The organism is Burkholderia metallica (assembly GCF_902832845.1).
Taxonomy (GTDB): Bacteria; Pseudomonadota; Gammaproteobacteria; order Burkholderiales; family Burkholderiaceae; genus Burkholderia; species Burkholderia metallica.
Map to the genome: position 1 here is coordinate 230,687 of NZ_CADFDB010000005.1, position 55,119 is coordinate 285,805.

General features: G+C 66.4%; 57 protein-coding genes and 4 pseudogenes (2 of these 61 only partly in view). 42 read left to right on the forward strand and 19 right to left on the reverse strand.

Annotated elements, in window-relative coordinates; genetic code table 11:
- Positions 1 to 238, reverse strand: partial view of a type I methionyl aminopeptidase gene (gene map, locus HWX08_RS16420; protein WP_069256984.1) — the 5' portion only. The gene continues 578 nt to the left of window position 1, outside the view; only the first 238 of its 816 coding nucleotides appear in the window; its start codon is at positions 236 to 238; its stop codon lies beyond the left edge, outside the window.
- A gap of 377 nt (positions 239 to 615) precedes the next feature.
- Here map and rpsB point away from each other — a divergent pair, with 377 nt between their 5' ends.
- The 16 genes from rpsB to HWX08_RS16500 all read left to right on the forward strand — a co-directional run bounded on the left by rpsB (position 616) and on the right by HWX08_RS16500 (position 16,246).
- On the forward strand, positions 616 to 1,356 hold the full coding sequence (rpsB, locus tag HWX08_RS16425; protein ID WP_006483818.1) for a 30S ribosomal protein S2: 741 nt from the start codon (positions 616 to 618) through the stop codon (positions 1,354 to 1,356).
- Positions 1,357 to 1,518: 162 nt separating this feature from the next.
- Positions 1,519 to 2,400: a translation elongation factor Ts gene (gene tsf / locus HWX08_RS16430; RefSeq protein WP_059464426.1), complete on the forward strand. Its 882-nt coding sequence runs from the start codon at positions 1,519 to 1,521 to the stop codon at positions 2,398 to 2,400.
- A gap of 163 nt (positions 2,401 to 2,563) precedes the next feature.
- The gene (pyrH, locus tag HWX08_RS16435) at positions 2,564 to 3,277 is read left to right on the forward strand and encodes a UMP kinase (RefSeq protein WP_011352459.1); all 714 of its coding nucleotides are present in this window, start codon (positions 2,564 to 2,566) and stop codon (positions 3,275 to 3,277) included.
- A gap of 91 nt (positions 3,278 to 3,368) precedes the next feature.
- Complete coding sequence (frr, locus tag HWX08_RS16440) at positions 3,369 to 3,929, forward strand: ribosome recycling factor (RefSeq protein WP_021159105.1); 561 nt, start codon at positions 3,369 to 3,371, stop codon at positions 3,927 to 3,929.
- Between the two features lie 47 nt (positions 3,930 to 3,976).
- Positions 3,977 to 4,759: a polyprenyl diphosphate synthase gene (gene uppS, locus HWX08_RS16445; protein ID WP_069256983.1), complete on the forward strand. Its 783-nt coding sequence runs from the start codon at positions 3,977 to 3,979 to the stop codon at positions 4,757 to 4,759.
- Entirely contained in the window at positions 4,753 to 5,574 is an 822-nt protein-coding gene (locus HWX08_RS16450) for a phosphatidate cytidylyltransferase (RefSeq protein WP_174920481.1), read from the forward strand. Before uppS ends, HWX08_RS16450 begins: the two co-directional genes overlap by 7 nt.
- Positions 5,575 to 5,589: 15 nt before the next feature.
- Complete coding sequence (locus HWX08_RS16455) at positions 5,590 to 6,786, forward strand: 1-deoxy-D-xylulose-5-phosphate reductoisomerase (RefSeq protein WP_107313119.1); 1,197 nt, start codon at positions 5,590 to 5,592, stop codon at positions 6,784 to 6,786.
- Positions 6,787 to 6,797: 11 nt separating this feature from the next.
- Entirely contained in the window at positions 6,798 to 8,183 is a 1,386-nt protein-coding gene (gene rseP, locus HWX08_RS16460) for an RIP metalloprotease RseP (protein ID WP_174920482.1), read from the forward strand.
- A gap of 61 nt (positions 8,184 to 8,244) precedes the next feature.
- The gene (bamA, locus tag HWX08_RS16465) at positions 8,245 to 10,554 is read left to right on the forward strand and encodes an outer membrane protein assembly factor BamA (RefSeq protein ID WP_069256979.1); all 2,310 of its coding nucleotides are present in this window, start codon (positions 8,245 to 8,247) and stop codon (positions 10,552 to 10,554) included.
- A 64-nt stretch (positions 10,555 to 10,618) separates the two neighbouring features.
- Positions 10,619 to 11,116: an OmpH/Skp family outer membrane protein gene (locus HWX08_RS16470; protein ID WP_069256978.1), complete on the forward strand. Its 498-nt coding sequence runs from the start codon at positions 10,619 to 10,621 to the stop codon at positions 11,114 to 11,116.
- Positions 11,117 to 11,132: 16 nt separating this feature from the next.
- Positions 11,133 to 12,209, forward strand: coding sequence for a UDP-3-O-(3-hydroxymyristoyl)glucosamine N-acyltransferase (gene lpxD / locus HWX08_RS16475; protein ID WP_174920483.1), 1,077 nt, complete (start codon positions 11,133 to 11,135; stop codon positions 12,207 to 12,209).
- A gap of 129 nt (positions 12,210 to 12,338) precedes the next feature.
- Entirely contained in the window at positions 12,339 to 12,806 is a 468-nt protein-coding gene (gene fabZ, locus HWX08_RS16480) for a 3-hydroxyacyl-ACP dehydratase FabZ (protein WP_021159112.1), read from the forward strand.
- Between the two features lie 58 nt (positions 12,807 to 12,864).
- Positions 12,865 to 13,653 carry an acyl-ACP--UDP-N-acetylglucosamine O-acyltransferase gene (lpxA, locus tag HWX08_RS16485; RefSeq protein ID WP_069256976.1) on the forward strand — a complete coding sequence of 263 codons (789 nt, stop codon included), beginning with the start codon at positions 12,865 to 12,867 and terminating at the stop codon, positions 13,651 to 13,653.
- Between the two features lie 3 nt (positions 13,654 to 13,656).
- On the forward strand, positions 13,657 to 14,826 hold the full coding sequence (lpxB, locus tag HWX08_RS16490) for a lipid-A-disaccharide synthase (protein WP_174920484.1): 1,170 nt from the start codon (positions 13,657 to 13,659) through the stop codon (positions 14,824 to 14,826).
- Entirely contained in the window at positions 14,823 to 15,467 is a 645-nt protein-coding gene (gene rnhB, locus HWX08_RS16495) for a ribonuclease HII (protein ID WP_069256974.1), read from the forward strand. Before lpxB ends, rnhB begins: the two co-directional genes overlap by 4 nt.
- Positions 15,464 to 16,246, forward strand: coding sequence for a TrmH family RNA methyltransferase (locus HWX08_RS16500; protein WP_174920485.1), 783 nt, complete (start codon positions 15,464 to 15,466; stop codon positions 16,244 to 16,246). The genes rnhB and HWX08_RS16500 overlap by 4 nt, the downstream gene beginning before the upstream one ends.
- A 103-nt stretch (positions 16,247 to 16,349) precedes the next feature.
- Here HWX08_RS16500 and ppsR read toward each other — a convergent pair whose 3' ends face one another.
- The gene (ppsR, locus tag HWX08_RS16505) at positions 16,350 to 17,165 is read right to left on the reverse strand and encodes a posphoenolpyruvate synthetase regulatory kinase/phosphorylase PpsR (protein WP_011549549.1); all 816 of its coding nucleotides are present in this window, start codon (positions 17,163 to 17,165) and stop codon (positions 16,350 to 16,352) included.
- Between the two features lie 376 nt (positions 17,166 to 17,541).
- Here ppsR and ppsA point away from each other — a divergent pair, with 376 nt between their 5' ends.
- From ppsA to HWX08_RS16520, 3 genes are all read left to right on the forward strand, one after another.
- Positions 17,542 to 19,941 (forward strand): phosphoenolpyruvate synthase, encoded by a 2,400-nt coding sequence (gene ppsA / locus HWX08_RS16510; protein ID WP_069256972.1) that lies wholly within the window; start codon positions 17,542 to 17,544, stop codon positions 19,939 to 19,941.
- 145 nt (positions 19,942 to 20,086) lie between these two features.
- Positions 20,087 to 20,521, forward strand: coding sequence for an NfeD family protein (locus HWX08_RS16515; protein ID WP_174920486.1), 435 nt, complete (start codon positions 20,087 to 20,089; stop codon positions 20,519 to 20,521).
- Positions 20,522 to 20,554: 33 nt separating this feature from the next.
- Entirely contained in the window at positions 20,555 to 21,490 is a 936-nt protein-coding gene (locus tag HWX08_RS16520) for an SPFH domain-containing protein (protein WP_069256970.1), read from the forward strand.
- A gap of 240 nt (positions 21,491 to 21,730) precedes the next feature.
- Here HWX08_RS16520 and smpB read toward each other — a convergent pair whose 3' ends face one another.
- Positions 21,731 to 22,177: an SsrA-binding protein SmpB gene (smpB, locus tag HWX08_RS16525; protein WP_006478511.1), complete on the reverse strand. Its 447-nt coding sequence runs from the start codon at positions 22,175 to 22,177 to the stop codon at positions 21,731 to 21,733.
- 98 nt (positions 22,178 to 22,275) lie between these two features.
- Here smpB and HWX08_RS16530 point away from each other — a divergent pair, with 98 nt between their 5' ends.
- Both HWX08_RS16530 and HWX08_RS16535 read left to right on the forward strand, forming a co-directional pair.
- On the forward strand, positions 22,276 to 22,713 hold the full coding sequence (locus tag HWX08_RS16530; protein WP_034188832.1) for a type II toxin-antitoxin system RatA family toxin: 438 nt from the start codon (positions 22,276 to 22,278) through the stop codon (positions 22,711 to 22,713).
- A 4-nt stretch (positions 22,714 to 22,717) separates the two neighbouring features.
- Positions 22,718 to 23,041, forward strand: a complete 324-nt coding sequence (locus HWX08_RS16535) for an RnfH family protein (protein ID WP_069256969.1) — start codon at positions 22,718 to 22,720, stop codon at positions 23,039 to 23,041.
- 67 nt (positions 23,042 to 23,108) lie between these two features.
- Here HWX08_RS16535 and HWX08_RS16540 read toward each other — a convergent pair whose 3' ends face one another.
- The 3 genes from HWX08_RS16540 to HWX08_RS16550 all read right to left on the reverse strand — a co-directional run bounded on the left by HWX08_RS16540 (position 23,109) and on the right by HWX08_RS16550 (position 26,161).
- Complete coding sequence (locus HWX08_RS16540; protein ID WP_174920487.1) at positions 23,109 to 24,092, reverse strand: DMT family transporter; 984 nt, start codon at positions 24,090 to 24,092, stop codon at positions 23,109 to 23,111.
- A 136-nt stretch (positions 24,093 to 24,228) separates the two neighbouring features.
- Positions 24,229 to 24,909 carry a Vgb family protein gene (locus tag HWX08_RS16545; protein WP_069258026.1) on the reverse strand — a complete coding sequence of 227 codons (681 nt, stop codon included), beginning with the start codon at positions 24,907 to 24,909 and terminating at the stop codon, positions 24,229 to 24,231.
- Positions 24,910 to 24,940: 31 nt separating this feature from the next.
- The gene (locus tag HWX08_RS16550; RefSeq protein WP_174920488.1) at positions 24,941 to 26,161 is read right to left on the reverse strand and encodes a helix-turn-helix domain-containing protein; all 1,221 of its coding nucleotides are present in this window, start codon (positions 26,159 to 26,161) and stop codon (positions 24,941 to 24,943) included.
- Positions 26,162 to 26,275: 114 nt separating this feature from the next.
- Here HWX08_RS16550 and HWX08_RS16555 point away from each other — a divergent pair, with 114 nt between their 5' ends.
- From HWX08_RS16555 to HWX08_RS34385, 6 genes and pseudogenes are all read left to right on the forward strand, one after another.
- On the forward strand, positions 26,276 to 27,040 hold the full coding sequence (locus HWX08_RS16555; protein WP_174920489.1) for a DUF899 domain-containing protein: 765 nt from the start codon (positions 26,276 to 26,278) through the stop codon (positions 27,038 to 27,040).
- Positions 27,041 to 27,070: 30 nt separating this feature from the next.
- Entirely contained in the window at positions 27,071 to 27,889 is an 819-nt protein-coding gene (locus tag HWX08_RS16560; RefSeq protein WP_069256965.1) for a DUF2182 domain-containing protein, read from the forward strand.
- Positions 27,890 to 28,185: 296 nt separating this feature from the next.
- Positions 28,186 to 29,646 (forward strand): IMP dehydrogenase, encoded by a 1,461-nt coding sequence (gene guaB, locus HWX08_RS16565; protein WP_006488752.1) that lies wholly within the window; start codon positions 28,186 to 28,188, stop codon positions 29,644 to 29,646.
- A gap of 6 nt (positions 29,647 to 29,652) precedes the next feature.
- The gene (locus tag HWX08_RS16570; RefSeq protein WP_174920490.1) at positions 29,653 to 30,258 is read left to right on the forward strand and encodes a hypothetical protein; all 606 of its coding nucleotides are present in this window, start codon (positions 29,653 to 29,655) and stop codon (positions 30,256 to 30,258) included.
- Positions 30,259 to 30,365: 107 nt separating this feature from the next.
- Positions 30,366 to 31,985, forward strand: coding sequence for a glutamine-hydrolyzing GMP synthase (gene guaA, locus HWX08_RS16575; RefSeq protein ID WP_069256963.1), 1,620 nt, complete (start codon positions 30,366 to 30,368; stop codon positions 31,983 to 31,985).
- A 348-nt stretch (positions 31,986 to 32,333) separates the two neighbouring features.
- Positions 32,334 to 32,489, forward strand: a pseudogene (locus HWX08_RS34385) (tyrosine-type recombinase/integrase); the annotation flags it as partial.
- Between the two features lie 22 nt (positions 32,490 to 32,511).
- On the opposite strand, the gene HWX08_RS16580 reads toward HWX08_RS34385, so the two are convergent.
- Entirely contained in the window at positions 32,512 to 33,042 is a 531-nt protein-coding gene (locus HWX08_RS16580) for a GNAT family N-acetyltransferase (RefSeq protein WP_174920491.1), read from the reverse strand.
- Positions 33,043 to 33,603: 561 nt separating this feature from the next.
- On the opposite strand from HWX08_RS16580, the gene HWX08_RS16585 reads away from it, so the two are divergent.
- Positions 33,604 to 33,777, forward strand: coding sequence for a hypothetical protein (locus tag HWX08_RS16585; RefSeq protein WP_174920492.1), 174 nt, complete (start codon positions 33,604 to 33,606; stop codon positions 33,775 to 33,777).
- A gap of 164 nt (positions 33,778 to 33,941) precedes the next feature.
- Here HWX08_RS16585 and HWX08_RS16590 read toward each other — a convergent pair whose 3' ends face one another.
- The 10 genes and pseudogenes from HWX08_RS16590 to HWX08_RS16635 form a co-directional block, all read right to left on the reverse strand.
- Positions 33,942 to 34,559 carry a 3'-5' exonuclease gene (locus tag HWX08_RS16590; protein WP_174920548.1) on the reverse strand — a complete coding sequence of 206 codons (618 nt, stop codon included), beginning with the start codon at positions 34,557 to 34,559 and terminating at the stop codon, positions 33,942 to 33,944.
- 136 nt (positions 34,560 to 34,695) lie between these two features.
- On the reverse strand, positions 34,696 to 35,160 hold the full coding sequence (locus HWX08_RS16595; protein ID WP_174920493.1) for an acetyltransferase: 465 nt from the start codon (positions 35,158 to 35,160) through the stop codon (positions 34,696 to 34,698).
- A gap of 104 nt (positions 35,161 to 35,264) precedes the next feature.
- On the reverse strand, positions 35,265 to 35,756 hold the full coding sequence (locus HWX08_RS16600) for an NUDIX hydrolase (protein ID WP_174920494.1): 492 nt from the start codon (positions 35,754 to 35,756) through the stop codon (positions 35,265 to 35,267).
- A 51-nt stretch (positions 35,757 to 35,807) separates the two neighbouring features.
- Positions 35,808 to 36,842 (reverse strand): NAD(P)-dependent oxidoreductase, encoded by a 1,035-nt coding sequence (locus tag HWX08_RS16605; RefSeq protein ID WP_264162008.1) that lies wholly within the window; start codon positions 36,840 to 36,842, stop codon positions 35,808 to 35,810.
- On the reverse strand, positions 36,796 to 37,074 hold the full coding sequence (locus HWX08_RS16610; protein WP_174920495.1) for a gamma-butyrobetaine hydroxylase-like domain-containing protein: 279 nt from the start codon (positions 37,072 to 37,074) through the stop codon (positions 36,796 to 36,798). The genes HWX08_RS16605 and HWX08_RS16610 overlap by 47 nt, the downstream gene beginning before the upstream one ends.
- Positions 37,071 to 38,066 carry a HEAT repeat domain-containing protein gene (locus HWX08_RS16615; RefSeq protein WP_174920496.1) on the reverse strand — a complete coding sequence of 332 codons (996 nt, stop codon included), beginning with the start codon at positions 38,064 to 38,066 and terminating at the stop codon, positions 37,071 to 37,073. Before HWX08_RS16615 ends, HWX08_RS16610 begins: the two co-directional genes overlap by 4 nt.
- A 44-nt stretch (positions 38,067 to 38,110) precedes the next feature.
- Positions 38,111 to 38,302: pseudogene (locus tag HWX08_RS16620) on the reverse strand (ABC transporter substrate-binding protein); the annotation flags it as partial.
- A gap of 49 nt (positions 38,303 to 38,351) precedes the next feature.
- Positions 38,352 to 38,597 carry a 4Fe-4S dicluster domain-containing protein gene (locus HWX08_RS16625; protein ID WP_069256947.1) on the reverse strand — a complete coding sequence of 82 codons (246 nt, stop codon included), beginning with the start codon at positions 38,595 to 38,597 and terminating at the stop codon, positions 38,352 to 38,354.
- Between the two features lie 10 nt (positions 38,598 to 38,607).
- Positions 38,608 to 40,347, reverse strand: coding sequence for a fumarate reductase/succinate dehydrogenase flavoprotein subunit (locus HWX08_RS16630; RefSeq protein WP_174920497.1), 1,740 nt, complete (start codon positions 40,345 to 40,347; stop codon positions 38,608 to 38,610).
- A complete protein-coding gene (locus HWX08_RS16635; protein ID WP_069256945.1) occupies positions 40,344 to 41,114 on the reverse strand; it encodes a GntR family transcriptional regulator in 771 nt (256 codons plus the stop codon). The genes HWX08_RS16630 and HWX08_RS16635 overlap by 4 nt, the downstream gene beginning before the upstream one ends.
- Positions 41,115 to 41,401: 287 nt before the next feature.
- Here HWX08_RS16635 and HWX08_RS16640 point away from each other — a divergent pair, with 287 nt between their 5' ends.
- The 13 genes and pseudogenes from HWX08_RS16640 (at position 41,402) to HWX08_RS16700 (ending at position 52,371) form a co-directional block, all read left to right on the forward strand.
- Entirely contained in the window at positions 41,402 to 42,622 is a 1,221-nt protein-coding gene (locus HWX08_RS16640; protein WP_069256944.1) for an MFS transporter, read from the forward strand.
- 280 nt (positions 42,623 to 42,902) lie between these two features.
- Positions 42,903 to 43,304, forward strand: coding sequence for a DnaJ family domain-containing protein (locus tag HWX08_RS16645; RefSeq protein WP_006478536.1), 402 nt, complete (start codon positions 42,903 to 42,905; stop codon positions 43,302 to 43,304).
- A complete protein-coding gene (tadA, locus tag HWX08_RS16650) occupies positions 43,301 to 43,897 on the forward strand; it encodes a tRNA adenosine(34) deaminase TadA (RefSeq protein WP_174920498.1) in 597 nt (198 codons plus the stop codon). Before HWX08_RS16645 ends, tadA begins: the two co-directional genes overlap by 4 nt.
- 84 nt (positions 43,898 to 43,981) lie before the next feature.
- A complete protein-coding gene (gene ldcA, locus HWX08_RS16655) occupies positions 43,982 to 44,920 on the forward strand; it encodes a muramoyltetrapeptide carboxypeptidase (protein ID WP_069256942.1) in 939 nt (312 codons plus the stop codon).
- Between the two features lie 307 nt (positions 44,921 to 45,227).
- The gene (locus HWX08_RS16660; protein WP_069256941.1) at positions 45,228 to 45,932 is read left to right on the forward strand and encodes a GntR family transcriptional regulator; all 705 of its coding nucleotides are present in this window, start codon (positions 45,228 to 45,230) and stop codon (positions 45,930 to 45,932) included.
- A gap of 150 nt (positions 45,933 to 46,082) precedes the next feature.
- A complete protein-coding gene (locus HWX08_RS16665; RefSeq protein ID WP_174920499.1) occupies positions 46,083 to 47,567 on the forward strand; it encodes an NCS1 family nucleobase:cation symporter-1 in 1,485 nt (494 codons plus the stop codon).
- Positions 47,568 to 47,577: 10 nt separating this feature from the next.
- Entirely contained in the window at positions 47,578 to 48,369 is a 792-nt protein-coding gene (locus tag HWX08_RS16670; protein ID WP_069256939.1) for an aspartate/glutamate racemase family protein, read from the forward strand.
- Positions 48,370 to 48,518: 149 nt separating this feature from the next.
- Positions 48,519 to 49,472, forward strand: a complete 954-nt coding sequence (puuE, locus tag HWX08_RS16675) for an allantoinase PuuE (protein ID WP_174920500.1) — start codon at positions 48,519 to 48,521, stop codon at positions 49,470 to 49,472.
- Positions 49,469 to 49,990: a 2-oxo-4-hydroxy-4-carboxy-5-ureidoimidazoline decarboxylase gene (gene uraD / locus HWX08_RS16680; protein ID WP_069256937.1), complete on the forward strand. Its 522-nt coding sequence runs from the start codon at positions 49,469 to 49,471 to the stop codon at positions 49,988 to 49,990. The genes puuE and uraD overlap by 4 nt, the downstream gene beginning before the upstream one ends.
- Positions 49,991 to 50,053: 63 nt before the next feature.
- Positions 50,054 to 51,067: an allantoicase gene (alc, locus tag HWX08_RS16685; RefSeq protein WP_069256936.1), complete on the forward strand. Its 1,014-nt coding sequence runs from the start codon at positions 50,054 to 50,056 to the stop codon at positions 51,065 to 51,067.
- Positions 51,064 to 51,576 carry an ureidoglycolate lyase gene (locus HWX08_RS16690; RefSeq protein WP_069256935.1) on the forward strand — a complete coding sequence of 171 codons (513 nt, stop codon included), beginning with the start codon at positions 51,064 to 51,066 and terminating at the stop codon, positions 51,574 to 51,576. Before alc ends, HWX08_RS16690 begins: the two co-directional genes overlap by 4 nt.
- A 91-nt stretch (positions 51,577 to 51,667) precedes the next feature.
- A pseudogene (locus HWX08_RS16695) lies at positions 51,668 to 51,846 on the forward strand (RidA family protein); the annotation flags it as partial.
- 103 nt (positions 51,847 to 51,949) lie between these two features.
- Positions 51,950 to 52,371, forward strand: a pseudogene (locus tag HWX08_RS16700) (ACT domain-containing protein).
- A 99-nt stretch (positions 52,372 to 52,470) separates the two neighbouring features.
- Here the strand turns inward: HWX08_RS16700 and HWX08_RS16705 are convergent.
- Positions 52,471 to 53,664 carry a urate hydroxylase PuuD gene (locus HWX08_RS16705; RefSeq protein ID WP_069256933.1) on the reverse strand — a complete coding sequence of 398 codons (1,194 nt, stop codon included), beginning with the start codon at positions 53,662 to 53,664 and terminating at the stop codon, positions 52,471 to 52,473.
- Positions 53,665 to 53,744: 80 nt separating this feature from the next.
- Complete coding sequence (uraH, locus tag HWX08_RS16710) at positions 53,745 to 54,098, reverse strand: hydroxyisourate hydrolase (protein WP_011657188.1); 354 nt, start codon at positions 54,096 to 54,098, stop codon at positions 53,745 to 53,747.
- 510 nt (positions 54,099 to 54,608) lie between these two features.
- Between uraH and HWX08_RS16715 the strand changes: the two genes are divergently transcribed.
- On the forward strand, positions 54,609 to 55,119 hold the 5' portion of the coding sequence (locus tag HWX08_RS16715) for an 8-oxoguanine deaminase (RefSeq protein ID WP_069256932.1). It continues 902 nt past the right edge of the window; the window shows 511 of its 1,413 coding nt (coding positions 1–511); its start codon is at positions 54,609 to 54,611; its stop codon lies beyond the right edge, outside the window.

A 55,119-nucleotide genomic window follows, 5' to 3' on the forward strand; every position in this document is an offset into this window, starting at 1 on the left:
CGTTGACCGAAATGCAGGTGGCCTTCGGGTACGGCGGGTAGCCGGGCGGCTGGTAATTCAGCGGCGCGGGAATCGTGCCTTGCTCGTTGACCATGAATTCGTGGCAGAGGCGGTCGAGTTCGGCGGTCGTGACGCCCGCGACGACGTGCGGCGTGATGAAGTCGAGCACTTCGCTCGCGAGACGGCAGGCGACGCGCATCTCGGCGATATCGTGTTCGTTTTTGAGCGTAATAGCCATCGAGGTATGCCTGGAATGCGGTGAATTGACGGATTATCGCACCTTCTGGCACGCGTCGCAGCCCTTCCGGGCGGTGCCGGTGCGGGTTTTCGCGGATTGTCCGGCCCGCTGCGGCGCGGCAAGCGAAAGTGGTGAGCGACTTGAGAGCGGACAAATCGGCGTGCTATACTCTTTGGCTAAGTCGATATCCAAATGCCGAATTTGCCCCGTCTTGGGGCGGCATCGTGGTGACAGGCTTACGGCACGGGCGTTTTGCGCGTGCCGAATCGCAAGCCGGCGCAACCAGGGTGCCGGCCGCGTGAAATCGGGCCCTTTCGGGCGGGTTCGCGCGGCGGTACGGCAGCCGGCTTAAGACCCAACCCTCGTGGAGAATTTACATGGCAGTTACGATGCGCCAAATGCTGGAAGCGGGTGTCCACTTCGGTCACCAGACGCGCTTCTGGAACCCGAAGATGGCTCCGTTCATTTTCGGTCACCGCAACAAGATTCACATCATCAACCTCGAAAAGACGCTGCCGATGTTCACGGACGCACAGAAGTACGTGCGCCAGCTGGCAGCGAACCGCGGCACGATCCTGTTCGTCGGCACGAAGCGTCAGTCGCGTGACACGATCGCCCAGGAAGCGCAGCGCGCAGGCATGCCGTACGTCAACGCACGCTGGCTCGGCGGCATGATGACCAACTTCAAGACGCTGAAGGTATCGATCAAGCGCCTGAAGGACATGGAAGCGGCAGTCGAGGCGGGCGAGCTCGAGAAGATGAGCAAGAAGGAAGCGCTGCTGTTCGAACGCGAAATCGCCAAGCTGCAGAAGTCGATCGGCGGCGTGAAGGACATGGGCGGCATTCCGGACGCGATCTTCGTCGTCGACGTCGGCTACCACAAGATTGCCGTGACGGAAGCGAACAAGCTGGGCGTGCCGGTCATCGCCGTGGTCGATACGAACCACTCGCCGGAAGGTGTGGATTACGTGATCCCGGGTAACGACGACTCGAGCAAGGCAGTCGCGCTGTACGCCGAAGGCGTGGCCGACGCGATCCTCGAAGGCCGTGCGAACGCGGTCAACGAAGTGGTCCAGGCTGCACGCGGCGACGACGAGTACGTCGAGGAAAACGCGTAACTGGCCCCGAGCCGGCGCAAAAAGGGGGCTCTCAACAGGCCCCCTTTTTTTAAGCTTGTGCGCCGGACCTGATCGCGCCGAATCGGCGCGGGTCCGGAAACGAATCTCGGCCGTTCGCGTCCAAGCGGGCGGCGTTGTGAATACAGACTCAAGGAGCGAATGATGGCGGCAATTACCGCAAGCATGGTGGCAGAACTGCGCGCAAAGACCGACGCACCGATGATGGAGTGCAAGAAGGCGCTGACGGAAGCCGACGGCGACCTGGCCAAGGCTGAAGAGCTGCTGCGCGTCAAGCTCGGCAACAAGGCGAGCAAGGCGGCATCGCGCGTGACGGCAGAAGGCGTCGTCGCATCGTTCGTCGGCGGCAACGCGGGCGCGCTGGTCGAACTGAACTGCGAAACCGACTTCGTCGCGAAGAACGACGACTTCCTCGCATTCTCGAAGACGGTGGCGGAACTCGTCGCGACGCAGAACCCGGCCGACGTGGCAGCGCTGTCGGCACTGCCGCTCGAAGGCTCGACGGTCGACGCGGTGCGCCTGGCGCTGATCGGCAAGATCGGCGAGAACGTGTCGATCCGCCGTTTCGTCCGTTTCGAAACCGCGAACAAGATCGCCACGTACCTGCACGGCGCGCGTATCGGCGTGATCGTCGAGTACACGGGTGCGGACGAGCAGGTCGGCAAGGACGTCGCGATGCACATCGCGGCAATGAAGCCGGTCGCGCTGTCGTCGGCTGACGTGCCGGCGGAACTGATCGAGACGGAACGCCGCGTGGCCGAGCAGAAGGCTGCGGAATCGGGCAAGCCGGCCGAAATCGTCGCGAAGATGGTCGACGGCAGCGTCCAGAAGTACCTGAAGGAAGTGTCGCTGCTGAACCAGACGTTCGTGAAGAACGACAAGCAGACGATTGAGCAGATGCTGAAGGCGGCGAATGCGGCAGTGCAGAAATTCGCGCTGTTCGTCGTCGGCGAAGGCATCGAGAAGCGCCAGGACGACTTCGCCGCCGAAGTGGCCGCGCAAGTCGCAGCAGCAAAGCAGCAGTAAGCCGTAAGCAGTCAGGCAGTATCCGCGGCGGGCGTCCGCTCCGCCGCGGTCGGCGGCGCCGCCGGCCGGCCGGGAACCCCCGTCCGACCGTCGGCGCTTGCCCGAATCAGTATTTCGCCCCTACAGTTCGTGGTTGTCATCCTCTCGTCGCTCGGAAGCCCCTATGTCCAATGCCTATAAACGCGTCCTCCTCAAACTCTCCGGCGAAGCGCTGATGGGCGACGATGCCTTCGGCATCAATCGCGCGACGATCGAACGGATGGTGGCCGATATCGCCGAAGTCGTGCGTCTCGGGACGCAGCTCGCGGTCGTGATCGGTGGCGGTAATATTTTCCGCGGTGTCGCAGGTGGCGCGGCCGGCATGGACCGCGCGACGGCGGACTACATGGGGATGCTCGCGACGATGATGAACGCGCTGGCGCTGCAGGACGCGATGCGCCACGCCGGCATCGAGGCGCGCGTGCAGTCCGCGCTGCGCATGGACCAGGTCGTCGAGCCGTACATCCGGCCCCGAGCGATCCGCCAGCTCGAGGAAGGCCGCGTCGTGATCTTCGCGGCCGGCACGGGCAACCCGTTCTTCACGACGGACACCGCCGCCGCGCTGCGCGGTTCGGAAGTGGGCGCCGAGGTCGTGCTGAAGGCGACCAAGGTCGATGGCGTATATTCTGCCGATCCGAAGAAGGATCCGTCGGCCACGCGTTACACGACGATCACTTTCGACGAGGCGATCAGCCGCAACCTGCAGGTGATGGACGCGACGGCCTTTGCGCTGTGCCGCGACCAGAAGCTGCCGATTCGCGTGTTTTCGATCAACAAGCCGGGCGCGCTCAAGCGCATCGTGCTGGGCGAGGACGAAGGTACGCTCGTCCACGTGTAAACTCCCGCGGATGCGGGCCATCGGCCGCGGCGCGCAAGATGCGCCGCGCGGGGCCCGCGTTCTTTGAAGGTTAGAAGGTTCGGAGGTTGAAATGAGTGTCGCTGATACCAAGAAGGGCGTCGAGCAGAAGATGCAGCGCTCGATCGAAGCGTTCAAGAACGATCTGGCGAAGATCCGTACGGGTCGTGCACACACCGGTCTGCTCGATCACGTGCAGGTCGACTACTACGGCTCGATGGTGCCGATCTCGCAGGTCGCGAACCTGACGCTCGTCGACGCGCGCACGATCGGCGTGCAGCCGTGGGAAAAGAACATGGTCGCGAAGGTCGAGAAGGCCATCCGCGAAGCCGATCTGGGCCTGAACCCGGCCACCGCCGGCGACCTGATCCGCGTGCCGATGCCCGCGCTGACGGAAGAGCGCCGCCGCGAGCTGACGAAGGTCGTGAAGAGCGAAGGCGAAACGGCCAAGGTCGCAATCCGCAACCTGCGCCGCGACGCGAACGAAGCGCTCAAGAAGCTCGTGAAGGACAAGGAAATCTCGGAAGACGACGAGCGCCGCGCAAGCGACGACGTCCAGAAGCTGACCGACAAGCACGTCGCCGAAATCGACAAGCTCGTGCAGACCAAGGAAGCCGAGATCATGACGGTCTGACGACCGTCCTCGCGCGCCGCCTTCTTCCCGCAACTGTCTCAACGGCCATGACCTATACCAGCTCTACCGTTCGCGTGCCTGACGTCGGCGTCGTGCCGCGTCACATCGCGATCATCATGGACGGCAACGGCCGTTGGGCCACCGAACGCCGCTTGCCGCGCGTCGCGGGGCATACCCGCGGCGTCGATGCCGTGCGGGCGGTGGTCGAAGGCTGCGCGCGCGCCGGCGTCGAATACCTGACGCTGTTCGCGTTCAGTTCGGAGAACTGGCGCCGGCCGAACGACGAAGTGTCGTTCCTGATGCGCCTGTTCATCACCGCGCTCGAGCGCGAGGTGGGCAAGCTGCATGCGAACGGGATCCGCCTGCGTGTCGTCGGCGATCTCGACCGCTTCGAGCCGCGCATCCGCGAACTGATTCGCCGCGCCGAAACCAAGACGGCGCGCAATACGCGTCTCACGCTCACCATCGCGGCCAACTACGGCGGCCGGTGGGACATCCTGCAAGCGACGAAGAAGCTCGTGGAGCAGGCCGTGCGCGAAGGACGCGAGGTCGAAGTGACCGAGGACGCGTTCGCGCCGCACCTGGCGATGGCCTATGCGCCGGAGCCCGATCTCTTCATCCGTACCGGCGGCGAGCAGCGCGTCAGCAACTTCCTGCTGTGGCAGCTCGCGTACGCCGAATTTTATTTCACCGACAAATACTGGCCGGATTTCGACGGCGCGGCACTGGCCGACGCGCTGGCGTCGTATACGGAGCGCGAGCGCCGCTTCGGCCGCACGAGCGCGCAGCTCGAACCGCAATCGCAGGACGCCGACTCCCTTTCATGCTGAAAACCCGTGTGATCACGGCGATCGTGATGCTGGCAGTGCTGCTGCCGGTGACGCTGTTCGCGCCGCTCGCCGCGTTCGGCGCGCTGATCGGCGTCGTGCTCGTGTTCGCCGCGTGGGAATGGGCGCGCCTGCTCAAGCTCGGCGGCGCCGGCCCGGTCGTCTATGCGGTCGTCGCGGCGCTGGCGCTCGCGGCAACGGCGCCGCTCGGCGTCGATGCGGCCGCGTCCCGTCCCCTTTTCATGGCGGCCGGCGTGTTCTGGCTGCTGGTCGGCCCGTTCGCGCTGCGGCGCAAGCCCGAACTCGCGGGCGGCATCTGGCGGCCGTTCCTGCTGGCGGCCGGCCTCGTGGTCTTCGCGGCCTGCTGGCATGCGCTCGTGTCGGCGCGCGCGCAGGGCGTGCCGTTCGTGCTGTCGCTGCTTCTGGTCGTCTGGCTCGCCGATATCGGCGCATACTTCGCGGGCAAGGCCTTCGGAAAGCGTAAACTGGCCATCACGATCAGCCCCGGCAAGAGCTGGGAAGGCGCGATCGGCGGCTGGCTCGCGGTGATGGTCGTCGCCGGTATCGCGATGGCCGCGCATGCGTTCGAGCCGACCCTGTTTTCCGCGTTCGCCGCGCGCTACGGGATGCCCGGCGCGTGGGCCGCACTGACGCTGCTGGTTGTGTACAGCGTGATCGGCGACCTGTTCGAGTCGCTGCTGAAGCGGCAGGCGGGCGTGAAGGATTCGAGCGGACTGCTGCCGGGCCATGGCGGCGTGCTCGACCGTGTCGACGCGCTGCTGCCGGTGCTGCCGCTCGCGATGCTGCTGCTTGGTTAAACCACTACTTCTGTTATGCAAAAACGTCTGACATTGCTCGGTTCCACGGGCTCGATCGGAGACAGCACGCTCGACGTGGTCGCGCGCCATCCCGAGCGCTTCTCGGTCTATGCGCTGACCGCCCACCGCAACGGCGACAAGCTGGTCGAGCAATGCCTGCGCTTTGCGCCCGAAGTGGCGGTGGTCGGCGATGCCGCGACGGCCGCGCACGTCGACGCGAAACTGCGCGCGGCGGGCAGCAGGACGACCGTGCTGCACGGGCCGCAAGCGCTCGTCGACGTGTCGAAGAGCGACGGCTGCGATACGGTGGTCGCGGCGATCGTCGGCGCGGCCGGCCTTGCGCCGAGCCTCGCGGCCGCGCGTGCCGGCAAGCGCATCCTGCTCGCGAACAAGGAAGCGCTGGTGATGTCGGGCGCGATCTTCATGGACGCCGTGCGCGACCATGGCGCGATCCTGCTGCCGGTCGACAGCGAACACAACGCGATTTTCCAGTGCATGCCGCGCGACGCGGCCGAGCACGGCGGGATCTCGAAGATCATCCTGACCGCGTCGGGCGGCCCGTTCCGCACGCGCGAACCGGCGACGCTCGTCGACGTGACGCCGGACGAGGCGTGCAAGCACCCGAACTGGGTGATGGGCCGCAAGATTTCGGTCGATTCGGCGACGATGATGAACAAGGGCCTCGAGGTGATCGAGGCGCACTGGATCTTCGGGCTGCCGGGCGACCGGATCGACGTGCTGATCCATCCGCAGAGCGTGATCCATTCGCTCGTGTCGTACCGTGACGGCTCGGTGCTCGCGCAGCTCGGCAACCCCGACATGCGCACGCCGATCGCGCACGCGCTCGCGTTTCCGGAGCGTGTCGATGCGGGCGTCGAGCAGCTCGACCTCGCGCAGATCGCTCAACTGTCGTTCGAGAAGCCCGACTACGCGCGCTTCCCGTGCCTCGCGCTCGCGCTGAAGGCGCTCGAGGAAGGCGGCATCGCGAGCGCTGCATTGAACGCGGCGAACGAAGTGGCGGTCGAAGCGTTTCTCGAGCGCCGCATCGGCTTCATGGCGATCGCGGCGACGGTCGACGCGGTGCTCAACACGCTGCCGAACCGCGCGCCCGACGGGCTCGAGGACGTCCTCGCGGCCGATGCCGAGGCGCGCCGCCTCGCCGCCGAGATCATTGCGAAAGCGCCTGCGCCACGCGTGGAGCGCACTGTCTGAATGGAGTGCTCATGAACGTGCTGGTCGAACTGATCGCGTTTGCGGTGGCGATCGGGGTGCTGGTCGTCGTGCATGAGTACGGACACTATCGTGTCGCGCGCTGGTGCGGCGTGAAGGTGCTGCGTTTCTCGATCGGCTTCGGCCAGCCCGTCGCGCGCTGGGTCAGCCGCAAGACGGGCACCGAGTGGACACTGTCCGCGCTGCCGCTCGGCGGCTACGTGAAAATGCTCGACGAGCGCGACCCCGGCCCCGGCATCGCGCCCGAGGAGCTCGGTCAGGCGTTCAACCGCCAGTCGGTCTACAAGCGCATCGCGATCGTTGCGGCCGGGCCGATTGCAAACTTCCTGTTGGCAATCGTGCTGTTTTCCGCCGTATTCGCGACCGGCGTGACCGAGCCGGCCGCGATCGTCGCGCCGCCGGCCGCCGGCACGGTGGCCGCGCGCGCGGGCTTCGACGGCGGCGAGACGATCGTGTCGATCCGCGATGCGCGGGTGGGCGACGCGCAGGGCGGCGAGTCCGAACCGGTGCGCTCGTGGTCGGACCTGCGCTGGAAGCTGCTGGCAGCCGCGTTCGATCATCGCGAGATCGTGCTCGGCGCGCGCGACGGCAATACGACGTTCGATTTCCGCGTCGACCTCCGCCAAGTTCCCGAAAGTCAGATCGACGACGATTTCATGGCCCATCTGGGCTTCGAGACCGGCGGCGGCGCGCTGTCGGTCGCGTCGGTGCAGCCCGGCAGCGCGGCGGAGCAGGCCGGGCTGAAGGCCGGCGACAAGCTGGTCGCGCTCGACGGCACGCCGATCGGCGGTGCGTCGCGTTTCATCGATTTCGTGAAGCACCATGCGGGCAAGCCGCTCGACCTGCGGATCGAGCGCGATGGCGCCGCGCAGACGGTGTCGATCGTGCCGCAGATGCAGCGCGACGACGAATCGGGGCAGCAGGTCGGCCGGATCGGCGCGGCGCTGTCGATGAACATGCCGTCCGTCGACGTGCGTTACGGGCCGATCGAGAGCCTGCGGCTCGGCGTGCACCGCACGTGGGACATTTCCGTGTATTCGCTGCGGATGTTCGGGCGCATGATCACGGGCAACGCGTCGCTGAAGAACCTGTCCGGCCCGGTGACGATCGCCGACTACGCAGGCAAGAGCGCGCGGCTCGGTCCGTCGGCGTTCCTGTCGTTCCTCGCCCTTGTCAGCATTAGCCTTGGCGTCCTGAACTTGTTGCCGATTCCCGTTTTGGACGGGGGGCATCTGTTATATTATGCGGTTGAAGCCGCGACCGGGAAAGCCGTCTCGGAGCGCTGGCAACTGATTCTGCAAAGAGCCGGGTTGATCTGCATCGTCGCATTGTCGGCGATCGCGCTGTTCAACGATCTGGCTCGGCTAATCCATTTCTGAAGCGTCAGGCGGCCGCCGCTCGGCAGTCGCCTGATTTGATGCAGCTAAATATTGGGGATGCATGTTGTTCAAACCTCATCGCTTTGTACCTAAGACAGTTGCAGCGGCCGCGCTCGCCGCGCACGGCCTCGCGGCGCATGCAGCGGCACCGTTCGTGGTGCAAGACATCAAGATCGAGGGGCTGCAGCGCGTCGAAGCGGGTTCGGTGTTCGCCTATCTGCCGATCAAGCAGGGCGATACCTTCACGGACGACAAGGCATCCGAAGCAATCCGCGCGCTGTATGCGACGGGCTTCTTCAACGACGTGCGCATCGCCACGCAGGGCAACGTCGTGATCGTGCAGGTGCAGGAGCGTCCGGCCATCGCGTCGATCGACTTCACCGGCACGAAGGAATTCGACAAGGACAATCTGACGAAGGCGCTGCGCGCAGTCGGTCTCGCCGACGGCCGCTATTACGACAAGGCGCTCGTCGACAAGGCGGAGCAGGAGCTCAAGCGCCAGTACCTCACGCGCGGCTTCTACGCGGCCGAGGTCAAGACGACGGTCACGCCGGTCGACGCGAACCGCGTGTCGATCCTGTTCGCGGTGGCCGAAGGCCCGAGCGCGAAGATCCGCCAGATCAACTTCATCGGCAACAAGGCATTCAGCACCAGCACGCTGCGTGACGAAATGCAGCTGTCGACGCCGAACTGGTTCTCCTGGTACACGAAGAACGACCTGTACTCGAAGGAAAAGCTGACGGGCGACCTCGAAGCGGTGCGCTCGTACTACCTGAACCGCGGCTATCTCGAGTTCAACATCGATTCGACCCAGGTGTCGATCTCGCCCGACAAGAAGGACATGTACCTGACGGTCACGCTGCACGAAGGCGAGCCGTACACGGTGTCGGGCATCAAGCTGTCGGGCAACCTGCTCGATCGCGAAGCCGAACTCAACAAGCTGATCAAGATCAAGCCGGGCGACCGCTTCTCGGCCGAAAAGCTGCAGCAGACCACCAAGTCGATCGTCGACAAGCTCGGCGAATACGGTTACGCGTTCGCGACCGTCAACGCGCAGCCGGACATCGACCAGGCGAACCACAAGGTGAACCTGAACCTCGTCGTCGATCCGAGCCGCCGTGTGTACGTGCGCCGCATCAACGTGGTCGGCAACACGCGTACGCGCGACGAAGTGGTGCGCCGCGAAATGCGCCAGCTCGAAAGCTCGTGGTTCGATTCGAACCGCCTCGCGCTGTCGAAGGATCGCGTGAACCGTCTCGGCTACTTCACCAACGTCGACGTGACGACGGTGCCGGTCGAAGGCACGAACGACCAGGTCGACGTGAACGTGAAGGTCGACGAAAAGCCGACCGGCGCGATCACGCTGGGCGCCGGCTTCTCGTCGACGGACAAGGTCGTGCTGTCGGCCGGCGTGTCGCAGGACAACGTGTTCGGTTCGGGTACCAGCCTGTCGGTGAACGTCAACACCGCGAAGAGCTACCGCACGCTGACCGTCACACAGGTCGACCCGTACTTCACGGTCGACGGCATCAAGCGGATCACGGACGTCTACTACCGCACGTACCAGCCGCTCTACTATTCGACGAGCTCGAGCTTCCGGATCATCAGCGCGGGCGGCAACCTGAAGTTCGGCATTCCGTTCTCGGAAGTCGATACGGTCTACTTCGGCGCGGGCTTCGAGCAGAACCGCCTCGACGTCGATTCGAACACGCCGCAGAGCTACCAGGATTACGTGAACGAGTTCGGCCGCGTGTCGAACACGGTGCCGCTGACGGTCGCATGGTCGCGCGACGCGCGTGACAGCGCGCTGATTCCGAGCCGCGGCTACTTCACGCAGGCGAACATGGAGTACGGCGTGCCGGTCGGCAAGATCCAGTACTACAAGGCCGACCTGCAGGCGCAGTACTACTATTCGTTCTCGCGCGGCTTCATCCTGGGCCTGAACCTGCAAGGCGGCTACGGTAACGGTATCGGCAACCCGTACCCGATCTTCAAGAACTACTACGCGGGCGGTATCGGCTCCGTGCGCGGCTACGAGCCGAGCTCGCTGGGCCCGCGCGACACGAAGACGAACGACCCGATCGGCGGTTCGAAGATGCTGGTCGGCAACATCGAACTGACGTTCCCGCTGCCGGGCACGGGCTACGACCGCACGCTGCGCGTGTTCACGTTCCTCGACGGCGGTAACGTGTGGGGCAACGCGCCGGGCGGCACGAGTACGGGCGCCAACGGCCTGCGTTACGGCTACGGTGTGGGTCTCGCGTGGATTTCGCCGATCGGCCCGCTGAAGCTGAGCCTCGGCTTCCCGCTGCAGAAGCATGAAGGCGACCAGTACCAGAAATTCCAGTTCCAGATCGGGACGGCGTTCTGACCGAACGCATGACAACAGCAACGAGAGGGTAATTTTGCTAACCGGTAAGATTTCGAAACGAGTGATGTGCGCGCTGACCGTTGCGCTGGCCTTGGGCGCGGCGACGGTGCATGCACAGGACGTCGCCCGCATCGCGGCGGTCAATTCGGATCGGATCCTGCGCGAGTCGGCGCCCGCGAAAGCGGCGCAGACGAAGCTCGAAGCCGAGTTCGCGAAGCGCGACAAGGATCTGCAGGACCTGGCGGCGCGTCTGAAGTCGATGTCCGATTCGCTGGACAAGAACGGCACGTCGCTGTCGGCGGCCGATCGTGCACAGAAGCAGCGCGATCTCGCGCAGCTCGATACCGATTTCCAGCGCAAGCAGCGCGAGTTCCGCGAAGACCTGAACCAGCGTCGCAACGAAGAGCTGGCGGCCGTGCTCGAGAAGGCGAACAAGGTCATCAAGCAGATCGCCGAACAGCAGAATTACGACCTGATCGTGCAGGAAGCCGTGTACGTCAGCCCGCGCATCGACATCACCGACAAGGTGCTCAAGGCGCTCGCGTCCGGCTCGACGAACTGAACGGAGCAGACGACGAATGGCATTGACGCTTGAGGAACTCGTAAAGCGGTTCGGCGGCGAGATCGCCGGCGACGCACAGTGCAAGGTGAGCGGGCTCGCACCGCTCGACCAGGCAGGCCCGCAGCAGCTCGCGTTCCTCGCGAATCCGAAGTATCTGTCGCAGGTCGAGTCGACCCGCGCCGGCGCGGTGCTGATCTCGCCGAAGGATCTGGAAAAGCTCGGCGCGGCCGGCCCCCATAATTTCATCGTCACGCCGAATCCGTACGCGTACTTCGCGCGCGTCGCGCAGTTGTTCATCGATCTGGCCGCGCCGCAGCGTGCTGCCGGCGTGCATCCGAGCGCGACGATCGATCCGGCCGCGCAGGTGGCCGCGAGCGCGGTGGTCGGCCCCCACGTGACGGTCGAGGCCGGCGCCGTGATCGAAGACGGCGTGCAGCTCGACGCGAACGTCTTCGTCGGCCGCGGCACGACGATCGGCGCGGGCTCGCATCTGTATCCGAACGCAACGGTGTACCACGGCTGCAAGGTCGGCCCGCGCGCGATCATCCATGCGGGCGCGGTGATCGGCTCCGACGGCTTCGGCTTCGCGCCGGATTTCGTCGGCGACGGCGACGCGCGCACCGGCAGCTGGGTCAAGATCCCGCAGGTCGGCGGCGTATCGATCGGCCCGGACGTCGAGATCGGCGCGAACACGACGATCGACCGCGGCGCGATGGCGGATACCGTCATTGACGAATGCGTGAAGATCGACAACCAGGTCCAGATCGGCCACAACTGCCGGATCGGCGCGTACACGGTGATCGCTGGCAGCGCGGGCATCGCGGGCAGCACGACGATCGGCCGCCATTGCATGATCGGCGGCGCGGCCGGGATCGCCGGCCACGTGACGCTCGGCGACTATGTCATCATCACCGCGAAGTCGGGCGTATCGAAGTCGCTGCCGAAGGCCGGCATCTATACCAGCGCATTTCCGGCCGTCGACCACGGCGAATGGAACAAGAGCGCTGCGCTCGTGCGCAACCTCGACAAGCTGCGCGAGCGCATCAAGACGCTCGAAGCCGCGCTTGCCGCCCAGGGCGGCACGGACGCCTGAGCGCATCATGCGAGACCTTCAACCGGGCACGGCCAGCGCAACCGGCCCGGTTTGCCAGACTGGGCCGCACGCCGGCCCGCTTCAGCCTTTGCATCACCACCGCGCAGCCTCTGCGTGAGACGAACCATCATGAGCACTGAAAAAATCAATCTCGACATCCACAAGATCCTCACGCTGCTGCCGCATCGCTACCCGATTCTGCTCGTCGATCGCGTGCTCGAACTCGAACCGCACAAGGGAATCAAAGCGCTGAAGAACGTGTCGATCAACGAGCCATTTTTCCAGGGGCATTTCCCGAAGCGGCCGGTGATGCCGGGCGTGCTGATCCTCGAGGCGCTCGCGCAGGCCGCGGCGCTGCTGACCTTCTCGGAAGAGCAGCCGAAGGATCCGGAAAACACGCTGTACTACTTCGTCGGGATCGACGGCGCGCGCTTCAAGCGCCCGGTCGAACCGGGCGACCAGCTGATTCTGAACGTGACGTTCGAGCGCTACATCCGCGGCATCTGGAAGTTCAAGGCGGTGGCGGAAGTGGACGGCAAGGTGGCGGCGGAAGCCGAGCTGATGTGCACGGTCAAGACGACCGACGTGGCGCCCTGAGCGACGCGGCACGGACAGGCAACGCAACGCGACACATCACATCGAGAGGCAACGGCGCATGACCAGGATTCATCCCACCGCGATCGTCGAACCGGGCGCGCAGATCGACGAATCGGTCGAGATCGGTCCGTACGCGATCATCGGTCCGCACGTCACGATCGGCGCGCGCACGACGATCGGCTCGCACAGCGTGATCGAAGGCCATACGACGCTCGGCGAGGACAACCGCATCGGCCATTACGCGTCGGTCGGCGGTCGTCCGCAGGACATGAAGTACAAGGACGAGCCGACCCGGCTCGTGATCGGCAACCGCAACACGATCCGCGAATTCACGACGATTCACACGGGCACCGTGCAAGATGGCGGCGTGACGACGCTCGGCGACGACAACTGGATCATGGCCTATGTGCATATCGGTCATGACTGCACCGTCGGCAGCCACGTGATCCTGTCGAGCAACGCGCAGATGGCCGGCCACGTCGAGATCGGCGACTGGGCGATCGTCGGCGGGATGTCGGGCGTCCACCAGTTCGTGCGCATCGGTGCGCATTCGATGCTGGGCGGCGCATCGGCGCTCGTGCAGGACGTTCCGCCGTTCGTGATCGCGGCAGGCAACAAGGCCGAGCCGCACGGGATCAACGTCGAAGGGCTGCGCCGGCGCGGTTTCTCGCCCGACGCGATTTCCGCGCTGCGCAGCGCGTACCGCCTGCTGTACAAGAACGGCCTGTCGCTCGAGGAAGCGAAAGCGCAGTTGCGCGAGCTGGCGGCGGCGGGCGGCGACGGCGATGCACCGGTGAAGACGCTCGTCGAATTCATCGACGCGTCGCAACGCGGCATCATCCGCTAAGCGATGCCGCTTCCGACCACTCCACTCCGGCTCGCGATGGCGGCCGGCGAACCGTCGGGCGACCTGCTCGGTGCGTCGCTGCTCGGCGGGCTGCGCGAGCGGCTGCCCGAATCGGCGCTGTACTACGGGATCGGCGGGCCGCGGATGATCGCGCAGGGGTTCGACTCGCACTGGCAGATGGACAAGCTGACCGTGCGCGGCTACGTCGAGGCGCTCGGCCAGATTCCCGAGATCCTGCGGATTCGCGGCGAGCTGAAGCGCCAGTTGCTCGCCGAGCGGCCGGACGCGTTCATCGGCGTCGACGCACCCGATTTCAACTTCAGCGTCGAACAGGCCGCGCGCGACGCGGGCATTCCGTCGATCCACTTCGTGTGCCCGTCCATCTGGGCGTGGCGCGGCGGCCGGATCAAGAAGATCGCGAAGTCGGTCGATCACATGCTGTGCCTGTTCCCGTTCGAACCGGCGATTCTCGACAAGGCCGGCGTTGCGTCGACCTACGTCGGCCATCCGCTGGCCGATGAAATTCCGCTCGAACCCGACACGCACGGCGCGCGCATCGCGCTCGGGCTGCCGGCCGACGGCCCGGTGATCGCGGTGCTGCCGGGCAGCCGGCGCTCGGAAATCGCGCTGATCGGTCCGACGTTCTTCGCGGCAATGGCGCTGATGCAGCAGCGCGAGCCCGGCGTGCGGTTCGTGATGCCGGCGGCCACGCCCGCGCTGCGCGAACTGCTGCAGCCGCTCGTCGACGCGCATCCGCAGCTTGCGCTGACGATCACCGACGGCCGCTCGCAGGTCGCGATGACGGCCGCCGACGCGATCCTCGTGAAGAGCGGCACGGTCACGCTGGAAGCCGCGCTGCTGAAGAAGCCGATGGTGATCTCGTACAAGGTGCCGTGGCTGACCGGGCAGATCATGCGCCGGCAGGGTTACCTGCCGTACGTCGGCTTGCCGAACATCCTGGCGGGGCGTTTCGTCGTGCCCGAGCTGCTGCAGCATTTCGCGACGCCCGACGCGCTCGCCGATGCGACGCTCACGCAGTTGCGTGACGACGCGAACCGCCGCACGTTGACCGAAATATTCACCGAAATGCATCTGTCGCTGCGGCAGAACACGGCCGCGAAGGCGGCCGAAGCGGTCGTGCGCGTGCTCGAACAACGCAAGGGGCGCGCATGACCGCAGTACGCGCACCCCGCCGCCGCGCGTCGAGCGACGGGCAGGGCGGTTTCGACTTCAGCCGCCCGGACGAGATCGTCTGCGGCGTCGACGAAGCGGGCCGCGGCCCGCTCGCGGGGCCGGTGGTGGCCGCCGCGGTGATCCTCGATCCCGCGCAGCCGATCGACGGGCTCGACGATTCGAAGGCGTTGTCCGCGAAGAAGCGCGACGCGCTGTACGAGCTGATCGTCGCGCGCTCGCTGTCGTATTGCGTCGCATCGGCAAGCGTCGACGAAATCGATACGCTGAACATCCTGCACGCGACGATGCTCGCAATGAAGCGCGCGGTCGAAGGCTTGTCGATGCTGCCGACGCTCGCGCAGATCGACGGCAACCGCTGCCCGACGCTGACCGTGCGCGCCGAGGCGATCGTCAGCGGCGACGCGCTCGTGCCGAGCATCTCGGCCGCGTCGATCCTCGCGAAAGTCACGCGCGACCGCATGCTCGTCGACCTGCACGATCGCTTCCCGGTGTACGGCTTCAACGTGCATGCGGGCTACGGCACCGCGAAACACCTTGCCGCACTGCGCGAACACGGCCCGTGCGAAGCGCATCGGCGCTCGTTCGCGCCGGTCCGTGCGGCGCTCGACCTGATTCGATGAAAAGCATTACTTCCCGCGACAATCCGCTGTACAAGCGCCTGAAGGCGCTCGCGGGTTCGACGCCCCACCAGCGCCGCAGCGGCCAGGCGCTGCTCGAAGGCTTCCATCTCGCGAGCGCGTACCTCGATACGGGCGCGACCCCCGAGCTCTGCGTGACGACCGAAGGCGCGCTCGGCCACGCCGAGGCCCAGGCGATCGTCGCGCGCATCGATGCGCAGCGGATCGTCACGCTGCCCGACGCGTTGTTCGGGCAGTTGTCGAACGTCGTCAACGGCGTCGGCTTCCTGCTGCTCGTCGACCGGCCGGCGCAGCCGCTGCCCGAACGCGTGACGCACACGTCGGTCGTGCTCGACGGCGTGCAGGACGCCGGCAACGTCGGCTCGATCCTGCGCAGCGCGGCGGCGGCTGGTGTGCGTCACGTGTTCTGCGCGCCGGGTACCGCGTACGCGTGGTCGTCGAAGGTGCTGCGCTCGGGCATGGGCGCGCATTTCCTGCTGTCGATCCACGAGGACGTCGAAGCGGCCGCGCTTGCCGAGCGGCTCGACGTGCCGATCGCACTGACCGATTCGCACGGCGCGCAGGCGGTCTACGACTGCGACCTGGCGGGGCCCGTCGCGTGGGTGTTCGGCAACGAGGGCGCCGGCGTGTCGGCGTTCTGGCGCGATGCGGCCACGCATCGCGTGACGATTCCCCAGCCGGGCGGGATGGAATCGCTGAACGTCGCAGCGGCGGCAGCCGTGTGCCTGTTCGAGCAGGTGCGGCAACAGCGGCCTGCGTGACGCCACGCGCGCGCATGTCCCGCACAACGAAAAAAGGCCGCGTTCATCGACGCGGCCTTTTCGTTTCCTGCGGCGGCCCGGACGGCCGCCTGCACACCGGCGCTCAGTACGACTGCCGGTCGAGACGGATTTCCTGCAGGATCGTCGTCGCGATTTCCTCGATCGACTTGTGCGTCGACGACAGCCACTTGATCCCTTCGCGGCGCATCATCGCCTCGGCCTCGTTGATCTCGTAGCGGCAGTTCTCGGGTGCCGCGTACTTGCTGCCCGGGCGCCGCTCGTTGCGGATCTCCGACAGCCGTTGGGGGTCGATCGACAGCCCGAACAGCTTCTCGCTGTACGGCGCCAGCGCCGACGGCAGCTTGCCGCGCTCGAAATCCTCCGGAATCAGCGGATAGTTTGCCGCCTTCACGCCGTACTGCATCGCGAGATACAGGCTCGTCGGCGTCTTGCCGCTGCGCGACACACCGACGAGGATCACGTCGGCTTCCGACAGGTTGCGGTTCGACTGGCCGTCGTCGTGCGCGAGCGAGAAGTTGATCGCCTCGATCCGCGTCTTGTATTCCTCGGTGTCCGCGTTCTGGTGGCCGCGGCCCATCGCGTGGCTCGACTTGAGCTCCAGTTCCTGTTCGAGCGGTTCGACGAAGCGCTGGAACATGTCGAGCACGAGTGCGTTCGAGCGCTTGACGATGTCGTTCGACTCGCTGTCGACGAGCGTCGTGAACACGATCGCGCGGCGGCCGTCGTGCACGGCGGCCTCGTTGATCTTCTCGACGGTGGCGTAGGCCTTGTCGAGCGAGTCGACGAACGGCACGCGCACGAGCCGGAATTTCTGGTCGAACTGGGAGAGGATCGAATGCGCGAAGGTTTCGGCAGTGATCCCGGTGCCGTCGGAGACGATGAATACGGTAGGCAGCATGAATCTGGACGTCGAGCGTGAAGGGCGGTTGCGCGGGCGGCTGGAGGGCCGCCTCCAGCCGCAGTGACAAGGTCGCGCCACATCCGGCAGCCGGCACGGTAGAATAGCGGCAACCTGTTGGATAAGCAATTGCGGGGGCGGAGGCGCGAACGGCGCCCCGGGCTTGCCGCGCGATTCCAGGAATTCCCGGCAAGTTTGGCGATTTGTCTGCAAATATCGCCCTTCTGCCGGGATTTTTGCAAATCGGGTCGGAAGATTTCCGCCGCTGCGAAGGCTTATCCAACAGGTTGCGCAAGACGCGTCGCGCCTTTTTGCAAGCGCCCGCGTTCGAGCCCACTTGCGCAATCGAGCATTTTTTTCACACTTAGGGGCTTGTATGACTAACGCAGCAAACGTCGCAAAGGACCAGGCGTATGTAATTCCGTTCGAGCAGTTGCGGATGACCGATGTGGAGATCGTGGGCGGCAAGAATGCGTCGCTCGGCGAGATGATCAGCCAGCTTTCCGAAGCAGGCGTTCGCGTACCCACCGGTTTCGCCACGACCGCGCTCGCATTCCGCGATTTCCTCAAGCACAACGACCTCACCGACCGCATCGCGAAGCGTCTCGAGTCGCTCGACATCGACGACGTGAAGGCGCTCGCCGAAGCCGGCGCCGAAATCCGTAAGTGGATCGTCGATGCGCCGATGCAGGCGCGTCTCGAGCAGGAAATCCGCGCGCAGTTCGAAGTGCTGAAGAACGGCTCGCCGGGCGAACTGTCGTTCGCCGTGCGTTCGTCCGCCACCGCGGAAGACCTGCCCGACGCATCGTTCGCCGGTCAACAGGAGTCGTACCTGAACGTCGTCGGCATCGAGGACGTGCTCGATCGCATGAAGCACGTGTTCGCGTCGCTGTACAACGACCGCGCGATCTCGTACCGCGTGCACAAGGGCTTCACGCACGCGGAAGTCGCGCTGTCGGCAGGCGTGCAGCGCATGGTCCGCTCGGACGTCGGCGCCGCCGGCGTGATGTTCACGATCGACACCGAATCGGGCTTCAAGGACGCCGTGTTCATCACGTCGAGCTACGGCCTGGGCGAAACCGTCGTGCAGGGCGCGGTGAACCCGGACGAGTTCTACGTGTTCAAGACGACGCTCGCACAGGACAAGTACCCGATCATCCGCCGCTCGATCGGCTCGAAGCTGATCAAGATGGAATTCACGCAGCCGGGCGAGCCGGGCCGCGTGAAGACGGTCGACGTGCCGCACGAACAGCGCAACCGTTACTCGATCACCGACGAAGACGTGATCGAGCTGGCGAAGTACGCGGTCATCATCGAGAAGCACTACCAGCGTCCGATGGACATCGAGTGGGGCAAGGACGGCCGCGACGGCAAGATCTTCATCCTGCAGGCACGCCCGGAAACCGTGAAGAGCCAGGCGAGCGGCAAGGCCGAGCAGCGCTTCAAGCTGAAGGGTCAGTCGCAGGTGCTGGCAACCGGCCGCGCGATCGGCCAGAAGATCGGCGCGGGTCGCGTGCGCGTGATCCAGGATCCGTCGGAAATGGAACGCGTGCAGCCGGGCGACGTGCTGGTGGCCGACATGACCGACCCGAACTGGGAGCCGGTGATGAAGCGTGCGGCCGCGATCGTCACGAACCGTGGCGGCCGGACCTGCCACGCGGCGATCATCGCGCGTGAGCTCGGCGTGCCGGCCGTGGTCGGCTGCGGCGATGCGACCGACATCCTGAAGGACGGCGCGCTCGTGACCGTGTCGTGCGCGGAAGGCGACGAAGGCAAGATCTACGACGGCCTGCTCGAGACGGAAGTCACGGAAGTGCAGCGCGGCGAACTGCCGGAAATCCCGGTCAAGATCATGATGAACGTCGGCAACCCGCAGCTCGCGTTCGACTTCTCGCAACTGCCGAACGCAGGCGTGGGTCTCGCGCGCCTCGAGTTCATCATCAACAACAACATCGGCGTTCACCCGAAGGCGATCCTCGAGTACCCGAACATCGACCAGGATCTGAAGAAGGCGGTCGAGAGCGTCGCGCGCGGCCACGCATCGCCGCGTCAGTTCTACGTCGACAAGCTGACGGAAGGCGTCGCGACGATCGCGGCGGCGTTCTATCCGAAGCCCGTGATCGTGCGTCTGTCCGACTTCAAGTCGAACGAGTACAAGAAGCTGATCGGCGGTTCGCGCTACGAGCCGGACGAGGAAAACCCGATGCTGGGCTTCCGCGGCGCGTCGCGCTACATCGCCGACGATTTCGCGCAGGCGTTCGAGATGGAGTGCCGTGCGCTGAAGCGCGTGCGCGACGAGATGGGCCTGACCAACGTCGAGATCATGGTGCCGTTCGTGCGTACCGTGAAGCAGGCGGAGCGTGTCGTCGGCCTGCTCGAGAAGTTCGGCCTGAAGCGCGGCGAAAACGGCCTGCGTCTCGTGATGATGTGCGAAGTCCCGACCAACGCGATCCTCGCCGAAGACTTCCTGCAGTTCTTCGACGGCTTCTCGATCGGCTCGAACGACCTCACGCAGCTCACGCTCGGCCTCGACCGCGATTCGGGCATGGAACTGCTGGCCGTCGACTTCGACGAACGCGACCCGGCCGTCAAGTTCCTGCTCAAGCGCGCGATCGATACCTGCCGCAAGATGGGCAAGTACGTCGGCATCTGCGGCCAAGGCCCGTCCGATCACCCGGACTTCGCGCAATGGCTGACCGACGAAGGCATCGTGTCGATCTCGCTGAACCCGGACACGATCATCGATACGTGGCAGGCGCTCGCCAACCGGAAGTAACGCCCGGTAATGCATCTTCACCGAAGGCGCCGCGCCGTCGCGCCTTCGGTGAAGGCAAAATGCAAGGTTCATGCTATAAACACCCCGGTAAGCACCGGGGTGTTTTTATTTGTCGGTACGCGTCGATGTTTTTCTGGAGACCGCAATGATTTCGGGGCATCTGTTCTGGTGGATCGGGGGCGGCGTGCTGGTCGTGGCCGAATTGCTGACCGGCACGTTCTATCTGTTGATGATCGCGCTCGGCTTTTTCGCGGGCGGGCTGTTGCAACTGGCCGGTGTCGCGCCGCACGTGCAGTTCGGCGCGGCCGCCGCGGTGGCGATCATCGCGATGGTCGTGCTGCGCCGCTCGGGGCTCGGCCGCAAGCAGAAGCGCGACACGTCGACGAATCCCGACGTCAATCTCGACATCGGCGCGACCGTCACGGTCGACGCGTGGCGTGACGGCCGCGCGCGCGTGCAGTATCGCGGCGCCGACTGGGACGTCGAACTCGCGAACGGCGAGCGCGACGATGCGCGCGTGTACCAGGTGAGTGCCGTGCGCGGCAATTGTCTCGTGGTCGTGGCGAAACCGGCGGGCTGACCGTCCGCCGATACAACAAGGAGGGAATACTTCATGGATTCGCTGATCATCTGGGTGGTCCTGCTCGTCATCGCGATCGTGATCGTGTCGAAGACGGTGAAGATCGTGCCGCAGCAGCATGCATGGGTGCTCGAGCGCTTCGGGCGCTATCACGCGACGCTGTCGCCCGGTCTCAATATCGTGCTGCCGTTCGTCGATCGCATCGCGTACCGGCATGTGCTGAAGGAAATCCCGCTCGACGTGCCGAGCCAGATCTGCATCACGCGCGACAACACGCAGCTGCAGGTCGACGGTGTGCTGTATTTCCAGGTGATGGACCCGATGAAGGCGTCGTACGGGTCGAGCAACTTCGTGCTTGCGATCACGCAGTTGTCGCAGACGATGCTGCGCTCGGTGATCGGCAAGCTGGAGCTCGACAAGACGTTCGAGGAGCGCGACTTCATCAACCACAGCATCGTGTCGGCGCTCGACGAGGCCGCCGCGAACTGGGGCGTGAAGGTGCTGCGCTACGAGATCAAGGACCTGACGCCGCCGAAGGAGATCCTGCACGCGATGCAGGCGCAGATCACCGCGGAGCGTGAAAAGCGCGCGCTGATCGCCGCATCCGAAGGCCGCAAGCAGGAGCAGATCAATCTCGCATCGGGCGCGCGTGAAGCCGCAATCCAGAAATCCGAAGGCGAGCGGCAGGCCGCGATCAACCAGGCGCAGGGCGAAGCAGCCGCGATTCTGGCGGTGGCCGAGGCGAACGCGCAGGCGATCCAGAAGATAGCGAGCGCCATCCAGTCGCAGGGCGGGATGGATGCGGTGAACCTGAAGGTTGCCGAGCAATATGTCGGCGCGTTCTCGAATCTCGCGAAGCAGGGCAACACGCTGATCGTGCCGTCGAACCTGTCGGATCTCGGTACGGCGATCTCGTCGGCGCTGACGATCGTCAAAACTGCGGGGGCGGCTTCCGGCGGGAAGGGCTGAGTCGGGCCTGCACAGCGCACCGGCGGCAGCCGCGTGCGTTCGGTATGCGGCCAATCGTCGCGCAACGGGCGGCGCGGATGATGACGGCGCCTTTCTTCAGTCGAACCGGGCGGTGTGGCGGCACTTCGCCGCTCCGGCCGCCGCGCCGGGCAGCCGGCACACACCAGGCTCGGCTAGCCCACCAAAGCGACACGGCCCGCTTCGAGCGGGCCGTGTCGTGTGAGAAGCGCGTCGCGCGCGTCAGGTGCCGGCGCGCATGATGCGTGCCTTTTCGCGTTCCCAGTCGCGCTTCTTCTCGGTTTCGCGCTTGTCGTGCAGCTTCTTGCCCTTCGCGAGCGCGATGTCGCACTTCACGCGACCGCCCTTGTAGTGGAAGTTCAGCGGCACGAGCGTGTAGCCGCGCTGCTCGACCTTGCCGATCAGTTTCTTGATTTCCTCGCGGTGCAGCAGCAGCTTGCGCGTGCGGACCGGGTCGGGCTTGATGTGCGTCGAGGCTTCGGGCAGCGGGCTGATATGGGTGCCGATCAGGAAGATCTCGGCGTTCTTCACCACGACGTAGCCTTCCTTGATCTGGCCGCGCCCGGCGCGCAGCGCCTTGACTTCCCAGCCCTCAAGCACGAGCCCCGCTTCGTAGCGTTCCTCGATGTGATAATCGAAGTGCGCTTTCCTGTTGTCGATGATGCTCATGAAAGGATCGGGCCAACTCGTTTAAAATCACGATTTTAGCAAAGCGGGGCGGTAATCGCCCGGCTTGCTTTCTCACCTTGAGCGGTGCCGCGCGATTTATGGCAGATGTCCAGAAAACCGTATTGATCCGTCATTCGGCGGAACAGATGTTCGACCTCGTCACCGACGTGGCCGACTACCCCAATTTCCTGCCCTGGTGCGGCGGTGTCGAGATTCGCCGTCAGGACGAGAGCGGGATGGAAGCGCGCATCGACATCAACTTCAAGGGCATCAAGCAGCATTTCGCGACGCGCAACACGCAGCAGCGCCCGACGCGGATCGACATGGAGTTCACGGACGGCCCGTTCAAGAAGTTCACGGGCTCGTGGCGCTTCACGGCGCTGCGTGCCGATGCGTGCAAGATCGAATTCGCGCTGCACTACGAGTTTTCGAGCATCCTGCTCGAAAAGATCATCGGGCCGGTGTTCAGCCACATCGCGAACACGTTCGTCGATTCGTTCGTGAAACGCGCCGACCAGCGCTACGGGAAGGGGTGACGCGATGCTGTCGATCGAAGTCTGCTACGCGCTGCCCGATCGCCAGACGGTGATTGCGTTGTCGCTGCCCGAAGGGGCGACCGTTCGTTCGGCGATCGACGCGAGCGGCGTGCTCGCGCTGCATCCGGAAATCGATCTCGCGCACGCGAAGACGGGCGTGTACGGCAAGCTCGCGCCGCTCGACGCACCGCTCGCCGACCACGACCGCGTCGAGATCTACCGCCCGCTGATCGTCGATCCGAAGCTCGCGCGCCAGCGGCGCGTCGACAAGTCGCGCCGCGACGGCTCCATCGAGGGCCGCAAGTGGATGCACAAGGACGCGCGCTGACGCGGGCCGGCCCGCGATTTTCGCCACGATTCTTCGCCCGCTTTTGCCCGCTCGAACGCCGCGATGCTCAGTGAGCCGCGGCGTTCGCGTTTGGCGGCGCGCTTCCCGACGCATCGCCTCCGGCGGGCGTGTCACCGTGTTGCCGCACCGATCCGTAGACGCCCGCGAGCAGCAGCACCAGCGCGGCGATTTCGAGCACATGCGGCATCCGCTGGTCGTACACGAATGCATAAAGCATCGCGAACACGGTTTCGAACACGATCAACTGGCCCGACAGCGTGAGCGGCAGCCGCTTCGATGCGGCGTTCCACAGGCCGTTGCCGAGCCACGACGCGCCGATCGCGAGCACGAGGTTCAGCAGCCAGAACAACTGCCAGCGCGACGCCGGGACCGCTGCCTGCACCGTGCCGGCCGGCAGCGCGAGGATCGCGATCCAGCAGAGCCCGCCGATCAGGCCCGTCACGACACCCCACAGCACCGACCACTCGTTGCCGCCGAAATGGTGGTGGCGCTGCAGATAGCGTGCGTTCGCGACCGCATACCAGGTCCAGCTCGCGAGCGCGCCCGCCGCGCATGCGATGCCGGCGAGCTTCTGGCCGAGCGTCGTCGCATGCGCGGCTTCGGACGTGAACAGGTCGACGTTGATGCAGACGATGCCCGCGATCACCAGCACGAGCGGGGCGGCGAGCCGTCGCAGCGGCACGGCGCCGTGGTCGCCGAGGCCCGCGAGCGTGACCGTGACGGGCAGCACGCCGACGATCAGCGAACTGGGCGCGATGCCGATCAAATGCACGGCGCCCGACAGCAGCATGTAGTACGCGACGTTGCCGACGACGGCGAGCCTGACCAGCGCGACGAGATCCTCGCGGGTCAGCCGCGCCAGCAGCGAGCGGGCGGCCGGCAGCGCCGCAGCCAACGACACGAGGCCGTACATCGCATAGCGGCCGGCGCTCAGCAAGAGCGGCGAGAAGTCGGTCAGCAGCCGCGGAACGAGAAACACCATGCCCCACAGGGCGCCAGCCAGGACACCATAGATCACACCGCGCTGCATCGACCGCTCCGAACACATGACTGACGAGCGCGCATCTTAGGACGCGGTCGCCCGCGTCGTCTTGTTCATTCCTGCACTCCGCGCACGGCGAGATCCCGGCGTGCCGCGTGCGCGGGCGATCGCGGCAGCCGATGGTTCATTCGTCAGCCGAATCGGGCGTTGCCCCTGCGTGTTTTCCCGGCGCTCGCGCCGGCCGGCGCACGGCGCGCAGCGTTCCGCTGTTGCCGCCGCCGCAGTAGAAGCGGTCGTGGCCGTCGGATTCGAGCCCCGACACGCCGGCGCCCGGCGGCATGTCGACCTGCTCGAGCACCTCTCCCGTGCGCGGATCGACACGCCGCAGGTTGCTCTGGTCGGCCTCCCAGGTGCCGTGCCACAGCTCGCCGTCGACCCACGTCACGCCGGTGACGAAGCGGTTCGATTCGATCGTGCGCAGCACGGCGCCCGATTGCGGATCCACCTGGTGAATCTTGCGTTCGCGATACTGGCCGACCCACAGCGTGCCTTCGGCCCATGCCAGCCCCGAATCGCCGCCGCCGCCGGGGGCCGGAATCGTCGCGAGCACGCGGCCCGATTCGGGATCGAGCTTCTCGATGCGGTTCTCGACGATCTGGTACAGGTGGCGGCCGTCGAACGCCGTGCCCGCATGCGCGGCGACGTCGATCGAGCGGACGGCCGTGCCGCGTTCCGGGTCGAGCGCGTTCAGCTTGTCGCCGGATGCGTACCACACGTACTGCCCGTCGAAGGTGACGCCGTGTACGCCGTCGACGCCCGGAAACGGGCCGTATTCGCGAAGAATGTCTGCACTGGAGCGTTTCATGTTCGTCACCTCGTCGTTCGGTGAGGTCATCCTAGTCGCCCGGCAGCGGGGCAGGGAGTAACAAGGTCGTCGCGAAACCGGGCAGCGGCGGCGTCATCCATCGGCGTGCGCGGCCGCGGCCGAGCGGCTGGACCTTGTCCGCTTCGGCGAGCGCGTCGAGCGCGCGTTGCACGGTGCGCTGGCTCGCGCCGAGCGCCAGCGCCAGCGCGGAGCTCGACCACGCTTCGCCGTCGGCGAGCAGCGCGAGCACGGCCGCGTGGCGGTCATCGACCGGGCGCGCCAGCACGACGGTTTCGCGTACGCCGAGCGGTTCGAGCGCGAAGCCGCGCGGCGTGGCAACCACGTTCGCGAGTGGCCGCAGTACCGCGCGCAGCCGGCCGATCTCGACGCGCAGGCGCGCGCGATGCGACTCGTCCGCCAGTTTCGCGCGGAACGCGGCAGCGACGAGCGCGTTGCGCGACACGTCGGCCGGCCATGCCTCGCCGAGCGAGCGGGCGAGCACGAACAGCACGGGCCGCCGCGCGAGCGACACGGTCGTGCGCGCGTCGCGCACCGTGTGGCGGCACGCATCGACGACGAGCGCGTTCGACGCGAACAGCGTCTCGACTTCGTCGAGCTGCACGAGCCGCGACGTGCCGCGCGCGATGAGGCGCGCGGCCGGTGCGTCGAGCACGCGGGCCGCTGTGTCGACCTCGGCCGTCAGTGCGGCGATGCCGGCGTCGCGGGCCGCTGCGCGTGCCCGGGTGAGCGCCGCGCGGGCCGCGTGAGGCCGGATGCGGCGCATCGCGATGCCGGCCGCGATCAGCTCGTGCGCGGCGCGCGACGCGGGCGGCAGCGGCGCGGGATCGAGATTCGCGAGCAGTCGTTCGGCATCGTCGAGCCGACCGATCAGCAGCAGCCGGCGCACGCCGAGATAGCGCGCATGCGCGGCGTTCGCGTGGTCGCCGTGCGCGTCGAGCGTCGCGCACGCGGTATCGAGCGCGCGTGTCGGCCAGCGCAGGTCGCGCGACGCGAGCGCAATCTCCGCTTCGGCGACGACGCAGCGTGCACGCGCTACGGCCTCCTTCGGGCCGAACGCGCGGGCCGCGCCGCGCACGAGTGCGCGCGCGCGTTCGAAATCGCCGAGCTGCGCCATCGCGATCCCGCGCAGCGCGAGCGCCGGCGCATCGTCGCGCAGCGCGACGCGGTTCAGCGCGCCGAGCGCGTCACCGGCGGCGAGTGCGCGCGCGGCCGCGGTGATCAGTGAATCCATCCGAATCCCGACACACTTGTCACTCCCTCCGTTCCGATGCCCGCCCCTAATCTAGCACCACGCACACGGCACCGGACGCCGTGCCCGGATACCCATCGGAAGGAGGAACCCGCCATGACGACCCATCTCACCGGAACGCGCGACGAATGGCTGGCCGCGCGCCGCGCGCTGCTCGACGCGGAAAAGGCGCTGACGCGGCAAAGCGACGCGCTCGCGCAACGGCGCCAGGCGCTGCCCTGGGTGCGCATCGACAAGACCTACCGGTTCGACACCGCGGACGGGCAGGCGACGCTCGACGACCTGTTTCGCGGCCGTTCGCAATTGCTCGTCTATCACTTCATGTTCGGTCCCGACTACAAGGCCGACTGCCCGTCGTGCTCGGCGCTGGCCGATGGCTTCGACGGCTTCGCCGTGCACCTGGCGAACCACGACGTGACGCTCGCCGCCGTGTCGCGCGCGCCGCTCGCGAAGCTGCTCGCGTACCGGGAGCGGATGGGGTGGCGCTTTCCGTGGGCATCGTCGGTCGGCGGCGATTTCAACTTCGATTTCAACGTGTCGTTCACCGAAACGCAGCAGCGCGCGGGCGACGTCGAGTACAACTACGCGCGAGCGGGCCACGCGATGGACATGGACCCGCCGCCGGCGCCCGTCGTGCAGTTTGCGGCCACGTGCGGCACCGACGCGCTCACGTACTCGCGCGACCGGCCGGGGATGAGCGCGTTCGTGCGCGAGGACGGCAACGTCTATCACACGTACTCGACCTATGCGCGCGGGCTCGACGCGCTGTGGGGGATGTACCAGTGGCTCGATCGCGCGCCGCGCGGGCGCAACGAGGCCGGCCCGTGGTGGCGCCGTCATGACGAGTACGCGCGCGGCTGAGCGCGGACCGGTAACGGACGGGCGCACGCGATGAGATGGCCGGCAACCGGCGACACGGACCCCGATCCGGTGGTATTCGGCGTGGCGGTCGGGGCCGTATTCGCCGTCGCCGCGATGGCGACGCTCGCGCAGTACGCGGCGATGGCCGCGATGGGCGCGGAACCGATGCCCGGCGGCGGGATGATCCCGGCCGCGTGGCTGCCGCCGTGCGGGTGGGGCGCCGGCCGCGCATTCGGCGCGTTCGCCGGGATGTGGGGCGCGATGACGGTGACGATGATGCTGCCCGTCCTTGCGCCGATGCTCTGGCGATATCGTCAGAGCATCGGTCCGCAGGCGGCGGTGCGCCCGGCCGGGCTCGTCGTTCTCGCGGGGGCCGGGTATTTCGCGGTGTGGATGACAGTGGGGGCGCTCGTGTTTGCGGCCGGCGCCGCACTGACGAGCGTTGCGGCGCGGTGGCCGTGGCTGGCCCGTGCGACGCCGTTCACGGCCGGCGCGGTCGTCCTGGCTGCCGGCGTTCTGCAATTCTCCGGATGGAAAGCACGGCGGCTGGCGTGCTGTCGGCACGACGCGACCTGCGCGCACCCGTCACGCGGGGACACCGGTGCCGCATGGCGGTACGGGGTGCGGGCCGCGTTGCGATGCGGGGCGTGTTGCGGGAACCTGATGACCGTCGCACTGGCCGTCGGCATGATGGATCTGCGCGTGATGGCGGCCGTGACGGTTGCGATCGCCGCCGAGCGTCTGGCGCCGGCCGGCGGGCGTATCGGCGTGCGTATCGCGCGGCTCGTCGGCTGCGTCGCGGCCGGCGGCGGCCTGGCGATGATCGCCCGCGGGGCCGGGCTGCTGTAATGCACGGAACACGCGGAAGACGCAGAAGGCGGGCCGGTCCGGCACGGCGCCGGGCCACCCTTCATGGTCGTTGCCGCCGCCGCGTGGCCCGTCCGCAACAGCCGGGCGAGCCGTTTCGCGACCGTTTGCGCGAATGGGGCGATGCGGCGATGAAACGAAAGGCGATCGAAAACGAACCGAACGGCGATCCGAACGATTCGGCCCCCGAACGGCCGAAACCGGCTAAGCCGTTGTTCGTGTTGTGAAAATTCGCGGCGCTTCGCGTATAATTCGCTTTTGCGCCCATAGGATTTGCCATGCGTCTGATCCAAAAAGCACTCACTTTCGATGACGTGCTCCTCGTTCCCGCCTTCTCCGACGTTCTCCCGCGCGACACCAGCCTCAAGACCAAGCTGACCCGCAACATCTCCCTGAACATGCCGCTCGTGTCCGCCGCGATGGACACGGTCACCGAAGGTCGCCTCGCGATCGCGATGGCGCAGCAGGGTGGCGTCGGTATCGTCCACAAGAACCTCACGCCGGCCGAGCAGGCTCGCGAGGTCGCGAAGGTCAAGCGTTTCGAATCGGGTGTCGTCCGCGATCCGATCACGGTGCCGCCGCAGATGAAGGTGCGCGACGTGATCGCGCTGTCGCGCCAGCATGGCATCTCGGGCTTCCCGGTCGTCGAAGGCCCGCAGCTCGTCGGTATCGTCACGAACCGCGACCTGCGTTTCGAAACCCGCCTCGACGAGCCGGTCAAGTCGATCATGACGCCGCGCGAGCGTCTCGTCACCGTCAAGGAAGGCACGCCGCTCGCCGAAGCGAAGGCGCTGATGCACAGCCACCGCCTCGAGCGCGTGCTGGTCGTCAACGACGCGTTCGAACTGCGCGGCCTGATGACCGTCAAGGACATCACCAAGCAGACCGAGCACCCGGACGCGTGCAAGGACGAACACGGCAAGCTGCGCGCAGGCGCGGCGGTCGGCGTCGGCCCGGACAACGAAGAGCGCGTCGAGCTGCTGGTGCAGGCCGGCGTCGACGTGATCGTCGTCGATACCGCACACGGCCACAGCAAGGGCGTGCTCGAGCGCGTGCGCTGGGTCAAGCAGAACTTCCCGCACGTCGAAGTGATCGGCGGCAACATCGCGACGGCCGCCGCCGCGAAGGCGCTGGTCGAATACGGCGCGGACGCCGTCAAGGTCGGTATCGGCCCGGGCTCGATCTGCACGACGCGGATCGTCGCAGGCGTCGGCGTGCCGCAGATCAGCGCGATCGCGAACGTCGCGGAAGCGCTGAAGGGCACGGGCGTGCCGTGCATCGCCGACGGCGGCGTGCGCTTCTCGGGCGACGTATCGAAGGCCCTCGCGGCCGGCGCGAACGCGGTGATGATGGGCAGCATGTTCGCGGGCACCGAAGAGGCGCCGGGCGACGTGTTCCTGTATCAGGGCCGCCAGTACAAGTCGTATCGCGGCATGGGTTCGGTCGGTGCGATGAAGGACGGCGCGGCAGACCGCTACTTCCAGGACAACTCGGCGAACATCGACAAGCTCGTGCCGGAAGGCATCGAAGGCCGCGTCGCATACAAGGGTTCGGTCAACGCGATCCTGTTCCAGCTGGTCGGCGGCGTGCGCGCGAGCATGGGCTACTGCGGCTGCAAGACGATCGACGAGCTGCACGAGAAGGCCGAATTCGTCCAGATCACCGCCGCGGGCATGCGCGAGTCGCACGTGCACGACGTGCAGATCACGAAGGAAGCGCCGAACTATCACGTGGACTGATCGCCGATGAAACCGCTGCTGCGAGCCGTGCTGGTCATCGATGCCGTGCTGCTGCTGGCGTTCGGCGTGCTGTTCGTGCTGACGCCCTGGCAGTCGCTCTTCAATGCGCTGCAACTGGCGACCATCCAGCCGGCGATGCTCGGCCAGGCGTTCGGCATCGCGTTGCTCGGGCTCGCGTGGCTCGCGTTTCACGCGGCGTTCAACGGCGATCTCACGGCGCCCGTCGCGCGTTCGGTCGGCCACGTGTACTGGCTGACCGGCGTGCTGACGATCGTCTGGTCGATCGGCACCGGCAGCGGTCCCGCGCTCGCGGCCGCCGGCCGCGTGCTGTCGGCGATCGCCGGGGTCGCGCTGATCGTGCTCGGCCTGGGTGGCGTGCGGCTCGCATCGGCCGTCCGCCGGCGCGAGAAAGCGCAGGCGCTCGACGCGCGCGCACCGGCGCAGTGTCCGGCCGAGCCGGCGCCGGTGTCGTCACCCGCGTCGTCGCCGCAGCGTGTCGAGCCCGTCGTCAGCCGTCCCGCGGCGCCGGCTGCATCGTCGCCGGCTTCATCCGGTTCCGGCTCATCGTCAGGCGGTATCGCGCTCGACGAACGCCCGCCGATGCGGGACTGACCGGCCATGCGTCGCGCGTGCCGCCTGCCGCCCGACGTCGCTGTCCATGCTTTTGACGCAGCGCTCGATGCGCTGCTTTTCTTATTCTCTTCATCCCGTCCGCAGCCATGCACGACAAAATCCTGATTCTCGACTTCGGTTCGCAAGTCACTCAACTGATTGCGCGACGCGTGCGCGAAGCGCACGTCTATTGCGAAATCCATCCGAACGATGTGTCCGACGACTTCGTCCGCGAGTTCGCGCCGAAGGCGGTGATCCTGTCGGGCAGCCACGCGAGCACGTACGAAGACCATCAGCTGCGCGCGCCGCAGGCCGTGTGGGATCTCGGCGTGCCGGTGCTCGGCATCTGCTACGGCATGCAGACGATGGCCGTGCAGCTCGGCGGCAAGGTCGAGTGGAGCGACCATCGCGAATTCGGCTACGCGGAAATGCGTGCGCACGGCCATACGCGCCTGCTCGACGGCCTTGAGGATTTCAAGACCGACGAAGGCCACGGGATGCTGAAGGTCTGGATGAGCCACGGCGACAAGGTTGCCGAGCTGCCGCCGGGTTTCGCGCTGATGGCGTCGACGCCGAGCTGCCCGATCGCCGGCATGGCCGACGAGGCGCGCGGCTACTACGCGGTGCAGTTCCACCCGGAAGTCACGCACACGGTGAAGGGCCGCCAGATCATCGAACGCTTCGTGCTGCAGATCGCCGGCGCGAAGCCCGACTGGATCATGAAGAACCACATCGAGGAAGCCGTCGCTAAGATCCGCGAGCAGGTCGGTGACGAGGAAGTGATTCTCGGCCTGTCGGGCGGTGTCGATTCGAGCGTGGCCGCCGCGCTGATCCATCGCGCGATCGGCGACCAGCTCACCTGCGTGTTCGTCGATCACGGCCTGCTGCGCCTGAACGAAGGCAAGATGGTGCTCGACATGTTCGAGGGCCGCCTGCATGCGAAGGTCGTGCACGTCGACGCATCCGACCAGTTCCTCGGCCACCTGGCCGGCGTGACCGATCCGGAAGCGAAGCGCAAGATCATCGGCCGCGAATTCGTCGAGGTGTTCCAGGCCGAGGCGAAGAAGCTGTCGAAGGCGAAGTGGCTCGCGCAGGGCACGATCTATCCGGACGTGGTCGAATCGGGCGGCACGAAGACGAAGAAGGCGACGACGATCAAGAGCCACCACAACGTCGGCGGCCTGCCGGAAACGCTCGGGCTGAAGCTGCTGGAGCCGCTGCGCGACCTGTTCAAGGACGAAGTGCGCGAGCTGGGTGTCGCGCTCGGCCTGCCGCCGGAGATGGTGTACCGCCATCCGTTCCCGGGCCCGGGCCTCGGCGTGCGGATTCTCGGCGAAGTGAAGCGCGAGTACGCGGACCTGCTGCGCCGTGCCGACGCGATCTTCATCGAGGAACTGCGCAACACGACCGCGACTGCGCAGGATGCGGCTGCGGGCCTGTGCGGCGAAGCCGATGTCGGCAAGAGCTGGTACGACCTGACGAGCCAGGCGTTCGCGGTGTTCCTGCCGGTGAAGTCGGTGGGCGTGATGGGCGATGGCCGCACGTACGACTACGTGACGTCGCTGCGCGCGGTGCAGACGACCGACTTCATGACCGCACACTGGGCGCACCTGCCGTACGCGCTGCTCGGCCGCGCGTCGAACCGGATCATCAACGAGGTGCGCGGGATCAACCGTGTGGTGTACGACATCTCGGGGAAGCCGCCGGCGACGATCGAGTGGGAGTGAATTGACGCCCTTCGGGGACTATCGCCAGCCATCGAGAAGCTGCCGCAACGTGTTGATTGATAACGAAATGCGTCATGGCAGCTATCGGTGGCTATCGTCGGCCAGCAAAACAGGTTGACGGCAAGAATCGAGGCCGAATTAAGACCCTCCCGTTCACTATTCAGCCTTTTACGTCTTTGACGGTAAAAGGCTCCTCGGGAAAACTTGCCTTATGCGGTTTCCGGGCATCAACAGGTCTCCTCGTCCCTGACGGTCAAGCCGTCAACGAGCCGGAGGAAACCTCTATGTTTCCCGGCGCTGCACTGCGCAACCTGAAGCCTGAGGTGCAACAAGGTCAAGTAACGCTGAGCACCTGCTACGGCGGTGCAGATCCGGGACATCGTGAAGCAGGTCTCTGTCTACGTCCTCGCTCACGGTGGAAAGGTGGACAACCCCGCTAACAGCGTGGGTGCGGCCTCGATCGCCACGTTCGTGGCAAAGGATCGCGCCTTGTCGCCGCTGCAGCAGTTGCTCGGACGCTTGAGCGTCAAGCATTGTCAGCGGTTGTCTGTCTGGGAATTCGATAGACAACGCACCTGTATTTCGATGTGTCGTAGCACTCCACAATGACACCACCGAGCGATTCGGCGATGCGTCGGCTGCCGCGATTTTCCTCGGCGACCGGATATGTGAACTCGCTCGAGTTGAGCGCAGCGCTTGCCCAGCGTGCCACCCATTTCACCGCTTCTCGTCCGAAGCCTTCGCCATGGCGATCTTCTCGAATCCAGATTCCCAGCTCCGGGCTTTCACTCTTGGCGCGATGAAGCCCCGCCAATCCGAGGAACGCCATGCTGCCGCGTTCACGGATCGTGAAAACAAGATCTGTTCGATCGATGATTGTCGGTAGCCACGACTGCCAGACACGGTCGAATTCCGCGCGATCTTTCGGCGGTTCCCATGACATGAGCCGAGTCAGTGTCTGAGTGATACACGGGAACGCCTCGTCAGCATCAAGCGCCGAGAAGGGGACGATGGAAAGCCGGTGCGATTCGATGAGAATATTGGGTGCGCCATTCATTTGAAATCGTGTCCGCTTTGAGCAATGCTGCTTACAATCCGCTCGCGCTTCAGGGTGGGGCGCCGGCGCGTCCACTAACTGACGAATTGCGTACTCGGCGGGATAAGGTCAATCGACAACAACACACGGAGACCACTCATACGCGATGAGGTGTCGCGAGTACCTTCATTTCAACCGCCGGCGCCGCTCACCGAGCGCACGATGCCGATCCGGTCGTACCCCGTGCTGCCACTTCCCGATTTCGCTGCGACTGTAATCGAGTGTAATTGATTGCGCCGCGCGCTCAGCCTAATTTCTTCCCCGCAGGAGCGCTTCGCGGATGGCGGACGCAAGCCACCACGAAGATCGTGATGAACGTTATCGATGCGCAACCCGCACGAGCCAGATTCGAGTCAAACGTCCTGGTTTTCGGTTTTTCAACTCACTGCAGGAGAGATTGTCATGTCGAACGAGAACTTCAGCGAAATTCAAAAGTTCGCAGCGCAGGCAGACGATCTGAAACGCGTGGATGTCGAGTCGATCCAGCTGGGCTATTAGGACAAGCAGGGCACCGTTCCTTTCATGCTCAATAACGAAGGGGCGAATTCGTTCGAAGTGAGCACCTCGAACACGGCGCTGCTGATCCAGATCGGAAACGCGCTCACGGCGCTTGGCCAGAAGCAGAAGGTCGTGGCCTATCTGGGAGACCTCAACCACGGCGGCACCCTCAAAGTGCTCCTCGTCGGTGTCGCATAGTACGGACAACCAATCGCAACTTGCTTTGCAGTCCGGAGTGAAGCCCAACGCAGGTCACGACTGAAACAACCGAAAGACCGTTGCGACAAGAAAACGGTCTGGCAGGGCGCCAGGCCGTTTTCACAGGCGGATTGCGCCGGTCGGCACCGTCGCACCCCGGATGCTCACGCGTGCGACGCGACGAGCGAACGCAGGTAGGTCGGTACTTTCGCCTTCGCCGTCGCCTGCACCCGTGTCATGAGCGCGTGATCGATCCGGCCCAGCCCGTAAGTGCGCGCAATGTCGTGCTGCAACCGGCACCACAGATGGCCGGCCATTTCGGCATCGACCATCGCCCGGTGCGCACGGCCCGATTGGGGCAGTCGCAGCATCTCCACCAGGCTCGACAGGCGGTGACTCCGGGCATCCGGGTAGATACGTCGTGCCACGAGCATCGTGCACGCAAACGCGTGCTCGGCCGACATGCCGAGCAGGCCCAGTTCGGACTGCCAGAACCGCTTGTCGAAACCGGCGTTGTGGGCGACGACCGCATGCTTGCCGACGAACGCCGCAGCTTCCTTCATGACGGTCGACGCCGGCGGCGCCGATGCGATCATCTCGTTCGTGATGCCTGTCAGCGCGACGACATCGGACGGGATGCGTCTGCCCGCATTCATCAGGCTCTGGAAACGGTCGACGACTTGTCCGTCCCGGAGCAGGATGACGGCAATTTCGGTCGCACGGTCGCCCATGTTCGGCGAAAGTCCGGTTGTTTCGAAGTCCAGTACCGCAACGGTTTGCATGGTCGAATCCTGTTGCTTCACGCGGTGTCGTTCAGAGTGGCCGAGAGGGTAGCATCTTCGGGCACGCGACAGACTCGTTCTGCGCGGGAAACGATCCTCCGTGACGCGGCGACATGATCTCCCGCGCCGGCCGCGGTCATGCGCGCGCCGGGGAAGAGGGCAGTGTCGCGCGATAGCGCAGGTGAATCAGCGGATAAGCGCGCCCCTGTCCGTCGAGCGCCGATCGCCCGCAGCGCTCGAAGCCCAGCCGTTCGTAGAATCCCGCCGCCGCTTCGTTCTGCTCGTTGACGTCGGTCGACAGGTCGGGATGACGCCTGAGCGCCTCTTCCACCAGCAGGCGCCCGACACCCGCACCGTGATGAGCGGGATCGACGAACAACGCTTCCATGTGACTGCCGTCGAGCAGCATGAACCCGATCGCACGGTCGGTCTCGTCGACGGCGAGGTCGAGCGGCGCACCGGGCAGAAATGCGACGACTTCGGATTCGATCGCGCGACGGTCGTCGTCGCTCAGGAAGTGATGCGTGGCATCGACCGCGTTGCGCCAGATATCCAGCACGCGTGTGCGGTCTGCTTCGGTGGATTGGCGAATGCTGATCATGGGTTGGCCCATCCTTGATTTGTAATTTGAAGTTCGGCGCGAGGCCGGCACCGTCACGACTCCGACCGGGCGCTCGCAACGGGAGCGGGAAAGACGCTGGCGTGTCAGGAACGGGCGGGACGCGGCAGGCTGCCAAGGGCCGCCGCCCGCTCGATCGCTCGTTGAGCGACGTCGCGAACGCCCGCGCTCATTGGCACGTCATCGCGATCGAGTTCGGCGAGAGCGAACCAGCGCGCGTCGAGCGCATCGTCGCCGGCAGCCGGCGTGCCGCGCAACCAGCGGCACAGCACCGCGACCATGACGAAATGCAGGCGCACGTCGCCGGCAGCATCGTAATCGAACGCATCCAGTGCGGTAAAGGCGTCGAGTGCCTCGACGTCCACGGTCGTTTCTTCGGCGATTTCGCGCACGACCGCATGCGCAATCGATTCCCCCGCTTCGATCTTGCCGCCGGGAAAGCCCCAGCAGCCCGCATCGGGCGGATTGGCGCGGCGTACCAGCAGCACGTCGCGTTCGCGCAGGACGATGCCGATCACGGCAGGCACCGCGCGGACGGACGCCGTGACGGCGATCGAGGAGCGGGTCGAATCGGACATGGGTTGTCTATGCGCGGACGCGTTCGGTCGGGTGCGGCGCGCGGTGGCGATTCATCGCGCGTCGTCGGTGCGCCGCTCGATCGCGCGGATCACGGCGACCATGTCGTCCGCGCCATGTCCGGCCTGTTCGGTCTCGCCATACAGCGCGTGACAGATGTCGAGCAGCGGCGACGCAATGCCGATACTGCGCGCGGATTCGGCGACGAGTCGCGCATTTTTCAACACGTCGGTGATCGCGGCCTGCACCGAGAAATCGTCCGCGACGAGCTTGCCGAGCTTCACGCGCGACACGTCGCTCGCCATCGGGCCCGCGTTCAGCACGTCGGCGAAGCGGGCGAGATCGATGCCGTGACGTTGCGCGAAATGCGTGGCTTCGGTGAGGCCGGTGACCATCGTGATCAGGAACAGGTTCACGGCGAGCTTCATCGTCAACGCCGCCGGCACGTCGCCGCACACGAAGCTGTCGCGGCACAGCGGCTTCACGAGCGGGCGGACGGCATCGACATCGTCCGGTGCGCCGGCGAGCATCACGACGAGCTGGCCGGCCTCGGCCGGCTTGCGCGACCCCGAGACCGGCGCTTCGACGTAACGGCCGGACGCCGCCGCGATTTCGTCGGCCAGCGCGCGCGAATACTCGGGCGGATGCGTGCCCATGTTCACGATCGTATGTCCGGCGACGCGGTGGCCGAAATCGGTCGTGCCGCGCGCAAGGACCGCATCGGTCGCCGCGTCGTTCGCGAGCATCAGGATCACGGTGCGGCACGATGCGAACACGTCGTCGACGTGCTCGGCGACGCGCGCACCGGCGTCACGCAGTGCGTCGTCGTTGCCGTGCGACCGGCTCCACACGACGAGCGGCGTGCCGGCCCGCGCAAGATTGAGCGCCATCGGCGTGCCCATCACGCCGAGGCCGATGAATCCGACTGCGGTTTGCATGTTCTGGCTCCCACGACGGGTGGAGACGATCGTGGGCGTCAGTATCGCAGCGTTTTCGTACGCCTGCCATTGCGCCCGCGCGAGCGCTGCCGCGTCGAAGCCGCTACGCGAAGTCGGCCAGGTACGGCCACGGATAGATGCCGCGCGCATGGCCGTCGCCGAACAGGAAGCGGATGCCGTAGCCGAGCGCTTCCACGCCCTCCAGCGTCAGGCCGGGCCGCGCGTCGATCCGGCCGCCGTCGAACCGGATCTTGCGGCATTCGGCGCACGGGCATGCGCTGCGCAGCCGTGCATAGTCGATGCGCTGCGTATCGCCGTCGGGCCAGCGCAGGGTCAGCGCGCGCGCCGGATGATCGAGTGCGATTTCGGTCGGTGCGATCATCGCGGCGCATCGTCGATTTGCCGGATCGCGATCCGCACGGCCTTGCGGACTTCCGGGTCGCGATCTTCCAGCGCAGCGTGCAGCGCGGGCAGCGTCGCACGGTCGCGCAATTCGCCGAGCGCGAGCGCCGCTTCCTTGCGAAGATTGCTGATCGTGTGCGAGAGCAGTGCGGCGACGGCCGGCGCCGCGGCCGCGTCGCGCAGTTGTCCGAGCGCGCGCGCGGCCCGCAGGCGCACTTGCCAGTAGTCGTCGTCGAGCGCGGCGACGAGCGGCTCGCGCGCGGCCGCGATGCGCAGCTTGCCGAGCGTGGCGGCCGCTTCCTCGCGCACCTGCCATGCGGCGTCGCGCAGCGCGGCAAGCAACGCGGCGGCGGCTGCTGCGTCATCCGCCGCCGCGAACCCGATTGAGCCGACCGCGGCGCGCCGGACGTCCGCTTCGGCGTCCGTCGTCGCGACACGTGCGAGCGGCGCCAGCGCGCGCGTGTCCCGCAGCCAGCCGAGCACGACGACCGCCTCCGCGCGGACGGCAGCGGTGTGTGCGTCGAGTGCGCGCAGCGCGGGCGCAAACGCGTCGGGGTCGCGCAATTCGCGCAAACCGCGCAGCACGGCACCTTGCACGAACGGCTCCGGCCGGTCGGTCCAGCGGCACAGCACTGCACCCGATGCCGCGTCCTTCAGTTCGGACAGGCTTTGCGCGGCGGCGGCGCGCACACGCTCGTCCGGATCGAGCAGCGTGCGGCACAGCGCATCGACGACATCGGGCTGCTCCCACGCGCCGAGCACGCGCGCAGCTTCGCTGCGCACGTCGGCCGAAGGATCGTCGCGCAGCGCCGCGATGAACGACGGCACGAGTTCGGGCGCCTCGAGATCGGCGAGTTCGAGCAGCGCCACGCGGCGCACCGGCGCATCGGGGGCGGCGAGGCGCGCGACAAGCGCGGCGTGGTCGGCGGTCGGCACGTCGGGCAGTGGGAAAGCGGAGGAAGAGACGGTCATGGGAGCGAGGTCGGGGCAATGAGTGGGCGGGTAGGCGTGCTCAGGTACTTGCCGGTGCGCGGCAGGTACGTGTCGAGCCGATGCGGTTCGCGGATCGGCAGGCGGCCGGTTGCGCAGTCGATCGTCGTGTCCTGCGTGCGGATCGCCACGCGGATCGTCTCCGCCTGCGAGAAACCGGTGGCCGTGATCGCGGTCGATGCGGCAAGCAGGCGGAACATGCGTCGCGTTCCTTTCATGTGTCGTGCGTTCGATGAAAAGGGATCGATGCACCGATGGCGCATCGTTTCAGCGCAGCAGATAAGGGATCTCGACCTTGACCGCGCCGGTCGGGCAGTCGCGCTCGCACGGCATGCAGTACCAGCATTCGTCGAACTGCATGTAGGCCTTGCCTTTGGTCAGGTCGATCGCGAGCAGGTCGAGCGGGCACACGTCGACGCAGACGGTGCATCCCTTGTCGGCGATGCACAGGGCCTCGTCGATCGTCACGGGGGCGCTGCTGCGCTGGAAGATGTCGTGCGGGGTATGGGGCATGGCAGGTTCCTCAAAGGGCGGCCGCGAGCGCGGCCGGTTCGCGGATGCGCAACTGCGCATAGGCGCCGCGTTCGTCGTCGGGGAGCGGCACGACGTACGGTTCGATCGGCCGCTTCTCGCTGCGCATCGCGCCGTCGGCGTCCTTGCGCAGCCAAGTGTGGCAGAACCATTCGGCGTCGTTGCGATGCGGGAAGTCGACCCGATGGTGGTACAACCCCCAGCGGCTCTCGGTGCGAAACAGCGACGCACGCGCGGCCATTTCCGCGCAGTCGCGGATCGCGCGCACTTCGGCCGCGCGCATCAGTTCGTGCGGATTGTTCGCCTTTATTTCTTCGATATCCTCAGTAATTCCGTCAAAGCGTTGCAGGCCGATTTCCATCTTGCGCGTCACCTTCGGCGGTTGCAGATAGTCGTTGACCATCCGGCGCAGCTTGTACTCGACCTGCGCCGGAGCGAGGCCGCGTTCGCGCAGCAGCGGGGCGAGCACGCGCGCGCGCTCGGCCGCGACCTGTTCGTCGTCCACCGGCGCATGCGCACGGCCGGCCACGTAGTCGGCCGCGTTCTGCCCGGCAAACCAGCCGTACGTGAATGCGCCGAGCATGTAGTTGTGCGGGACGGCGGCCATGTCGCCGGCCGCGTAGAGCCCGGGCACGGTGGTTTCCGCACGCGCGTTCACGTACACGCCGGACGCGCTGTGGCCGCTGCAGAACCCGATCTCGGAGATGTGCATCTCGACCATCTGGCGGCGGTAGTCGGTGCCGCGTCCCGCATGGAAGCGGCCGCGGCTCGGCCGCTCGTTCGTATGCAGGATCTGCTCGATGGTCTGGATCGTTTCTTCCGCGAGATGGTCGAGCTTCAGGAACACCGGGCCGTTGCCGCTTTGCAGCTCCTGGTGGAACTCCCACATCATCTGGCCGCTCCAGTAGTCGCATTCGATGAAGCGTTCGCCCTTGCCGTTCGCGGTAAAGCCGCCGAGCGGGCCGGTGACGTACGCGCACGCCGGGCCGTTGTAGTCCTTGATCAACGGATTGATCTGGAAGCATTCGAGATTCGCGAGCGCGGCGCCGGCGTGATAGGCCATCGCGTAGCCGTCGCCCGCGTTGGTCGGGTTCTCGTACGTGCCCATCAGGTAGCCCGACGCCGGCAGGCCGAGGCGGCCGGCCGCGCCGCAGCAGAGAATCACGGCCTTGGCGCGGATCACGTGGAATTCGGCGGTGCGGCAGTCGAAGCCGAGCACGCCGCTTGCGCGGCCCTGCGCGTCGGTCAGCACGCGCGTCGCGACGATCCGGTTCGTGATCGCGATGCGCGCGCGCTTCAGTTGCCGGTACAGCACCTTCTTGATGTCGTGTCCTTCCGGCATCGGCAGCACGTACGAACCCATGTGATGGACCTTCTTCACCGCGTAGTCGCCGGTGCCGTCCTTCTCGAACTTCACGCCCCAGCGGTCGAGCTGCTCGATCGTCGCATGGCTGTGCGTCGCATACGCGTACACGGCTTCCTGGTCGACGATCCCGTCGTTGGCGATCGTGATCTCGCGCGTGTACTGTTCGGGCGTCGCATGGCCGGGGATCACCGCGTTGTTCAGGCCGTCCATGCCCATCGAGATCGCGCCGCTGCGCTTCACGTTGGCTTTTTCGAGCAGCAGCACGCGCAGGGACGGGTCGCGCTCCTTCGCCTTGATCGCCGCCATCGGGCCGGCGGTGCCGCCGCCGACCACGACGATGTCGTATTCGAGTACATGGGTCGTCATCGTTGTTTCCTTGCAGGTTGGCGCGGTTTCTGCCGATCGATGCGCAGCCGGTACTGGAAGGCGTCGCCGCGGAAGTAGAGGTATTCGTAGTCGATCGGCGCGCCCGACGCGTCGTGCGTGAGGCGCTCGATGCGCAGTACGGGGCTGCTTTCCTCGACGTGCAGCGCATCGACGATCTCGTCGTCGGCGAGGATCGCGTCGATCGACACGTCGGCATGGCCGAGCGGGATGCCGCAGTCGTTTTCCAGGACCAGGAAGATGTCGCGGGTCGCGAGATCGGCGCCCGCGAGACGCTTGCCGAGCGCTTCCGGCACCCAGGTCTGTTCGAGCGACACGGGCTCGCGATTGAGCAGCCGCACGCGATGAATCTCGACGAGCGGCGCGCCTTCGGTCACGTTCAGCTTCGTCGCGAGATGGCGATCGGCCTTGACGGTGCGGAAGCTGCGCACCTGGTTGACGATCTCGTAGCCCATCGACGACATCGCCTCGGCGAACCCCTGCAGCGACGTCACGTTCTGGAACGCCTTCGGCTTCGACACGAAGGTGCCCTTGCCGTGCAGCTTGAACAGCAGTCCTTCCTTCTGCAGATCGCCGAGCGCCTGGCGCACCGTGATGCGGCTCACGTCGAACATCGCGCAGAGCTCGTGCTCGGACGGCATCCGGCTGTGCGGCGCATAGGTGCCGTCGAGAATGCGCGCGCGCAGCGTGTCCTTGATCTGCACGTAGAGCGGGGCCGCCGACAGCGGCACGACGTTGGGGGAGGTCATCGGTCAACTTGTTATGACAAGATGGGGCGAGTGTAGTCAGTGCGATCGCGCGTCCCAACCAACGATTTCTGATTTCGACTTTCCGATTCCGGAAAAGCACGGTGGCCGGGCCGCCCGTCGCGGCCGGAGCGGATCGGCAGATAATCAAAGCATTCATTGGTCGGTGCGCCGCGCGTGTCGATTTCCCGATGCGTCGCCCGTCATATCGATGTCGACCGGGCATTGCGCCGCGCACGCGGGCCGCACCCGGTTTCCGAAAAGGGTCGAAACGAATCAGGAGGCGCTACATGCCGGATTCCCGATACCGCTGGGTGATCGTCGCCGCGGGCGGCCTGATGGGCTGCATCGCGATCGGCGCGATGTTTTCGCTGCCGGTGTTCCTGCGCGCGATCGCGCGCGACACGGGCTGGTCGATGACCGGCATTTCCGCCGCGATGACGCTCGGCTTCATCGCGATGGCGTTCGCGAGCATCGCGTGGGGCAGCCTGTCGGACCGCATCGGCACGCGCCCGGTCGTCATGACCGGCGCCGTGCTGCTGGCGGCCAGCCTGGCGCTGGCGAGCCGCGCACCGTCGCTGCTCGCGTTCCAGCTCACGTTCGGCCTCGCCGTGGGCGGTGCGACGGCCGCGATCTTCGCGCCGATGATGGCGTGCGTGACCGGCTGGTTCGACACGCACCGCAGCCTGGCGGTGTCGCTCGTGTCGGCCGGCATGGGGATGGCGCCGATGACGATGGCGCCGCTCGCCGCGTGGCTCGTGTCGGTGCGCGACTGGCGCACGTCGATGCTGCTGATCGCGGCGCTGGCGGCCGTCGTGATGATCCCGGCGTCGCTGCTGGTGCGCCGGGCGCCCGCGCTCGACCGCACGCATGCGGCCCCGGTGGCGTCGGCGCCCGCCGGCGAGCCCGCGGCGATGTCGGTCGCGGATGCGCTGCGTTCGCCGCAGTTCGTCGTGCTGCTGCTGACCAACTTCCTCTGCTGCGCGACGCACTCGGGCCCGATCTTCCATACGGTCAGCTACGCGGTGACGTGCGGGATCCCGCTGATCGTCGCGGTGTCGATCTACAGCGTCGAAGGGCTCGCCGGCATGGGCGGCCGGCTCGCGTTCGGGATTCTCGGCGACCGCCTCGGCGCGAAACGCATGCTGGTGGCGGGGCTGCTCGCGCAGGCGCTCGGCGCGCTCGGCTACTACTTCGTGCGCACGCTCGACGGCTTCTACGCGGTCGCGACGTTCTTCGGTTTCATCTATGCGGGCGTGATGCCGCTGTATTCGGTGCTCGCGCGCGAAAACTTCCCGCTGCGGATGATGGGCACCGTGATCGGCGGCTGCGCGATGGCCGGCAGCCTCGGGATGGCCGCGGGGCCGGTGGCCGGCGGCCTGATCGTCGATACGTTCGGCAGTTACGGCGGGCTGTACGTCGGTTCGTTCGCGATCGGCGTCGGCGCGTTCCTGATGGCGACGATGTTCCGACCGTTCGCGAACGCGCGGCGGGAAACGGCGGCTGCCTGAGTCGGGCGAAATGGCGGCAGGGGGTTGGCGTTTTTCCGCAACGGCATGGCCTGAGCTGCATCTTTCCGATTGAAAAGACGGCCGACACCGGCCGCATTTGCCGGTGTCGATACGGCCCACAGCCCGCTGCAGCGCAGCAGCGTGGCAAATGATGCCGATCGGCGCGCATGGGCCGCGATTCGGCCCCTAAAAAGCGCAATATCGAGCATATATTCGAAGGGCCTGTCATACCGGCGTCACCCTGCTAGAATTCGGCCTGCCGCATTGTTCCGATTGACTGATGAGATTGCTTGACGCCCTGGTCGAACAACGTATTGCCGCCGCCGCCGCGCGGGGCGAGTTCGACGATTTGCCGGGTACCGGCGCGCCGCAGGCGCTGGATGACGACCTGCTCGTGCCCGAGGAGGTGCGGGTGGCCAACCGTATCCTGAAGAACGCGGGCTTCGTGCCGCCGGCCGTCGAACAATTGCGCGCGCTGCGCAACCTGCATGACGAAGTGCAGGCGGTCAGCGACCGTGCCGCGCGCTGCCGGCTGCAGGCGAAGATCCTCGCGCTCGACATGGCGCTCGAATCGCTGCGCGGCGGCCCGATGGTGATGCCGCGCGATTACTGCCGCCGCATCGCGGAGCGCCTGTGCGAGCGCGGGCTCGACGAAGCGTCCGCCGAAGCGGGGCCGATGTGACGTCCGACGCGCTGGACGACGCAGCCCGGCCGGCCGCTGCCCCGGCGATCGAACCCGCCGCCGATTCCCCCGTTCCCGAAGCCGCGCCCGTATCGGCGCGCGACCTGCATTTCATGCGTCTCGCGCAGGCCGCCGCCGAAGAGGCGCGCGCGGCCGGCGAAGTGCCGGTCGGCGCGGTGCTCGTGCGCGGCGACGAAGTGATCGCGCGCGGCTTCAATCATCCGATCGGCGGGCACGACCCGTCGGCCCATGCGGAAATGGCCGCGCTGCGCATGGCCGCGCAGCATTTGCGCAACTACCGGATGCCCGGCTGCGAGCTGTACGTGACGCTCGAGCCGTGCCTGATGTGCGCGGGCGCGATCATGCACGCGCGCATCGCACGGGTGGTCTACGGTGCCGCCGACCCGAAGACGGGCGCGTGCGGCAGCGTGATCGACGCGTTCGCGAATCCGCAGCTCAATCACCACACCGAAGTGACCGGCGGGGTGCTTGCCGACGAGTGCGGCGCCGCGCTGAAGTCGTTCTTCGCCGAGCGCCGTCGCGCGCTGCGCGAAGCGCGGCTGGCTCGCGACGCCGAATCCGGCGCATCATAGGCGGCCCGCCGCGCCCGTACGGTTCCGTGAACCGGAGACGGTTCGGACCCTCTAAGCAGGTTTGACGACCCGACACCCTTCACCATGTCCTTTCAGCCCGCCGCGTCCTACACCATCCGGCTGCTCGCGCCGTCCGGCTATCCGCACGACCCCGACGCGATCAACCGCGCGCTCGAGCGCCTCAGCACCGCGCAGCACCGCATCGAGAACATCGAAGCGACGCAGCGGCGCTTCCAGCGGTTCGGCGGCACCGACGGCGAGCGGGCAGGCGACCTGAACCGCCTCGCCGATCCCGAGCGGCCGCTGCCGGACATCGCGCTGGCGGTGCGCGGCGGCTACGGCGCGGCGCGCATCCTGCACGGGCTCGACTATCGCGGGCTCGAACGCAGGCTGCGCGACCAGCCGGTCGCGCTCGTCGGCCACAGCGACTTCACCGCGCTCCAGCTCGCGCTGTACGCGAAGGCGCGCATCAAGACGTTCGGCGGCCCGATGCTGTCGGCCGACTTCGGCGCGCAAACGCCGAGCGATTTCACGATGCAGCACTTCTGGCAGACGCTGACGCAGCCGAGCACGACGATCGTCGCCGAAGCGCCGCAGGTGCAGGCCGTCAACGTGACGGGCACGCTGTGGGGCGGCAACCTCGCGATCCTCTCGTCGCTCGTCGGCACGCCGTACATGCCCGACATCGAAGGCGGGATCCTGTTCATCGAGGACGTCAACGAGCAGCCGTTCCGGATCGAACGGATGATCTATCAGCTGCACCTGTCGGGGCTGCTCGCGCGTCAGCAGGCGCTCGTGCTCGGCCAGTTCACCGGCGCGCGGCCGTTCGAGTACGACAACGGCTACGACATGCAGACGATGATCGACCAGGTGCGGGCGGTGATCGGGATCCCGGTCGTCACGGGGCTCCAGTTCGGCCACGTGCCAGACCTGTTGACGCTCCCGTTCGGCGCGCAGGCGCAACTGGTCGCGAACGCGCACGGTTTCCGGCTCACGCTGTCGGACTATCCTCATCTCGGCTGATGCCGGCGCGATCGATCGAGAGGCGGGGTAACCCGCCTTTTTCTTTATGTAAATACGCAACTAACGGTCGAGAATTTTGCCGACGTCGACAGGGCTTTCGCCGAATTGTGCACCGATTTTGTCAACAAAATAGCCGAGAGGGTATACGACGAGAAGGGCCTCTGTCGTACGTCTTGGCCTTGTCGTGCATGGATTTGACGCATCGTGCACCGAACAGGGACGCATGAATGCACGTCGATTGTGCGCATTGCCGGAAAAGAATTGTTGACAATCTTTATGTCCGCCCTAGGATAAGGATCATCACACGATGCCGATCATGAACGAGCCCGAATCCCACCTGCCCGGTGCAGCCAGTCCCGAAGCGATCGCCGAGCGCATCCGCACGGCGATCCTCGAGCATCGGCTCGCGCCCGGCGCGAAGCTGACGGAGGCGCAGCTGTGCGACGTGTTCGGTGTGAAGCGCGGGACGATTCGCCAGGCGCTCGCGCAGCTCGCGACCGACAAGCTGGTCGATCTCGAGCCGAACCGCGGGGCGTTCGTCGCGAGCCCGACGCTGCAGGACGTGCACGAGGTGTTCGAGATGCGCCGGATCATCGAGCTGGCGGTGGTCGAGCGGCTCGCGACCGGGCCCGGCGCGAAGCGGCTGAAAGGTGTCGCCGCACTGATCGAGAAGGAACGCAAGGCGTTCGAGCGTCACGACTTCGCGGCCTGGATCCGGCTGTCGGGCGAATTCCATACGGCGCTTGCCACGCTGATGGGCAATGCGACGCTCAGCGCGTGCCTCGAAGGGCTCGTCGCACGCTCGACGCTGATGTCGGCGCTGTACGAATCGCACGGGCGCAGCCCGTGCTCGTGCGACGACCACGACGAGATCCTCGGCGCGCTGGAGGCGGGCGATCCGAAGCGGGCGGTGACGCTGATGGCGCACCACCTGCAGCATGTCGAACTGAAGATGCTGGACCGGCCCGCGCAAGGGCAGGTCGATTTGCGCGAAGTGTTCGGCGGCGCCTGAGCGGCGACGCGAACCCGGCTGCGCGCCACAAGAACGAGCGAAATGCAGGCCCGCGGTGTTTGCCGCGGGCCGCTGGTCCGACTCCGGGCGTCGATCCGGAGCGATATCGATGACAGTGGAGCGGCCACGCGGCCGCGTCAAGGAGAAGTCATGGCTCAGTTCAGTGTGGCGCACGACAGCGCCTATCCGGCGGAAGAAGGCGGCGACGGCGGCGACCCGACGTTGCCGAATGGTTACAGCGAACGTTTGTACAACGAAGATTTGGCCCCCCTTAAAAATCAGACATGGGGGTCGTACAACATCTTCGCGTTCTGGATGTCGGACGTGCACAGCGTCGGCGGCTACGTGTTCGCGGGCAGCCTGTTCGCGCTCGGGCTGACGAGCTGGCAGGTGCTGATCGCGCTGATCGTCGGCATCGGCCTCGTGAACGTCTTGTGCAACCTGATCGCGCGGCCGAGCCAGCAGATCGGCGTGCCGTATCCGGTCGCGTGCCGTGCGACGTTCGGCGTGCTCGGCGCAAACGTGCCGGCCGTGATCCGCGGGCTGATCGCGATCGCGTGGTACGGCATCCAGACCTATCTCGCGTCGAGTGCGCTCGTGATCGTCGTGCTGAAATTCGTCCCGCAATGGCTGCCTTATGCGGACGTCCACCATTATGGTTTTCTCGGACTGTCGGCGGTCGGCTGGGCCGGCTTCATGCTGCTGTGGGTGCTGCAGGCGTTCGTGTTCTGGAACGGGATGGAGACGATCAAGAAGTTCATCGACTTCGCGGGCCCGGCCGTCTACGTCGTGATGTTCGTCCTCGCCGGCTACATGGTGTGGCGCGCGGGCTGGCGCAACATCGGCATCAACCTCGGTGGCGTCAAGTATCACGGCGCGGAAGTGATCCCGGTGATGATCACCGCGGTGTCGCTCGTCGTGTCGTACTTCTCCGGGCCGATGCTGAATTTCGGCGATTTCTCGCGCTACTGCCGCTCGTTCGGCGAAGTGAAGCGCGGCAATTTCTGGGGGCTGCCGGTCAACTTCCTCGCGTTCTCGCTCGTCACGGTGATCACGACGGCCGCGACGCTGCCGGTGTTCGGCCAGCTCATCACCGACCCCGTCGAGACGGTCGGCCGCATCGACCATCCGACCGCGGTGATCCTCGGTGCGCTGACGTTCACGATTGCGACGATCGGCATCAACATCGTCGCGAACTTCGTGTCGCCCGCGTTCGACTTCTCGAATGTCGCGCCGCGGCTGATCAGCTGGCGCGCGGGCGGGATGCTCGCGGCCGTCGCGTCGATCTTCATCACGCCGTGGAACCTGTTCAACAACCCGGCCGTGATCCACTACACGCTCGACGTGCTCGGCGCGTTCATCGGCCCGCTGTACGGCGTGCTGATCGCCGACTTCTACCTCGTCAAGCGCGGCCGGCTCGTGCGCGACGACCTGTACACGATGTCCGAGAGCGGCACGTACTGGTACACGGGCGGCGTGAACCGCCGTGCGCTCGCGGCACTGCTGCCGGCCGCGGTGATCGCGGTCGCCTGCGTGATGATGCCGGGCTGGCAGGGCGTCGCGAACTTCTCGTGGTTCATCGGAGCGGGGCTCGGCTTCGTGTTCTACCGGTTGCTCGCGGGCACGAAGGCGTAAGGAGCGTGCGATGAAGATTCGACTGATCAATCCGAATACGACGCAGCGGATGACCGACGCGATGGGCCGCTGCGCGCGCGAAGTCGCGGCCGCCGGCACCGAGATCGTCGCGGTGAGCCCGCCGATGGGGCCGCCGTCGATCGAAGGCTATTACGACGAGGCGCTCGCGACGCCGGGGCTGCTCGCCGAGATCGCGCAGGGCGAGCGCGACGGCTGCGACGCGTACGTGATCGCCTGCTTCGGCGATCCGGGCCTGTATGCGGCGCGCGAGCTCGCGCGCGGGCCGGTGATCGGCATCGCCGAGGCCGCGATGCATGCGGCGAGCGTGCTCGCGCCGGGCTTCTCGGTCGTCACGACGCTCGCGCGCACCTGCGGGATGGCCTGGCACCTCGCGGAGCGCTACGGGATGAAGCGGTTCTGCCGCAACGTGCGCGCGACCGACGTCGCCGTGCTCGAACTCGACCGGCCGGGTTCGGCCGCGCGCCGGATCATCGTCGACGAATGCCGGCGCGCGCTCGACGAGGACGGCGCCGACGCGATCGTGCTCGGCTGCGCGGGCATGGCCGAATTCGCGCACGAGATCGAGCAGCAGATCGGTGCGCCGGTGGTCGAGGGCGTCACGGCGGCCGTGAAGTGGGCCGAGGCGCTCGTCGCGCTGCGCCTCGCGACCGCGAAGCGCGGCGATTACGCGCGCCCGCTGCCCAAGCGCTACGACGGCGCGTTCGCCCGCTTCAGCCCGCCGGACGGGGATCACGCGGAACCGGTCCCGAATTTGCCGCAACCGCACATACACACCGTCTGACACGCACTATCTGCGCCGCTGTATGGGCGCGTATGAACGTTTTCGCTACACTGGGCCGTCATCGCATCGGCTTGCGCAGCCGGCCTCCGGCGCCCGCGCGGTCGATGCGAACCCATTATTTCAGCCCGCTTTCGTCGCACTTCGAACCCATGTCACTCGATCCCAACTATCCTCGCGACCTGATCGGCTACGGCCGCCATCCCGTTCAGGCGAACTGGCCGGGGCGCGCCCGCGTCGCCGTGCAATTCGTGCTGAACTACGAGGAGGGCGGCGAGAACTGCGTGCTGCACGGCGATTCGGGCTCGGAGCAATTCCTGTCCGAAATCGTCGGCGCGGCCGCGTATCCCGATCGCCACATGAGCATGGAGTCGATCTACGAATACGGTTCGCGGGCCGGCGTATGGCGCATCCTGCGCGAATTCGAGAAGCGCGGGCTGCCGCTGACGGTATTCGGCGTCGGCATGGCGATCGAGCGCCACCCGGAACTCGCGCGCGCGTTCGTCGAGCTGGGTCATGAAATCGCGTGCCACGGCTGGCGCTGGATCCACTACCAGAGCATGACGCCGGAACTCGAAGCCGAGCACATGCGCCTGGGAATGGAAGCGATCGAGCGCGTGACGGGCGAGCGCCCGCTCGGCTGGTATACCGGCCGCGACAGCCCCAATACGCACCGTCTCGTCGCCGAATACGGCGGCTTCCTGTACGACTCCGACAACTACGGCGACGATCTGCCGTTCTGGATGGACGTCGACGTGTCGGGCGGCAAGAAGGTGCCGCAACTGATCGTGCCGTACACGCTCGACACGAACGACATGCGCTTCGCGACGCCGCAGGGCTTCAACACCGGCGATCACTTCTTCGACTACCTGCGCGACGCGTTCGACGTGCTGTACGCGGAAGGCGACGAGGCGCCGAAGATGCTGTCGATCGGCATGCACTGCCGGTTGCTCGGCCGCCCGGGCCGGTTCCGCGGGCTGCAGCGTTTCCTCGATCACATCGAGAAGCACGATCGCGTATGGGTGACGCGCCGTGTCGATATCGCGCGTCACTGGCGTGAACATCATCCGTATCAGCCCAATCATCGAAACGAAGGGAAAGCATGAAGGCGATGCGCTACACGTTGGATCAACTGAACACGATGGCCCCGAGCGCGTTCGTCGCGGCGCTGTCGGGGATCTTCGAACATTCGCCGTGGGTGGCCGAAGTCGCCGCGGGCGAGCGGCCGTTCGCGAGCATCGATGCGCTGCACAAGACGATGTCGAACGCGGTAGAGAAGGCCGGCGAAGCGCGCCAGCTCGCGCTGATCAACGCTCACCCGGAGCTGGCCGGCAAGGCCGCCGTGCGCGGCGAGCTGACGGCCGAGTCGACGCGCGAGCAGAGCGGCGCGGGCCTCGACCAGTGCACGCAGGAAGAGTTCGACAAGCTGCTGACGCTGAACCGCACGTATCGCGAGAAGTTCGGCTTCCCGTTCATCCTCGCGGTGCGCGGCTATGACCGGCACGGCATCATCGCGAACTTCGAGTCGCGCGTGAATCATTCGCGCACCGAGGAACTGCGCGCGAGCCTCGACCAGATCTACCGGATCGCGCGCTTTCGCCTCGACGACCTGATCGACGCCTGACACCGCACGACGGCCTGCTGCGTCGCAGCGGGCCGATCGCATCACTGAAACCAAGGAAACATCATGGCTGTTCCGCTTCTCGATCCCAACGCACCCGAGTTCACGCGGCGCTACGTGAATCTTGCCGACCCGCGTCTCGGTGCGCAGGCGCTCGAGGCCAGCGACGATTTCTTCGCGCCGAAGGACCGGATGCTGAACCCCGAGCCGGCCGTCTTCATTCCCGGCAAGTACGACGACCACGGCAAGTGGATGGACGGCTGGGAAACGCGCCGCAAGCGCACGACGGGCTATGACTGGTGCGTCGTCAAGCTCGCGCGCCCGGGCGTGATCAAGGGCTTCGACATCGATACGAGCCACTTCACCGGCAACTTCCCGCCGGCCGCGTCGATCGAGGCCGCGTTCGTGGCCGACGGCGCGCCGACGCATGCGACCGAGTGGGTCGAGATCGTGCCGTCGACGACGCTGCAGGGCAACAGCCATCACTACGTCGAAGCGGGCGATGCGCGCGCCTTCACGCATCTGCGCGTGAACATCTACCCGGACGGCGGCATCGCGCGTCTGCGCGTGTACGGCCAGCCGCAGCTCGACTGGGCCGGCGCGAGCGCGACCGAGCAGTTCGACCTCGCCGCGATGGAAAACGGCGGTTACGTGGTGGCCGCGAACAACCAGCACTTCGGCGTCGCGTCGAACCTGCTGTTGCCGGGCCGCGGCGTGAACATGGGCGACGGCTGGGAAACCCGCCGCCGCCGCGAGCCGGGCAACGACTGGGCGATCATCGCGCTCGCGCAGCCGGGCGTGATCCGCAAGATCGAGGTCGATACCGCGTTCTTCAAGGGCAACTATCCGGACCGCTGCTCGATCCAGGCCGCGTACGTGTCGGGCGGCACGGACAGCTCGCTGATCACGCAGTCGATGTTCTGGCCGGTGCTGCTCGGCGAACAGAAGCTGCAGATGGACAAGCAGCACTACTTCGAACAGGGCATCGCGTCGCTCGGCCCCGTCACGCACGTGCGGCTGAACATCATTCCGGACGGCGGCGTATCGCGCCTGCGTCTGTGGGGGACGCTCGACAAATGAAGACGCTCGCCATCGAACCGCTGACCAAGGAAGCGTTCGCGCCGTTCGGCGACGTGATCGAAACGGAAGGCGCGAAGCAGATCCCGATCAACCTCGGCACGACGATCCGCTTTCACGATCTCGCGAAAGTCGACGTGACCGACGAAGGCGGCCGCACGCTCGTCAACCTGTTCCGCGGCCAGCCGCGCACGCTGCCGTTCGAAGTGAAGATGCTGGAGCGGCACCCGCTCGGCAGCCAGGCGTTCGTGCCGCTGAACGACCAGCCGTATCTCGTCGTCGTCGCGCCCGCCGGCGATCTCGATCCGGCGAAGATCCGCGCGTTCGTGACGAGCGGCTGGCAGGGCGTCAACTACGCGAAGGGCGTGTGGCATCACCCGTTGATCGCGCTCGGCGGCGTCAGCGACTTCATCGTCGTCGATCGCGGCGGTGACGGCCTGAACCTGAACGAGCAGGATCTGCAGGAATCGCTGTGGCTCACCGAGGAAGCACTGCATGCGCTGACGGCCTGAGTCGCCGGCGTTCCCGGCTTACCGCCTGTCTGTCGAAACCCGCGCGATTCGCGCGGGTTTTTTCATGGGCGGCCGGTTTCGCGCGACTCGGGTCGCGCCGGCCGGCTGCACGTTCGACGACGTCGTCGACGCGACGGTGTTTCTCGTCGATCCCGAGGCGGCGTTCGAGAGGATCCGGACGATCGTCTCCGAATACTGCGGCGACGCACCGCATCCGACGCTGACGGCTGATGGCTGACGGCCGTCGGCACGGCCTGGCTTTACGGCTTTCGCGCACGAAGTCGCGACGATGCGCGCGTAACGCTGGCGGCGGCGCGTGCTATCGTGCCCGCATCTTCATCGCACGACGCCCGATTGCGGGCGTGTTCCTTTCATGAGCCAACCCGAGAACAAATTGCGATCCTGCTGCGTACGATGCAGCCCGAATTGCATCCGGGCGCGTTCGCGTTCGTATCGCTGCCGTTCGACGCAGACGTATCGTTATCCGAAGCGATTGCAACCTTTCGCGAAGCGGAAGGGCTGACGGTCGTCGTCGACGAGGAAACGGCTGCGCGCCGCGGCTGGCCGGTGTTGTTCCGAACCGCGTGGATCACGCTGACCGTGCATTCCGACCTAGCCGCCGTGGGCCTCACGGCCGCATTCGCACGGGCACTCGGCGCGGCCGGCATCAGCTGCAACGTGATGGCCGCCGCGTACCACGACCACATCTTCGTGCCGTTCGACGACGGCCCGCGCGCGCTCGATGCGCTCGATGCGCTCGTCGCGCTTCAGCGCGACGCGATGCACGGCAGCTAACGCACGACACGCATCCGCAGCACGCAAAAAAAACGGGCCCGTCACCGGGCCCGCGAACGGAGAGGATTGCGCCGGAACACGACACCGGCGCATGGCGGCTTACTTGTTCGCGCCACCCTCGAACCACGCGGCGAGCTTCACGCGCTCGTCGTCGGTCATGTGCGTGACGTTGCCGATCGGCATCGCCTTCAGGCGCACGGCCTGTTCGTAGATACGCTGTGCGTTCTTCGAGATTTCGTCGGGCGTATCGAACATCACGCCGGCGGGGGCGCTGCCCATCAGCGTCGGCTTCGCCGAGTGACACTCGACGCAGCGCTGCTGCAGGATCGGCATGATGTCGTTGATCACGACCTTCGGCGCGTTCGCGGCCTGCGCTTCCGGCGCGACCGGCTTCGGCGTCGTCCAGACCAGGGCGCCCGCGAGCAGTGCGACGCCGCCGATCGGCAGGTACCACAGCTGCTTGCCGCGGTGACGCATCACGAAGAACTGGCGGATCAGCGCGCCGGCCAGCATGATCAGCACGAGCACGACCCAGTTGAACTTGTTCGTGTACGTCATCGCATAGTGGTTCGACAGCATCGCGAACACGACCGGCAGCGTGAAGTACGTGTTGTGCACCGAGCGCTGCTTGCCGCGCTTGCCGTAGATCGGGTTCGGCTCCTCGCCCTTGAGCATCTTGTCGACCATCTTGCGCTGGCCGGGGATGATCACGAAGAACACGTTCGCCGACATGATCGTCGCGAGCATCGCGCCGACGATCAGGTACGCGGCACGACCCGCGAAGATGTGGCACGCGAGGTAGGCGGCGGCGACCACGTAGATGCCGACGCAGATGCCGAGCACGCGATCGTTGGTGCCGAGGATGCGGCACAGCGAGTCGTAGACGATCCAGCCGGCCGCGAGGAAGCCGAGTGCGGATGCGACGGCGACCACCGGGCCCATGTCGAGCACGCTCTTGTCGATCAGGTAGGTGTTCGGCGCGAGCAGGTACAGCACGAAGAACAGCGAGAAGCCCGACAGCCAGGTCGTGTACGACGGCCACTTCGACCAGTGCAGGTCATCCGGCATTTCCGGCGGGGCGACCGTATACTTCTGCATGTTGTAGAACCCGCCGCCGTGGACGTGCCACAGCTCGCCGAACACACCGCGCTTGCGCTGGTTCGGGTCGGTCGGCGGTTTCAGGCTGTTGTCGAGCGCGACGAAATAGAACGACTCGCCGATCCACGCAATCGCGACGATGACGTGCAGCCATCGCAGCGCGAGGTTCAGCCAGTCGGTGATGAAGCCTTCCATGAAACTCCTCCAGACTCAGATTTTGTCTTGATGCGGGCGCCGGTGCGTCGGGCGCCGGTGCGTCGGGCGCCGATGCGCTGTCAGCTGCCGCGATAGGTGCTGTACGACCACGGCGACACGAGCAGCGGCACGTGGTAGTGCGACGCGGTGTCGGCGATGCCGAAGCGGAGCACGACGCGGTCGACGAAACGGGGTTCGGGCACCTTCACGCCGAGCGACGCGAAGTAATCGCCCGCGTGGAACACGAGTTCGTATTCGCCGGCGGCGAGCGCGGCGCCTTCGAGCAGGGGTTCGTCGCAGCGGCCGTCGCTATTGGTCAGCACGGTCTTGATCGCGCGGCGCGATTCGCCGTCCAGCGCGTAGAGATCTACCTTGATGGCAGCGCCGGGACGGCCGTGCGCCGTATCGAGTACGTGGGTAGTGAGCTTTCCCATTCGCAATTGTCCTTGTGTGAATGCGAGGTTCGGCGGCGGCCCGATCCAAAGACTGTGCGGCGGATCGAGGCTCCACGTCACGTGGCTACATACCCGTCGGCGAGATTGAAGCGAGCGCCGTGCAGGCATTGTAAAAAGGTTCCCCGCGCAAATACGGGCGCGATATCAAAGATAATGCGCCGCGCATGAGCGGCTGTCGACGGGCCGCCGCAGACCGCTTGCGGCGGGCGTTTCGGGCGTCCGGCGGCGCGTGGCGCGGCGTACCATATCGAAACCGTGAAGCGCGGTATTCCGGATCGCGCATTGTGTGCGGCGCGTGCTTGGGCGATCCTCCCGGCGTGCGCGTCGGCCCGATGGCCCGCGCGTACCCCGAAGACGGCGAGCACGCCGGGTAACCGGGCCAGGGCGTTCGAACGGACGCAGGCACCGGAGCGTGCCGCGATTCAGCGTTCGAACGGCTGTGTGACCGCCTCCAGGCAGACCCTGGGGGCAGACCGACGCGGAGAACGCATGAACCTCGAGCAGCACGCTGGCGCACGCGCGCCGAACACCTCTTCATCCCGCCCGAAAACCCTGCTGGTCAAGCACGCCGACGTGCTCGTGACCATGGACGACACGCGCCGCGAGCTGCGCGACGCGGGGCTCTACATCGAAGACAACCGGATCGTCGCGGTCGGCCCGACCGCCGAGCTGCCCGACACGGCCGACGAAGTGCTCGACCTGCGCGGCCACCTCGTGATCCCGGGGCTCGTGAACACGCACCACCACATGTACCAGAGCCTGACGCGCGCGGTGCCCGCCGCGCAGAACGCCGAGCTGTTCGGCTGGCTCACGAACCTGTACCGGATCTGGGCGCACCTGACGCCCGAGATGATCGAGGTGTCGACGCTCACCGCGATGGCCGAGCTGCTGCAGTCGGGCTGCACGACGTCGAGCGACCACCTGTACATCTACCCGAACGGCAGCCGGCTCGACGACAGCATCGGCGCCGCGCAACGGATCGGCATGCGCTTTCATGCGA

Coding starts and splice junctions, on each gene's coding strand:
- rnhB (WP_069256974.1), top strand. CDS start 14,823: ATGACCGCAGTACGCGCACCCCGCCGCCGCGCGTCGAGCGACGGGCAG.
- HWX08_RS16705 (WP_069256933.1), bottom strand. CDS start 53,664: ATGGAAGGCTTCATCACCGACTGGCTGAACCTCGCGCTGCGATGGCTG.
- HWX08_RS16515 (WP_174920486.1), top strand. CDS start 20,087: ATGATTTCGGGGCATCTGTTCTGGTGGATCGGGGGCGGCGTGCTGGTC.
- HWX08_RS16590 (WP_174920548.1), bottom strand. CDS start 34,559: ATGCAAACCGTTGCGGTACTGGACTTCGAAACAACCGGACTTTCGCCG.
- guaA (WP_069256963.1), top strand. CDS start 30,366: ATGCACGACAAAATCCTGATTCTCGACTTCGGTTCGCAAGTCACTCAA.
- HWX08_RS16585 (WP_174920492.1), top strand. CDS start 33,604: ATGCTCAATAACGAAGGGGCGAATTCGTTCGAAGTGAGCACCTCGAAC.
- HWX08_RS16600 (WP_174920494.1), bottom strand. CDS start 35,756: ATGTCCGATTCGACCCGCTCCTCGATCGCCGTCACGGCGTCCGTCCGC.
- HWX08_RS16540 (WP_174920487.1), bottom strand. CDS start 24,092: ATGCAGCGCGGTGTGATCTATGGTGTCCTGGCTGGCGCCCTGTGGGGC.
- HWX08_RS16500 (WP_174920485.1), top strand. CDS start 15,464: ATGAAAAGCATTACTTCCCGCGACAATCCGCTGTACAAGCGCCTGAAG.
- tsf (WP_059464426.1), top strand. CDS start 1,519: ATGGCGGCAATTACCGCAAGCATGGTGGCAGAACTGCGCGCAAAGACC.
- uraD (WP_069256937.1), top strand. CDS start 49,469: ATGAAGGCGATGCGCTACACGTTGGATCAACTGAACACGATGGCCCCG.
- lpxA (WP_069256976.1), top strand. CDS start 12,865: ATGACCAGGATTCATCCCACCGCGATCGTCGAACCGGGCGCGCAGATC.
- HWX08_RS16520 (WP_069256970.1), top strand. CDS start 20,555: ATGGATTCGCTGATCATCTGGGTGGTCCTGCTCGTCATCGCGATCGTG.
- HWX08_RS16690 (WP_069256935.1), top strand. CDS start 51,064: ATGAAGACGCTCGCCATCGAACCGCTGACCAAGGAAGCGTTCGCGCCG.
- HWX08_RS16610 (WP_174920495.1), bottom strand. CDS start 37,074: ATGATCGCACCGACCGAAATCGCACTCGATCATCCGGCGCGCGCGCTG.
- HWX08_RS16530 (WP_034188832.1), top strand. CDS start 22,276: ATGGCAGATGTCCAGAAAACCGTATTGATCCGTCATTCGGCGGAACAG.
- rseP (WP_174920482.1), top strand. CDS start 6,798: ATGAACGTGCTGGTCGAACTGATCGCGTTTGCGGTGGCGATCGGGGTG.
- HWX08_RS16450 (WP_174920481.1), top strand. CDS start 4,753: ATGCTGAAAACCCGTGTGATCACGGCGATCGTGATGCTGGCAGTGCTG.
- HWX08_RS16545 (WP_069258026.1), bottom strand. CDS start 24,909: ATGAAACGCTCCAGTGCAGACATTCTTCGCGAATACGGCCCGTTTCCG.
- HWX08_RS16660 (WP_069256941.1), top strand. CDS start 45,228: ATGCCGATCATGAACGAGCCCGAATCCCACCTGCCCGGTGCAGCCAGT.
- HWX08_RS16635 (WP_069256945.1), bottom strand. CDS start 41,114: ATGACCTCCCCCAACGTCGTGCCGCTGTCGGCGGCCCCGCTCTACGTG.
- frr (WP_021159105.1), top strand. CDS start 3,369: ATGAGTGTCGCTGATACCAAGAAGGGCGTCGAGCAGAAGATGCAGCGC.
- uraH (WP_011657188.1), bottom strand. CDS start 54,098: ATGGGAAAGCTCACTACCCACGTACTCGATACGGCGCACGGCCGTCCC.
- HWX08_RS16555 (WP_174920489.1), top strand. CDS start 26,276: ATGACGACCCATCTCACCGGAACGCGCGACGAATGGCTGGCCGCGCGC.
- HWX08_RS16535 (WP_069256969.1), top strand. CDS start 22,718: ATGCTGTCGATCGAAGTCTGCTACGCGCTGCCCGATCGCCAGACGGTG.
- lpxB (WP_174920484.1), top strand. CDS start 13,657: ATGCCGCTTCCGACCACTCCACTCCGGCTCGCGATGGCGGCCGGCGAA.
- HWX08_RS16665 (WP_174920499.1), top strand. CDS start 46,083: ATGGCTCAGTTCAGTGTGGCGCACGACAGCGCCTATCCGGCGGAAGAA.
- HWX08_RS16625 (WP_069256947.1), bottom strand. CDS start 38,597: ATGCCCCATACCCCGCACGACATCTTCCAGCGCAGCAGCGCCCCCGTG.
- HWX08_RS16550 (WP_174920488.1), bottom strand. CDS start 26,161: ATGGATTCACTGATCACCGCGGCCGCGCGCGCACTCGCCGCCGGTGAC.
- alc (WP_069256936.1), top strand. CDS start 50,054: ATGGCTGTTCCGCTTCTCGATCCCAACGCACCCGAGTTCACGCGGCGC.
- HWX08_RS16580 (WP_174920491.1), bottom strand. CDS start 33,042: ATGAATGGCGCACCCAATATTCTCATCGAATCGCACCGGCTTTCCATC.
- HWX08_RS16640 (WP_069256944.1), top strand. CDS start 41,402: ATGCCGGATTCCCGATACCGCTGGGTGATCGTCGCCGCGGGCGGCCTG.
- uppS (WP_069256983.1), top strand. CDS start 3,977: ATGACCTATACCAGCTCTACCGTTCGCGTGCCTGACGTCGGCGTCGTG.
- HWX08_RS16645 (WP_006478536.1), top strand. CDS start 42,903: ATGAGATTGCTTGACGCCCTGGTCGAACAACGTATTGCCGCCGCCGCC.
- bamA (WP_069256979.1), top strand. CDS start 8,245: ATGTTGTTCAAACCTCATCGCTTTGTACCTAAGACAGTTGCAGCGGCC.
- HWX08_RS16605 (WP_264162008.1), bottom strand. CDS start 36,842: ATGCGCGCGGCATCTATCCGTGGCCGTACCTGGCCGACTTCGCGTAGC.
- guaB (WP_006488752.1), top strand. CDS start 28,186: ATGCGTCTGATCCAAAAAGCACTCACTTTCGATGACGTGCTCCTCGTT.
- HWX08_RS16615 (WP_174920496.1), bottom strand. CDS start 38,066: ATGACCGTCTCTTCCTCCGCTTTCCCACTGCCCGACGTGCCGACCGCC.
- rpsB (WP_006483818.1), top strand. CDS start 616: ATGGCAGTTACGATGCGCCAAATGCTGGAAGCGGGTGTCCACTTCGGT.
- HWX08_RS16470 (WP_069256978.1), top strand. CDS start 10,619: ATGTGCGCGCTGACCGTTGCGCTGGCCTTGGGCGCGGCGACGGTGCAT.
- lpxD (WP_174920483.1), top strand. CDS start 11,133: ATGGCATTGACGCTTGAGGAACTCGTAAAGCGGTTCGGCGGCGAGATC.
- ldcA (WP_069256942.1), top strand. CDS start 43,982: ATGTCCTTTCAGCCCGCCGCGTCCTACACCATCCGGCTGCTCGCGCCG.
- ppsR (WP_011549549.1), bottom strand. CDS start 17,165: ATGCTGCCTACCGTATTCATCGTCTCCGACGGCACCGGGATCACTGCC.
- fabZ (WP_021159112.1), top strand. CDS start 12,339: ATGAGCACTGAAAAAATCAATCTCGACATCCACAAGATCCTCACGCTG.
- ppsA (WP_069256972.1), top strand. CDS start 17,542: ATGACTAACGCAGCAAACGTCGCAAAGGACCAGGCGTATGTAATTCCG.
- HWX08_RS16455 (WP_107313119.1), top strand. CDS start 5,590: ATGCAAAAACGTCTGACATTGCTCGGTTCCACGGGCTCGATCGGAGAC.
- puuE (WP_174920500.1), top strand. CDS start 48,519: ATGTCACTCGATCCCAACTATCCTCGCGACCTGATCGGCTACGGCCGC.
- HWX08_RS16595 (WP_174920493.1), bottom strand. CDS start 35,160: ATGATCAGCATTCGCCAATCCACCGAAGCAGACCGCACACGCGTGCTG.
- smpB (WP_006478511.1), bottom strand. CDS start 22,177: ATGAGCATCATCGACAACAGGAAAGCGCACTTCGATTATCACATCGAG.
- pyrH (WP_011352459.1), top strand. CDS start 2,564: ATGTCCAATGCCTATAAACGCGTCCTCCTCAAACTCTCCGGCGAAGCG.
- HWX08_RS16570 (WP_174920490.1), top strand. CDS start 29,653: ATGAAACCGCTGCTGCGAGCCGTGCTGGTCATCGATGCCGTGCTGCTG.
- HWX08_RS16560 (WP_069256965.1), top strand. CDS start 27,071: ATGAGATGGCCGGCAACCGGCGACACGGACCCCGATCCGGTGGTATTC.
- HWX08_RS16630 (WP_174920497.1), bottom strand. CDS start 40,347: ATGACGACCCATGTACTCGAATACGACATCGTCGTGGTCGGCGGCGGC.
- HWX08_RS16670 (WP_069256939.1), top strand. CDS start 47,578: ATGAAGATTCGACTGATCAATCCGAATACGACGCAGCGGATGACCGAC.